Origin of the sequence: Streptomyces sp. NPDC050619, assembly GCF_040654815.1 — a bacterium.
Taxonomy (GTDB): domain Bacteria; phylum Actinomycetota; class Actinomycetes; order Streptomycetales; family Streptomycetaceae; genus Streptomyces.
Genome location: NZ_JBFAIR010000011.1, coordinates 1 through 56,536 on the forward strand (window position 1 = coordinate 1; position 56,536 = coordinate 56,536).

General features: G+C 70.7%; 50 protein-coding genes and 1 pseudogene (1 of these 51 cut by a window edge). 21 read left to right on the top strand and 30 right to left on the bottom strand.

The window, feature by feature from the left end; all coding sequences use genetic code 11:
* Positions 1–613, top strand: a 613-nt coding sequence (locus AB0I77_RS19390) for an AMP-binding protein (protein WP_363283814.1), incomplete at its 5' end; no start/stop codon positions are given.
* Positions 614–652: 39 nt separating this feature from the next.
* Here the strand turns inward: AB0I77_RS19390 and AB0I77_RS19395 are convergent.
* The 5 genes from AB0I77_RS19395 to AB0I77_RS19415 all read right to left on the bottom strand — a co-directional run bounded on the left by AB0I77_RS19395 (position 653) and on the right by AB0I77_RS19415 (position 7,720).
* Positions 653–1,633, bottom strand: a complete 981-nt coding sequence (locus tag AB0I77_RS19395) for an ImpB/MucB/SamB family protein (protein WP_363283815.1) — start codon at positions 1,631–1,633, stop codon at positions 653–655.
* Complete coding sequence (gene dnaE, locus AB0I77_RS19400; protein WP_363283816.1) at positions 1,630–5,088, bottom strand: DNA polymerase III subunit alpha; 3,459 nt, start codon at positions 5,086–5,088, stop codon at positions 1,630–1,632. Before dnaE ends, AB0I77_RS19395 begins: the two co-directional genes overlap by 4 nt.
* A gap of 239 nt (positions 5,089–5,327) precedes the next feature.
* Positions 5,328–5,801 (bottom strand): cupin domain-containing protein, encoded by a 474-nt coding sequence (locus AB0I77_RS19405; protein WP_363283817.1) that lies wholly within the window; start codon positions 5,799–5,801, stop codon positions 5,328–5,330.
* Between the two features lie 88 nt (positions 5,802–5,889).
* Entirely contained in the window at positions 5,890–6,924 is a 1,035-nt protein-coding gene (locus AB0I77_RS19410; RefSeq protein WP_363284068.1) for a methyltransferase, read from the bottom strand.
* Positions 6,925–7,135: 211 nt separating this feature from the next.
* A complete protein-coding gene (locus tag AB0I77_RS19415) occupies positions 7,136–7,720 on the bottom strand; it encodes a helix-turn-helix domain-containing protein (RefSeq protein ID WP_363283818.1) in 585 nt (194 codons plus the stop codon).
* A gap of 127 nt (positions 7,721–7,847) precedes the next feature.
* On the opposite strand from AB0I77_RS19415, the gene AB0I77_RS19420 reads away from it, so the two are divergent.
* Together AB0I77_RS19420 and AB0I77_RS19425 are read left to right on the top strand one after the other, a co-directional pair.
* Positions 7,848–8,609 (top strand): SDR family oxidoreductase, encoded by a 762-nt coding sequence (locus tag AB0I77_RS19420; RefSeq protein ID WP_363283819.1) that lies wholly within the window; start codon positions 7,848–7,850, stop codon positions 8,607–8,609.
* A gap of 200 nt (positions 8,610–8,809) precedes the next feature.
* Positions 8,810–10,870, top strand: a complete 2,061-nt coding sequence (locus AB0I77_RS19425) for an ATP-binding protein (RefSeq protein WP_363283820.1) — start codon at positions 8,810–8,812, stop codon at positions 10,868–10,870.
* Between the two features lie 174 nt (positions 10,871–11,044).
* Here AB0I77_RS19425 and AB0I77_RS19430 read toward each other — a convergent pair.
* A pseudogene (locus tag AB0I77_RS19430) lies at positions 11,045–11,925 on the bottom strand (helix-turn-helix transcriptional regulator).
* 118 nt (positions 11,926–12,043) lie between these two features.
* Here AB0I77_RS19430 and AB0I77_RS19435 point away from each other — a divergent pair.
* Positions 12,044–12,271: a 4-oxalocrotonate tautomerase family protein gene (locus AB0I77_RS19435; RefSeq protein ID WP_363283821.1), complete on the top strand. Its 228-nt coding sequence runs from the start codon at positions 12,044–12,046 to the stop codon at positions 12,269–12,271.
* A 332-nt stretch (positions 12,272–12,603) separates the two neighbouring features.
* Here AB0I77_RS19435 and AB0I77_RS19440 read toward each other — a convergent pair whose 3' ends face one another.
* Entirely contained in the window at positions 12,604–12,978 is a 375-nt protein-coding gene (locus AB0I77_RS19440; protein ID WP_363283822.1) for a cupin domain-containing protein, read from the bottom strand.
* 94 nt (positions 12,979–13,072) lie between these two features.
* Between AB0I77_RS19440 and AB0I77_RS19445 the strand changes: the two genes are divergently transcribed.
* Together AB0I77_RS19445 and AB0I77_RS19450 are read left to right on the top strand one after the other, a co-directional pair.
* Positions 13,073–13,516 carry a MarR family winged helix-turn-helix transcriptional regulator gene (locus AB0I77_RS19445; protein ID WP_363283823.1) on the top strand — a complete coding sequence of 148 codons (444 nt, stop codon included), beginning with the start codon at positions 13,073–13,075 and terminating at the stop codon, positions 13,514–13,516.
* A 164-nt stretch (positions 13,517–13,680) separates the two neighbouring features.
* Positions 13,681–14,541 (top strand): alpha/beta fold hydrolase, encoded by an 861-nt coding sequence (locus tag AB0I77_RS19450; protein WP_363283824.1) that lies wholly within the window; start codon positions 13,681–13,683, stop codon positions 14,539–14,541.
* Between the two features lie 58 nt (positions 14,542–14,599).
* On the opposite strand, the gene AB0I77_RS19455 is transcribed toward AB0I77_RS19450, so the two are convergent.
* Both AB0I77_RS19455 and AB0I77_RS19460 read right to left on the bottom strand, forming a co-directional pair.
* Positions 14,600–15,619 (bottom strand): lytic polysaccharide monooxygenase, encoded by a 1,020-nt coding sequence (locus AB0I77_RS19455; protein WP_363283825.1) that lies wholly within the window; start codon positions 15,617–15,619, stop codon positions 14,600–14,602.
* A gap of 170 nt (positions 15,620–15,789) precedes the next feature.
* The gene (locus AB0I77_RS19460) at positions 15,790–15,921 is read right to left on the bottom strand and encodes a hypothetical protein (protein ID WP_363283826.1); all 132 of its coding nucleotides are present in this window, start codon (positions 15,919–15,921) and stop codon (positions 15,790–15,792) included.
* A 140-nt stretch (positions 15,922–16,061) separates the two neighbouring features.
* Between AB0I77_RS19460 and AB0I77_RS19465 the strand changes: the two genes are divergently transcribed.
* Positions 16,062–16,703: a class I SAM-dependent methyltransferase gene (locus AB0I77_RS19465; protein ID WP_363283827.1), complete on the top strand. Its 642-nt coding sequence runs from the start codon at positions 16,062–16,064 to the stop codon at positions 16,701–16,703.
* Positions 16,704–16,718: 15 nt separating this feature from the next.
* Here AB0I77_RS19465 and AB0I77_RS19470 read toward each other — a convergent pair whose 3' ends face one another.
* Positions 16,719–17,219: a DUF402 domain-containing protein gene (locus AB0I77_RS19470; protein ID WP_363283828.1), complete on the bottom strand. Its 501-nt coding sequence runs from the start codon at positions 17,217–17,219 to the stop codon at positions 16,719–16,721.
* Complete coding sequence (locus tag AB0I77_RS19475) at positions 17,200–18,129, bottom strand: GNAT family N-acetyltransferase (protein WP_363283830.1); 930 nt, start codon at positions 18,127–18,129, stop codon at positions 17,200–17,202. Before AB0I77_RS19475 ends, AB0I77_RS19470 begins: the two co-directional genes overlap by 20 nt.
* 126 nt (positions 18,130–18,255) lie before the next feature.
* Here AB0I77_RS19475 and AB0I77_RS19480 point away from each other — a divergent pair, with 126 nt between their 5' ends.
* A complete protein-coding gene (locus tag AB0I77_RS19480; protein ID WP_363283831.1) occupies positions 18,256–18,627 on the top strand; it encodes a GntR family transcriptional regulator in 372 nt (123 codons plus the stop codon).
* Positions 18,628–18,634: 7 nt separating this feature from the next.
* Here the strand turns inward: AB0I77_RS19480 and AB0I77_RS19485 are convergent, their stop codons facing one another.
* Both AB0I77_RS19485 and AB0I77_RS19490 read right to left on the bottom strand, forming a co-directional pair.
* Positions 18,635–19,387, bottom strand: coding sequence for a DUF72 domain-containing protein (locus AB0I77_RS19485; RefSeq protein ID WP_363283832.1), 753 nt, complete (start codon positions 19,385–19,387; stop codon positions 18,635–18,637).
* A gap of 29 nt (positions 19,388–19,416) precedes the next feature.
* The gene (locus tag AB0I77_RS19490) at positions 19,417–20,511 is read right to left on the bottom strand and encodes a DUF5925 domain-containing protein (RefSeq protein ID WP_363283833.1); all 1,095 of its coding nucleotides are present in this window, start codon (positions 20,509–20,511) and stop codon (positions 19,417–19,419) included.
* Between the two features lie 179 nt (positions 20,512–20,690).
* Here AB0I77_RS19490 and AB0I77_RS19495 point away from each other — a divergent pair, with 179 nt between their 5' ends.
* Positions 20,691–22,118, top strand: coding sequence for a xylan 1,4-beta-xylosidase (locus tag AB0I77_RS19495; protein ID WP_363283834.1), 1,428 nt, complete (start codon positions 20,691–20,693; stop codon positions 22,116–22,118).
* A 37-nt stretch (positions 22,119–22,155) separates the two neighbouring features.
* Here the strand turns inward: AB0I77_RS19495 and AB0I77_RS19500 are convergent, their stop codons facing one another.
* Positions 22,156–22,362: an Arc family DNA-binding protein gene (locus tag AB0I77_RS19500; protein WP_363283835.1), complete on the bottom strand. Its 207-nt coding sequence runs from the start codon at positions 22,360–22,362 to the stop codon at positions 22,156–22,158.
* Positions 22,363–22,379: 17 nt separating this feature from the next.
* Here AB0I77_RS19500 and AB0I77_RS19505 point away from each other — a divergent pair, with 17 nt between their 5' ends.
* Positions 22,380–23,609, top strand: coding sequence for a transposase (locus AB0I77_RS19505; protein WP_363283836.1), 1,230 nt, complete (start codon positions 22,380–22,382; stop codon positions 23,607–23,609).
* A gap of 61 nt (positions 23,610–23,670) precedes the next feature.
* Here the strand turns inward: AB0I77_RS19505 and AB0I77_RS19510 are convergent, their stop codons facing one another.
* The 7 genes from AB0I77_RS19510 to AB0I77_RS19540 form a co-directional block, all read right to left on the bottom strand.
* On the bottom strand, positions 23,671–27,411 hold the full coding sequence (locus tag AB0I77_RS19510) for a lipopolysaccharide biosynthesis protein (RefSeq protein WP_363283837.1): 3,741 nt from the start codon (positions 27,409–27,411) through the stop codon (positions 23,671–23,673).
* A complete protein-coding gene (locus AB0I77_RS19515; RefSeq protein WP_363283838.1) occupies positions 27,404–28,204 on the bottom strand; it encodes a polysaccharide deacetylase family protein in 801 nt (266 codons plus the stop codon). The genes AB0I77_RS19510 and AB0I77_RS19515 overlap by 8 nt, the downstream gene beginning before the upstream one ends.
* Complete coding sequence (locus AB0I77_RS19520; protein WP_363283839.1) at positions 28,201–29,187, bottom strand: glycosyltransferase family 2 protein; 987 nt, start codon at positions 29,185–29,187, stop codon at positions 28,201–28,203. The genes AB0I77_RS19515 and AB0I77_RS19520 overlap by 4 nt, the downstream gene beginning before the upstream one ends.
* Positions 29,184–30,005, bottom strand: coding sequence for a glycosyltransferase family 2 protein (locus AB0I77_RS19525; RefSeq protein WP_363283840.1), 822 nt, complete (start codon positions 30,003–30,005; stop codon positions 29,184–29,186). The genes AB0I77_RS19520 and AB0I77_RS19525 overlap by 4 nt, the downstream gene beginning before the upstream one ends.
* 375 nt (positions 30,006–30,380) lie before the next feature.
* The gene (locus AB0I77_RS19530) at positions 30,381–31,478 is read right to left on the bottom strand and encodes a GNAT family N-acetyltransferase (RefSeq protein WP_363283841.1); all 1,098 of its coding nucleotides are present in this window, start codon (positions 31,476–31,478) and stop codon (positions 30,381–30,383) included.
* 1 nt (position 31,479) lies between these two features.
* Entirely contained in the window at positions 31,480–31,881 is a 402-nt protein-coding gene (locus AB0I77_RS19535; protein WP_363283842.1) for a hypothetical protein, read from the bottom strand.
* 169 nt (positions 31,882–32,050) lie between these two features.
* On the bottom strand, positions 32,051–33,259 hold the full coding sequence (locus tag AB0I77_RS19540) for a S8 family peptidase (protein ID WP_363283843.1): 1,209 nt from the start codon (positions 33,257–33,259) through the stop codon (positions 32,051–32,053).
* A gap of 316 nt (positions 33,260–33,575) precedes the next feature.
* Between AB0I77_RS19540 and AB0I77_RS19545 the strand changes: the two genes are divergently transcribed.
* Entirely contained in the window at positions 33,576–34,382 is an 807-nt protein-coding gene (locus AB0I77_RS19545) for an SGNH/GDSL hydrolase family protein (protein WP_363283844.1), read from the top strand.
* Positions 34,383–34,385: 3 nt separating this feature from the next.
* Here AB0I77_RS19545 and AB0I77_RS19550 read toward each other — a convergent pair whose 3' ends face one another.
* The 4 genes from AB0I77_RS19550 to AB0I77_RS19565 form a co-directional block, all read right to left on the bottom strand.
* On the bottom strand, positions 34,386–36,005 hold the full coding sequence (locus AB0I77_RS19550; RefSeq protein ID WP_363283845.1) for a protein kinase: 1,620 nt from the start codon (positions 36,003–36,005) through the stop codon (positions 34,386–34,388).
* A gap of 45 nt (positions 36,006–36,050) precedes the next feature.
* Positions 36,051–37,682 carry a sulfite exporter TauE/SafE family protein gene (locus tag AB0I77_RS19555; protein ID WP_363283846.1) on the bottom strand — a complete coding sequence of 544 codons (1,632 nt, stop codon included), beginning with the start codon at positions 37,680–37,682 and terminating at the stop codon, positions 36,051–36,053.
* Positions 37,679–39,172, bottom strand: a complete 1,494-nt coding sequence (locus AB0I77_RS19560) for a tetratricopeptide repeat protein (RefSeq protein WP_363283847.1) — start codon at positions 39,170–39,172, stop codon at positions 37,679–37,681. The genes AB0I77_RS19555 and AB0I77_RS19560 overlap by 4 nt, the downstream gene beginning before the upstream one ends.
* Positions 39,173–40,131: 959 nt before the next feature.
* Positions 40,132–41,667: a DUF4331 domain-containing protein gene (locus tag AB0I77_RS19565; RefSeq protein ID WP_363283848.1), complete on the bottom strand. Its 1,536-nt coding sequence runs from the start codon at positions 41,665–41,667 to the stop codon at positions 40,132–40,134.
* A 220-nt stretch (positions 41,668–41,887) separates the two neighbouring features.
* Between AB0I77_RS19565 and AB0I77_RS19570 the strand changes: the two genes are divergently transcribed.
* From AB0I77_RS19570 to AB0I77_RS19580, 3 genes are all read left to right on the top strand, one after another.
* Positions 41,888–42,430, top strand: coding sequence for a sigma-70 family RNA polymerase sigma factor (locus AB0I77_RS19570; RefSeq protein ID WP_363283849.1), 543 nt, complete (start codon positions 41,888–41,890; stop codon positions 42,428–42,430).
* Positions 42,427–43,263 (top strand): anti-sigma factor, encoded by an 837-nt coding sequence (locus tag AB0I77_RS19575; protein ID WP_363283850.1) that lies wholly within the window; start codon positions 42,427–42,429, stop codon positions 43,261–43,263. The genes AB0I77_RS19570 and AB0I77_RS19575 overlap by 4 nt, the downstream gene beginning before the upstream one ends.
* 126 nt (positions 43,264–43,389) lie before the next feature.
* Positions 43,390–43,659 carry a hypothetical protein gene (locus AB0I77_RS19580; RefSeq protein WP_363283851.1) on the top strand — a complete coding sequence of 90 codons (270 nt, stop codon included), beginning with the start codon at positions 43,390–43,392 and terminating at the stop codon, positions 43,657–43,659.
* A gap of 236 nt (positions 43,660–43,895) precedes the next feature.
* Here the strand turns inward: AB0I77_RS19580 and AB0I77_RS19585 are convergent, their stop codons facing one another.
* Together AB0I77_RS19585 and AB0I77_RS19590 are read right to left on the bottom strand one after the other, a co-directional pair.
* Positions 43,896–44,678 carry an ABC transporter permease gene (locus tag AB0I77_RS19585; protein ID WP_363283852.1) on the bottom strand — a complete coding sequence of 261 codons (783 nt, stop codon included), beginning with the start codon at positions 44,676–44,678 and terminating at the stop codon, positions 43,896–43,898.
* On the bottom strand, positions 44,675–45,622 hold the full coding sequence (locus AB0I77_RS19590; protein ID WP_363283853.1) for an ATP-binding cassette domain-containing protein: 948 nt from the start codon (positions 45,620–45,622) through the stop codon (positions 44,675–44,677). The genes AB0I77_RS19585 and AB0I77_RS19590 overlap by 4 nt, the downstream gene beginning before the upstream one ends.
* A gap of 63 nt (positions 45,623–45,685) precedes the next feature.
* Here AB0I77_RS19590 and AB0I77_RS19595 point away from each other — a divergent pair, with 63 nt between their 5' ends.
* Entirely contained in the window at positions 45,686–46,399 is a 714-nt protein-coding gene (locus tag AB0I77_RS19595) for a TetR/AcrR family transcriptional regulator (protein ID WP_363283855.1), read from the top strand.
* On the opposite strand, the gene AB0I77_RS19600 is transcribed toward AB0I77_RS19595, so the two are convergent.
* The 3 genes from AB0I77_RS19600 to hmgA form a co-directional block, all read right to left on the bottom strand.
* Positions 46,396–47,547: a type ISP restriction/modification enzyme gene (locus tag AB0I77_RS19600; RefSeq protein ID WP_363283856.1), complete on the bottom strand. Its 1,152-nt coding sequence runs from the start codon at positions 47,545–47,547 to the stop codon at positions 46,396–46,398. The genes AB0I77_RS19595 and AB0I77_RS19600 overlap by 4 nt on opposite strands.
* 26 nt (positions 47,548–47,573) lie before the next feature.
* A complete protein-coding gene (locus tag AB0I77_RS19605) occupies positions 47,574–48,323 on the bottom strand; it encodes a GntR family transcriptional regulator (RefSeq protein WP_363283857.1) in 750 nt (249 codons plus the stop codon).
* A gap of 71 nt (positions 48,324–48,394) precedes the next feature.
* Positions 48,395–49,720 carry a homogentisate 1,2-dioxygenase gene (gene hmgA, locus AB0I77_RS19610; RefSeq protein WP_363283858.1) on the bottom strand — a complete coding sequence of 442 codons (1,326 nt, stop codon included), beginning with the start codon at positions 49,718–49,720 and terminating at the stop codon, positions 48,395–48,397.
* A 160-nt stretch (positions 49,721–49,880) separates the two neighbouring features.
* On the opposite strand from hmgA, the gene AB0I77_RS19615 reads away from it, so the two are divergent.
* The 6 genes from AB0I77_RS19615 to AB0I77_RS19640 all read left to right on the top strand — a co-directional run.
* Positions 49,881–50,414, top strand: a complete 534-nt coding sequence (locus AB0I77_RS19615) for a hypothetical protein (RefSeq protein WP_363283859.1) — start codon at positions 49,881–49,883, stop codon at positions 50,412–50,414.
* An 82-nt stretch (positions 50,415–50,496) separates the two neighbouring features.
* Complete coding sequence (locus AB0I77_RS19620) at positions 50,497–51,114, top strand: TetR/AcrR family transcriptional regulator (protein ID WP_363283860.1); 618 nt, start codon at positions 50,497–50,499, stop codon at positions 51,112–51,114.
* A gap of 99 nt (positions 51,115–51,213) precedes the next feature.
* Positions 51,214–53,445, top strand: a complete 2,232-nt coding sequence (locus tag AB0I77_RS19625) for a molybdopterin oxidoreductase family protein (protein WP_363283861.1) — start codon at positions 51,214–51,216, stop codon at positions 53,443–53,445.
* Positions 53,446–53,568: 123 nt separating this feature from the next.
* Entirely contained in the window at positions 53,569–55,047 is a 1,479-nt protein-coding gene (locus AB0I77_RS19630) for a citrate:proton symporter (protein WP_363283863.1), read from the top strand.
* 37 nt (positions 55,048–55,084) lie between these two features.
* Positions 55,085–56,323 carry an MFS transporter gene (locus AB0I77_RS19635; RefSeq protein ID WP_363284069.1) on the top strand — a complete coding sequence of 413 codons (1,239 nt, stop codon included), beginning with the start codon at positions 55,085–55,087 and terminating at the stop codon, positions 56,321–56,323.
* A 101-nt stretch (positions 56,324–56,424) separates the two neighbouring features.
* Positions 56,425–56,536, top strand: the 5' portion of a protein-coding gene (locus AB0I77_RS19640) for a hypothetical protein (RefSeq protein ID WP_363283864.1). The gene runs 500 nt beyond the window's last position; the window shows 112 of its 612 coding nt (coding positions 1–112); it begins with the start codon at positions 56,425–56,427; its stop codon lies off the right edge, out of view.

A 56,536-nucleotide genomic window follows, 5' to 3' on the forward strand; every position in this document is an offset into this window, starting at 1 on the left:
TGTGACGATCCTCGAGGGCTACGGGCTCTCGGAGACGGTGGCCATCGCGTCATTCGCCACGTACGGCGAGGAGCCCCGTGTGGGATCGATCGGCCGGCCCATCCCCGGGGTCCAGATGAAGCTCATCAACGATGACTGGTCGGATGTGGAGAACGACCCCGGCGCGGTCGGGGAGATCGCGGTCAAGGGCTACAACATCATGAAGTGCTACTACAAGCGCCCCGAGGCCACCTCGGAGGCCATCAACCAAGGATGGTTCCGCACCGGAGATCTGGCTCGCAAGGACGCGGACGGCTTCTACTTCGTCGTCGACCGGTCCAAGGACATGATCATTCGCGGCGGGTTCAACGTCTACCCGCGCGAGCTCGAGGAGGTGCTCATGGAGCACCCCGCAGTCTCCCTGGTTGCCGTCATCGGAGTTCCGCACCGAAGTCACGGGGAAGAGATCAAGGCCGTCGTCGTCAAGACGGCCGGCGACAGTACGACTGAGGCCGAGCTGACAGCCTGGGGAAAAGAGCAATTCGCAGCCTACAAATACCCGCGCATCGTCGAGTTCGTCGACGCCCTGCCCATGACCGCCACCGGGAAGATCCTCAAGCGCGAACTGTCCTAGTACTGCAACGGTGCTTGCAGTAGGCGAAGCGAAGAGCAGTCAGTCGGCCAGAGTCGCTGGACGGATGGCCTCGGGTCCAAAGCGTCGGCGGGCACGGTCGGCGGCGGCTTCGGCCGCGCGGGCGCGATCGTCGCCGGGATCCAGGGAGAGCTGGCGGTAGGCACTGTCGGCCGGCAGCAGGGCGTCGGCGCGGAGCACGAAGGCGCGGACTCTCGCTCGTTGCAGCCCGAGGGCGTTCAGCAGTTCCAGGGCGGCTGTCGCGAGCGCGGATGAGTGGTCGGTGGGCTCCGACAAAGTCCGCGTGCGTGTGGTGGAGCTGCGGTCGGCGTACCGCACCGTGAGGGTGAGCCGGCCGGCGACCTGCCGTTCGCCGCGCAGGCGCCCGCCGATCTGCTCGGCGAGCCCCAGGACGGCTCGGTGATGCTGTGCCGGGTCGAGGCAGTCCCGCTCCAGCGCCAGGTCGGCGACCAGGTGCGCCGCCGGTTCCGACGGAGTGACCGGGCGGGGATCATGACCACGAGCACGCTCGGCCAGCAGACGGGCAGGACCCGCGCCGAGAAGCCGCTGCAAAGTCCCCGCGGGCAGGTCGATGACCTGGCCGATGGTGTGCAGGCCGTATCTGCTGAGCGTCTCCGCTGTGGTGCGGCCGACGCCGGGCAGTGCGGTGACCGGCCGCGGATACAGCCAGTCGGCCGCTTGTCCGGCGGGGACCCAGGTGGTGCCTCCCGGTGCGGACGCGTCGGCCGCCATGGCTGCCAGCATGCGGTTGTTCGCGAGCCCGGCGCTGCTGCCGATGCCGTACAGCGCCTTCAGACGGATCCTCGCCAGTTGGACAACGTCGTAGGGGGACAGGTCGAAGTACCGAAGTGCTGATGTCAGGTCCAGTTGCACGGCGTCGGGCGGGATGGCCTGGACATGGGGCGTGACACTGGACATCAGTTCGATTATGTCGCCGTACTGGGCCTCGCTCAGCGCGGCGTGCAGGTAGAGGTGGGCGATGTGCCGCCGGCGTCCGGTCATCCGGCACTCCCCGGACTGCGGTGACCGAACTTCTTCAGGTCGGCGGAGCGGGTGCCGGCGGGCTGGAGGCCGGCGTACGGATGCAACCGAGCCCCTGTGGTGCCGTTGGCCAGGGTGCGTTGTGGCTGGGCGGGGGTCGGGTGCGGGTGGTCGGCGCCGAGGAGGGCGAGGGCGGCTTCGGGGCCGTTGTCGCGGCGGGCGGCGGCGATCTCGTCGAGGTCCCAGGCCATGGTGCCGACGACGGTACGGCGGGTGCCGCGCACCTGGACCGTGCCGCGGACCAGCAGCAGTCCGCTGTGGAAGACGGTGTGCGCGCAGGCGGGGTGGGAGTCCTCGAAGAAGGCCAGGTCGACCAGGCCGGAGCCGTCCTCCAGGGTGACGAAGATGATGCGCCGGCCGCTGGCGATCGGCGGGGTCTGGGTGGAGGCCCGTACGCCGGCGACCAGGACCTGCTGACCGGCGCGCATTCCGGCCAGGTGGGCCGCGTCGGTCGCGCCGATCTCGCGCAGCAGCCGGTGGTGGTGCTCCATCAGGTGCCTGGAGACGTCGATGCCGAGGGTGCTCAGCTCGGCGCTGAGGGCTTCGCGCCCCGTCATCTCCGGCAGGCCGCTGGGCTCCGCCCCTCCGACGGCGTTCGTGTCGAGGGGCAGCTGGCCCTTGCCGGCGGACCGGGTGCGGGAGGCCCGGTGGAGTTCAGCGATCTGCAGCAGCAGGTCGCGGCGGGTGAGGCGGCCGTCGTGAAGCGAGTCCAAGGCGCCGATCTCCGCGAGGCGTTCGGCGACCGGCCGGCTGGGACGGGCCCGCTGCCAGAAGTCCGACAGCGATCCGTAGGGCTGGCCTTCCTCGATGCGTGCGCACTCGTCCTCGCTGATGCCGTGCACCTCGGACAGCGCGAGCCGCACCCCCCACTGCTCCCCGTCCGCCTTCTCCACGGTGTGCTTCACCTTGGAGAGGTTGACGTCGACGGGCAGGAGCGGGACACCGCGTCGGCGGGCGTCGGAGACGAGGACGCGCTTGGGCCACATCCCGGGGTCGTGTTCGAGCAGGCCTGCCAGCAGGTAAGCCGGGTAGTGCGCCTTGAGCCAGGCGCTTTGCAGGGCCGGTACGGCGAAGGCGACCGCGTGGGCCCGGCAGAAGCCGTAGGCGCCGAAGGCCTCGACGGTCTTCCAGACCTCGTCCCGCACCGCCGTGCTGTAGCCACGCGCGCGTGCCTGGCCGTGGAACCAGTCCCTGATCTTCGGCAGCCTGTCCTTCTCGCCGAGCGCGCGCCGGGCGATCTCCGCCATCGCGTAGTCACAGCCGGTCATCACGGCGAGGATCTCGATGATCTGCTCGTGCCAGATGGTCACGCCGTAGGTGTCGGCGAGCACCGGCTCCAGGTCCGGGTGGGCGTACGCCGGTGTGCCGCCGTGGCGGGCGGCGATGTACCGCTCGGGCATGCCGCCGGCGACCGGTCCGGGGCGGAAGAGGCTGATGTCGGCGATGACGTCCTGCGGGTCGCGGGGCTGTAGCCGGGACAGCAGATCTTGCTGGCCGGGCGACTCGAGCTGGAACAGGCCCAGGGTCTGGCTCTCCTGGATGAGCTTGAAGGCGAAGACGTCGTCGAGGGGTACCTGCTTGGGGTCGTCCAGGTCGATGTGGTTGCCGGTGGTGCGTTCGATCTCGGTGACGGCGTGGGCCATCGCGGACTGCATGCGCACGCCCAGGACGTCGAGCTTGATGTTGCCCAGGTCCTCGATCTCCTCCTTCGCCGCCATGGCCATGGGGTAGTCGCCCTGGGGGGTGGGCTGTACCGGCAGCCGGTCCAGGAGACTCGCGTCGCTGATGACCACTCCGCAGGGGTGCATGGCCATGCCGTGGACCAGGGAGTCCAGGCCCTCGGCGAGCTCCCACAGCGGTCCGTACCGGTGTGCCTCGGCCGCGAGCTGCCGTAGTTCGGGTAGTTCGGCGAGCGCGCCGCTGATGTCGGAGGCTCTGAGGTGGGGGAAGCTCTTGGCGATCCGGTCGACGTCCGCGGGGGCGATGCCGAGGGCGAGGCCGGTGTCGCGCAGGGCCCGGCGGGCCCGGTAGGTCTCGGGCATCGCGGTGACCGCCACACGTTCCTTGCCGAACCGGTCGAAGATCGTGTCGTAGCACTCCAGCCGCCTGGCGGACTCCACGTCGATGTCGATGTCGGGCAGCGAGGCCCGGCGCACGCTCAGGAAGCGTTCGAAGAGCAGGCGGTGGTCGAGCGGGTTGGCCGTGGCGATGTCCAGCGCGTGGCAGACCATCGAACCGGCGCCCGAGCCGCGGGCCGCGACCCGGATGCCCTTGGCCCGGATGTCGGCCACGACCTGGCCGACGGCGAGGAAGTACGAGTCGTAGTCCAGCTGGGAGATCACACCGAGTTCTTCGTCCAGCCGGTCGAGTGCCGCTCGGTCGCGATCGAGGCCGCGTCTGACCATGCCGGCCTCGCACTGCTGACGCAGCAGCTGCGCGGCTCCTCCCGCTCGAGGCTCGGCGCCGAAGAGCGACGGTTCCGGGAAGTGCCGGGTGCCGAGTCCGAGGTCCGAAACCGGGTCGACGACGCACGCAGCCGCCGTGGCAGCGGTGTCCGCCATCAGGCGGCGTGCCCGCCGGGCATCGGCTCCGGCGCATTCGGCGACCAGCTGCGCGACGGCCGCCATCGCCCTCTCGTCCTTGAGCCAGCGTTGCCCGCTGTCCAGCTGGCGCCGGTCGATGGGCCGCAGCAGCCGGGCGGCGTCCAGGACGTCGGCGAGGCGGTGCTGGTCCGGGTCGGCGTAGCGGACGGCGTTGGAGAGCACGGCGGTGGTGCGGGTGCGGTCGGCCAGCGCCAGGGTGCGGGCGGCCAGGCGAAGTGATCCAGGGCCGGTGCCGAAACGTTTGTGCACTACGGCTTCCAGCCTGATCCCACTGCCGAAGATCTCCCGCCACGGTGCCAGCAGCTTCGTCGCGACGTCCTCCCGGCCGGCCGAGAGTGCCCGTACGGGTTCCGAGAGCGGCCCGAGCAGCACGGTCAGGCCGGGGCCGCCGTACTCGCGCAGCGCCTCCCACGGCACCACCACCGGTGCCGCGCCGGAGGCGGTGCCGACGTGGGCGGCCGAGGTGATGCGGCACAGCCGCGCCCATCCCGCCCGGTTCTGGGCGAGCAGCACGAACCGCAGCGGCGGCTCGATCACGTGTGCGCCGCCGCGCGCCGGGGTGCGGCGCCGCTGGGCGGGCGGCGGGGGTGCGAGGGCCTCCACCGCCAGGTCGACACCGAAGATCGGCCGGACCCCGGTTCCCGCGCAGGCCTGCGCGAACCGGACGACCCCGGTGACCGTGTCCCGGTCGGTGAGCGCGAGCGCCGTCACGCCTCGCTCGGCCGCCCGCAGGGCGAGATGCTCGGGGTGGGCGGCGCCGTAGCGCTCGGAGTAACCGGACGCGACGTGCAGATGAGCGAAGCTGCCCGTCATGCCGCACCTCCATCACTCCGTCCCTTTTCGGCCATACACCCGATATATTCATCGTACTCTCGTTCGATTACCTTAGCCTCATCAGGGCTGGTCAGCCACATGATTCGAACATACGATCGCATCTCTGGGATTCGGAGGGGTGGCCGAAACAGGTGTCACCTCGTCACCTCCACGAGGGGGTAACGCACTTGGGGGCGGAACCGAGTGGTTCCGCCCCCCATGCCTGACCGCGTGGTGGGTCAGTCGAAGGTGAATCCGTACTTGTCGGCGACAGCGGCCATCGCCTTCACGTCGGCCTCGCTGAGCGCGGGGCCCACTTGTCCGCGCACGCCCGGAGTACCTATTTCGGAGAACATCGCGTCCATGCCGCCCGGGGCGTACAGGAAGTAGATGCGTGCGGGCTTGGTCCGGCTCAGGTTGCGGAAGGAGTGCCGCACACCCTTGGGTACGTAGACCACACCGCCCGCCTCGACTTCGTACGTCTCGTCCCCGGCGGTGATGACGAGTTGTCCGTCCATGACGATGAACGTCTCCGACTCGCCGTGATGCGTGTGCGGAGGCGGTCCGGCGTCCGCGGGCATGATCGCTTCGACGAGGGAGAGTTCGCCATTGGTCTGCGTCGCCTTCAGCAGCGTCGTGTACGTGTCACCCACGAGGTGAACAGGCTCGCCACCGTCCGGCGGGACATGCACGGGGGGAATGTGCAGGGACACACGTGATCCTTTGAGTCATGTGATGTGGAAGCGGCGGGCGCGCCAGGAGGCACGGCCGTGCCGGCGCCGGCGCGCTCTCGAGTGCCCTCTAACGCAGTGTTGCCTCGATCACCGAAAAGGGCGAAGGTGTCGGCAGGATCCGGTCGAGCGCGAAACCCGCATCGCTGACCAGCGCTTCGTACTCCTCGGCAGTGCGCTCACGACCCGTCAGCATGGCCAGCATCGTCAGGTCGATCATCTTGGCGAGATGAGGCGCGTCCCCCTCCGGCAGAACCGCTTCGATCGCCACGAGGCGGGCTCCCGGACTCGCGGCCCGCGCGATCGAACCGAGTATCTTGCCGCAGGACGCGTCGTCCCAGTCGTGCAGGATGTACGACAGTACGTAGACGTCCGCAGCCGGCACCCCGTCGAAGAAGTCGCCCCCGACGACCTCGATACGCTCCGCAAGGCCCCGTGCTCGCAGCACTTCATGTGCGTCGGACACGACGTGCGGCAGGTCGAAGACGATGCCCTGACGGTCCGGGTCGCAGCTGAGCAGTTCGGCCATGACGGTGCCGTCGGCACCGCCGATGTCCGCCACGGTCTGCCCCTTGGGCAGGGCGTACCCGTCGAACATCCCTGTCCGCAGGCCGCCCGTCACGTTCGCCATGGCGCCGGTCAGCAGGGCGGCCCGCTCCGAGTCCTCGGCCAGCCACTCGAAGAAGGGCTTCCCATACAGGATCTCGGCGGCCGGTTTCCCTGTCTTGACGGTGCCCAGCAGTGAATCGAACGGCTGATAGTGCGTTTCCATCCAGTACAGGGCCGCGTCCCGCAGCGACGCCGGGTGCGAGGTGGACAGGAGCGCGCCGAAGGAGGTCACCTCGACCGTGTCGTGGCCGCCATGGCGGAACAGGCCGAGCGGTGCGAGTGTGCGCAGGAGGCGCCGTAGAGCGTCCTCGTCGGCACCGGTCTCCTTCGCCAGCGGCCCGATGGGCCGAGGCCCCTCGGCGAGCTTGGTGGCGATGTCCAACTTGGCCACGACATACAGCGCCTGGGAGACCTGGAAGCCTGCCAGCATCTGAGTCATCAGCGTCGCCTCGGAGGAGGCCAGAGGTACGGCTCCGATGGCGTCGCTCGTTTCCATGGTGCTCAACGCGTCTCATCTCCAGGGATTGCCCGGGCACAGGCATGAGCGCTGTGCTCGCGACAGGTGCGGCGTGGGGGGCACCGACAACCTTTCCAGTGCGTGGGGCACGTCGTCAGCGCGAGACCTGCTCAACCAGTGCTCACTTGTGCCCATGTGCCCATGTGCCCATGTGCCCGGTGCGGGGCTGGGCGATCCGTTGCGGGACGCCTCACAAGGCGGGTCGTCCGGGCGCCGTGCTCCTCGACCGGACGAACTGGGTGGGCGTCTGGCCGTACTGCTTCTTGAAGGCACGGACGAAGTGACTGCTGTCGGCGAATCGCCAGCGGGCGGCGAGTTCCGAAACGCTCGGCCGGCCGAACGGCGACGCGAGCTCGAGCCGGGCCTGTTCCAGCCGCCTGCGGCGGACGTACGCGCTCACCGACTCCTCGGCCGCGGCGAACGCCCGGTGCAACGTCCGTACGGAGACGTTGAGTTCGCGGGCCAGGGTCGAGGGGGAGAGCTCGGGATCCGTGAGGCGGCTGTCCACGATGTCCTTCGCCGCTTGGGCCAGCGCGGGGACCAGCCGGGGCTCGTTGTCGTCGAACCCCTGCGTCAGCGCTCCCTTGACCAGTTCGATCAGAGAGTTGCGGGCGGCGTGCACACCGGCGGGCGTGAGGTCGTTCAGCGTCGCGTCGACCAACTTGGCGTAGGCCATGAGCAGACGTACTTCGGTCGAGTCGGCCGGTCCGACGATCGGCCGGTCGCCGTTCAGCCGCCCGAGCTGGAGACACGGATGGTCAGACGTGACGCCCAATCGGCAGGTGGTGTGTGCGGAACTCCTAGGAGGATCCCGGCCTTCTCCCGTCCTCGAGAACACGGCAAGTTCGCAGGTGAACGATCCGTGAGCGGGGCTTGGGCCCCGACTGAGCAAGGAGGACGCGGTGACACGGACAACCACGGAAACCACGGAGCAGGGCAGCCGGAAGGTCGTACTCGTCACGGGCGCCACCAGCGGCATCGGCGAAGCCATCGCCAGGCGGCTCGCCGCGGAAGGCCACCATGTCGTTGCCGGTGCGCGTCGAGAGGACCGGCTGGCCGGTCTGGCCAAGAGCGTCCGAGCCGACGGCGGCAGCATCGACGTACGCCGTCTCGACGTCACCGACCGGGCCGACGTGGCCAGGTTCGTCGACGAAACGGTTACTGCCCGGGGGCACATCGACGTGATCGTCAACAACGCCGGAGTCATGCCGCTGTCGCGCCTGGACTCACTGCTGGCGGACGAATGGGACCGGATGATCGATGTCAACGTCAAGGGCCTGCTGCACGGCATCGCCGCGGCCATGCCGCACTTCCAGCGCCAGAACAGCGGGCACTTCATCACCATCGCCTCGGTCGGTGCGTACCACGTCGTTCCCACGGCCGCCGTGTACTGCGCCACGAAGTACGCGGCCTGGGCGATCACGGAGGGTCTGCGGCAGGAGGCCGAGCCGTTCATCCGGGTTACCACCGTCTCACCCGGCGTCGTCGAGAGCGAACTGGCCGACACCATCACCGAACCAGGAGCGGCGGAGGCGATGAAGACCTACCGCGCGGCGGCCATCCCGCCCGATGCCATCGCTCGTGCGATCTCCTACGCGATCAGCCAGCCCGCCGATGTCGACGTCAACGAGATGGTCATCCGGCCCGCGAGGCAGCGGCCGTAGCGGTGGCCATCCGTCCCGTGAGGCAGCGGCCGTAGCGGTGGTCATTCGGCCCGCGCGGCAGCGGCCGTAGCGCCGCGGCTGTCGGCCCCGGCGGCGTGAACTACCGCACAGCGACGCGCCCTTCAACTCTTTCATCGCAACGACCGGCGCGTCGTAGGCTGTTCGGCCATGTACGGGTTCGGCTCGGTGATGAGGGGCTCATGAACATGGGGGACGGCGGCTCGCTGGGTGACCTTGTGGTCGCCGCGCGGGACCGGGCTTTCGTCGGGCGGGCAGCGGAGCGGGCCCTGTTCCGGGCCGCACTGGACGAGGACCCCGGCTCCTCGCCCGTGCTCTATCTGCACGGTCCCGGCGGAATCGGCAAGTCCACATTGCTGCGGCGGTTCGCTCTCGAGTCGCGGGAGGCGGGACGGCTGGTGGTCGAGGTGGACGGCCGTACGGTTCGCCCGACGCCGGAGGACTTCGAGCAGGCCGCGGGAAAGGCGACCGGCGAGCCGGGATCAGTGCTCCTGGTCGACACCTTCGAGCAATGCCAGGGTATGGAGCACTGGTTGTGGGAGCACTTCCTGCCGCGGCTTCCGCTGGGCGCGGTCGCGGTGGTCGCCGGACGTGCGGCCCCCGACCCGCGCTGGGTCGTGGACCCGGGTTGGGCCGACCTGCTGCGCGTGGTACCGCTGCGCAACCTGGCCCGGGACGACGCCGCGACGTTCCTGCGGGTACGGGGTGTCCCGGCCGGGGCGCACCACGCGCTGCTGTCCTTCACCGGCGGTAATCCCCTTGCCCTGTCCCTGGCGGTGGCGGTCGCCGACCGGCAGGACGCGGACGGGACGCCCCGGGCGGCCGACTGGTCACCCGGCCGGGACGTGATCGCGACGCTGCTGCCGCAACTCGTGGGCGATCCACCCAGTCCGGCGCACCGCACGGCACTGGAGGTGTGCGCCCAGGCCGATGTCACCTCGGAGGCACTGCTGCGGGCGATGATGGGCGAGCGGGCCGCCGAACTGTTCGCCTGGCTGCGCGGTCAGCCGTTCATCGAATCCACCGCGGCCGGGCTCTTTCCGCACGACGTGGTGCGTGAGGTGCTGGCAGCCGATCTGCGCTGGCGGGACCCGGACGGATTCGCCGCCCTGCGCCGGCGGATGTACGAGTATCTGCTCGGCCGGGTCCGGGACGCGCCCGCGGCGCGGATGCTCCAGGCGATGCGGGCCCTGGTGTACCTGGAACGGTCCCTCGACCATATGTCCGGCACCCTCGTGTGGCATCCCGAGGGCGAGGTGCGGGAAATGCCCTGTGCTCCTGCCGACGAGAACCGCGTGGTGGAGTTGGTGCATGAGGCGGAAGGCGCCGAGTCCGCCGCGATAGCCCGCTTCTGGCTGGACCGGCGGCCCGAGGCGTTCAGTGTCTATCGCTCGACCGGGACCGATGACATCGTTGCCTGTTCGGCTTGGCTGCGGTTCAGCGGGCCGGAGGGGGAGGATGTCGATCCGGTGGTGGCCGCCGCCTGGGCCCATGTGGAGGCGGGCGGGCCACTGCGGGCGGGCGAGCACATGGCCATGGCGCGGTTCCAGGTGGAGCCGCGGAATTACCAGCGGCCCTCGGCCGCCATGAACCTGATGCAGTGGCGTGTCGGTGGGGAGATCATCCGGGCCGACCGTCTCGCATGGTCGTTCGTCGTGATGCGGGACGACGGGTTCTGGGACAACTACCTCGAACGCTCCGACATGATGCCGACCGACGCGTTATCCGTGGTCGGCGACCACGGATACCGCCTCTTCGCCCATGACTGGCGTACCCAGTCCGGCATGGCGTGGACGGACCAGAAGCACGAAGCCGAGCAGGCGGGCGGGGCCGCCGTCACGTCCGCGACCGGTACTCCGCCGGAGCGGGGGAACCATCTCACGCTGTCCCGGCCGGAGTTCGACCTCGCCGTACGGGATGCCCTGCGTGCGCTGTGGTGGCCCAACGAGCTCGCGGCGAACCCCCTCAGCCGTGGCCGCCTGGTCGCGGAGGCGGGCCAGGGCCTCCATGACGTCCTGGTGCGTGCCATCGACACGGTGCTGGAAGTGCGGGGCGGGGAGAAACGTCACCTCGTCGTCACGACCACGTACAGCAAGGCCGCCCCCACCCAGGAAGCGGCGGCCAGGCGGCTCGGAATGTCCTTCAGCACCTACCGGCGGCATCTGACCGCCGCCGTGAAGCACGTCACCGATGTGATGTGGAGTCATGAACTGAGCGGAGCACCGATCGAGCGCGAAAGCTGAACCAAGCGGAGCCCTCATCGCCTGACGGTCTGGAAGTCGCCGCCGTCGGCGTACTGTCGCCATGCCTTCGGGGCAGTATCCAGCCTGTCGCGGTTGCGTGCCACCAGGCCTACGTCGAAGCCTTCCGCTCCGAATCTGGCGGCAGTGGCCAGACCGAGGTTGGGCTGGTCGGACTCAGGCCGGTGGACGGCCGAGTTCGTTCGCGCTGGGAGTCATGTCCTGGGTGCCGATGACGGAGAGGAGTTGCAGCTGGGCGGCGCTTCGGTGCCGGGTGGGGCGCTGAACCAGAGCAGACGCTGGCGTCCGTCCTCGCTGAACAGGCTGTGACAGTCAAGCTCGATGACGCCCAGCGTGGCGTGCACGATGCGTTTGTGGTCGGTCCGGCGGAGGCCGACGTCGTGGGTGTCCCACAGGGTGGCGAACTCCGCACTGCGCCGTCGTAGCGCGGCCGTCATCCGGTGCACTTCGGGGTCGCCGCCGCGCCGTGCGGCGACGGCCTGGAGGTCGGCGACGAAGACCCGCGAGTGGTGGGGGTGGTCCTCGGCCGGGTAGAGGGTACGAGCGTCGGGGTCGGTGAACCAGCGGTAGACGAAGCTCGCTTCATGGCCGCGCACCGCCGGGTGGCGGCCGACGAGCGCGACTGCCAGGGGGTTTTGGACGAGGGTTTCGTGCAGGTCGGTGATGACCTGGGCGGGAGTGGTGGTGAGCTGGTCCAGCAGACCGAGCAGGCCCGGCTGGACGTGCGCGGTCGGGCCGTGCGCCGCCGGGGGTACGCGTCGGCCGGCGAGGTTGAACAAGTGGTCGCGTTCGTCGCCGTTCAGGCGCAGCGCCCGGGCCAGCGCGGCCAGCACCTGAGCCGAGGGCTGGGTGCCGCGGCCACGTTCCAGCTCGGTGTAGTAGTCGGCGGACAGGCCCGCCAGTTGGGAGACCTCCTCGCGCCGCAGTCCGGGCACCCGGCGCCGCGGACCGGTGGGCAGGCCCACGTCGGACGGGCGGATGCGCGCGCGCCGGGACTTCAGATACGCGGCGAGTACGGAGTGGTTCACGCTCCTCATCGTGACGCGCACCGGGGTCACGAGCCAGGGGGTGGCGACCCCTGGGTAGAGACAGCCCTGGCCGGCACGGCGGCACCGGCCCACGCTGGAGACGTCCCTTCCAGAAAAGAGAACCACCATGCCGTTCGCCAACTTCAAGGTTCCTGCCGGCACCCTCGACGAGAAGCAGAAGGAGAAGATCGTCACCCGCACCACCGAGCTCTACGTGGAGATCTACGGCGAGCGGGCCCGCGCGGGCACGATGGTCCTCGTCGAAGAGGTCGCCGACGGCGGCTGGGGCATCGGCGGCAACGTCCTGACCCTCGCCATGCTCGAGCAATCGCCCGAGGCGGGCCGCACTCAATGAAAGATCATGACTACTGGTTGAGCACTTTTTGGACATCGCCTTGGCTGTACGCGGCCCAATGATTCGCAGCTGCATGGCTCCCAGCGAATCATTCTGGAGCTCATCGAGGCCGTGAGGCATCCATGGTGCTGCCATGACCTGTGCCTCCTTCTCGGCGATGCGCGGCGCCCGCTCAGCCGACGCGCCCTGCAAGCCCGTATGACCCGCCTGACGCGCCGTATGGCGGAGTGCGACACGTCGTTCACCATCACCCACCAGTGGGGTCGCACGACCTTCGGCCGGGCTGCCGAACAGGGCGGGGAACGCCTGTTCCGTCGATGATCGCGTAGGCCTCAGTTGGCCCACGGGGGAGTGATCAGCGTCCTGTCGGCCAGCTCGGCCTCCAGTCCGATGGACGTCGTCACCCAGGAGATCGCGGTCTGGTCGGTGGGGTTCTCGACGGCAAGGGTCGCCCCGGGGTTGATGATCACTGTGTCGCCCGCGGTGACGCGGTCGGTGCGGTCGTCGAGGGTGATCAGCAGTTCCCCGCTGAGCAGATGGAAGATCTCCTCCCGGGTGACGGTGTGCGCGGGTGCCTTGGTCCCCGGGGGGATCTCGCCTCGCCAGGCGCACAGTTCCTTGCTGCCGGTGCGGGGAGTGGCGTGCGAGACGAAGCGGACGCCGTGGATCTCGTGGGTGACGGCTTCGGACGAGCGGATTATGGGCATGGGTGCTCTCCGGTTCAGATGGTCAAGCGGCTTGACTATGTGGCTCCATAGTCAAGCTGCTTGACCAAATCGTCAAGGGTGTTTCAATGCATCCGTGCACAACTCCGAGGCCCTTGCCCTGACCGCCGCCCTGCTTGCCACCGCGGGCGACCTGACCCAGCGCATCAACGACGGTGTCGTCGCCCGCGGATTCGAGGTTCGGCCCGCCCATGGCTTCGCCTTCGTCCGGCTTGCCCCGGACGGCGCGACGGTCACCGACCTCGCCGCGCACCTCGGGGTCACCAAGCAGGCGGCCAGTCAGCTTGTCGACGAGATCGTGCGCAAGGGGTATGCCGAACGCCGACCGCACCCCGAGGACGCGCGGGCCCGGTTGGTCGTGCTGACCGAGCGGGGATGGGCCTGCACTCGTGCGGCGGAGGAGGCGGCGGCGGAAGCCGTCGGGGCGTGGGTCGAGCTGCTAGGGGAGAAGGGAGTGCGGTCGTTGCGCGATCAGTTGGCGCGCATCGCTCCCTTTGGCCCCATCAGGCCCAACTGGTGACGGCTCATCAGGTGGCGCGGTAGTCGATGGCTGTTACCGGAAGTTTTTACTGACGCGTAACTTCACATGTGCACTACCCGCTCGTAACTTGACGACTGAACAGCATCCTCGTGATCCGGATCACAGGGCGTCGCAACTCCCTTGAGCCGCAAGGAGATCACACGATGCTGCCCTGGAAACGAGCGCTCGGCCCGCTGGCCGCGCTGCTGCTGACCACCACCGTCGCCCTCGTCCCCGCCACCGCCCAGGCAGCCGCCGCCCCTAGCGGGGGAGGTTGGAACGACTACTCCTGTAAGCCGTCCGCCGCCCACCCCCGCCCCGTCGTCCTCGTGCACGGAACCTTCGCCAACGCCGTCGACAACTGGCTGGCCCTCGCGCCGTACCTGAAGAACCGCGGCTACTGCGTCTTCTCGTCCGACTTCGGCCAACTGCCGGGCGTCCCGCTCTTCTACGGCCTCGGCCCGATCGACAAGTCGGCCGAGCAACTCAAGGTCTACGTCGACAAGGTGCTCGCCGCGACCGGCACCGCCGAGGTCGACCTCGTCGGCCATTCGCAGGGCGGCATGATGCCCCGCTACTACCTGAAGTTCCTCGGCGGAGCCGCCAAGGTGAACGCCCTCGTCGGCATAGCGCCCAGCAACCACGGCACCACTCTGTCCGGCCTCACCAACCTCCTGCCGTACTTCCCGGGAGCGGAGGACCTGCTCTCGGCGAACACCCCCGCCCTCACCGACCAGGTCGCCGGCTCCGCCTTCCTCACCAAGCTCAACGAGGGCGGCGACACCGTGCCCGGCGTCCGCTACACGGTCCTCGCCACCAAGTACGACGAGGTGGTCACGCCGTATCGGAGCCAGTTCCTCAGCGGATCCGGCGTGCACAACGTCCTGCTCCAGGACCTGTGCCCGGCCGACCTCTCCGAGCACGCGGCGATCGGGCTGCTCGACCGGATCGCCTTCCATGAGGTGACCAACGCCCTCGACCCGGCACACGCCAGGCCCACCACCTGCGCGTCGGCGTTCGACTGAGCGTCGGTATCGGGGCCTGTCCGGCCTGAGCCGCCGGTCAGGCCCCGACGTCTCTGGTTCAGCGACCGCGCCGGCCGCCGCTCACCGCACGCCGACGCACCGACGCGAACAGGGCCGCCACGCCGAGCGCCAGGGCGGCCGCCCCGCCCATCGCGATGTACGGCGTGCCGCTGTCGCCGCCGGTCTCGGCGAGGTTCTCGGTGGCACCGGCCGGCTTCGGCTCGTTGGGCGCGGAGCTCTCGGCCTGCGCGACCGGTTCCGTGACAGGTTCCGTGACCGGCTTCGCTGCCCTCTCGCCTTCCGGCTTCGCCGACGTACTGGCGTCCTGGTCACCGTGTCCCCGATGCTCGATCGTCGACTCGTCGGCACCGTCCTCGACCTGCTCCGCGGAGGGGGCGGAGGCGCTGGGCGACGGCGCGGTACCGCCTCCGGCATCGGCGCCACCGCCGAACGTGACGTCCGAACAGGAGTAGAACGCCTCCGGGCTGTCCGAGCGCTGCCAGACCGCGTACAGCAGCTGCTTGCCGGAACGCTCGGGGAGGGTGCCGGGGAACGAGTAGAAGCCACCGGACGCGACCGGGTCGGTGACCGTCGCCACCGGGTGCTCCAGGTCCAGGTCGTCCCAGGCCAGCGGCTGAGCGGGGTCGTAACCGGCCTTGGTGATGTACACCTTGAAGGTGCCCTTGTGCGGGGCGGTCACGCGGTACTTGAAGGTGTACGACCCACTGCTCACGCCCGTCGCGGGCCAGTCGGCGCGCGCCAGGTCGAGCCCCTTGAACTCCTCGTTGTTCGCGCTGCACAGCTTGCCGTCCGGGATCAGCGTCCGGTGCTGTCCGCCCGCGTCGCCGATGCGGATGCCGTTCCAGTCGTAGAGCGCCTGGGTGCCGCCGGCCGCGACCGCCGCCCGGCACGCGCCCGACGTCGGGCTCTCGGGGCCCTCGGCGTAACACTGCGAGACCCGGCTGACCGGGTCGCCCATCGAACCGTGCGCGGACGCGGGTACGGCGGCGAGCGCGGTCAGGGCGAGCGGGGTCAGACCGAGAGCGGCGACGGTCGCGGCCTTGCGGCGTGCGGGCATGGGGGATCTCCTCGGAACCGGTGCTGATGGGTGCCGGATCCAAGAAACCGTGGAATCACCTGCTGGAGGCGGTCGACGGCGATCTTTATGGCCGCGTTAAGGGAGTGCTCAGGCTGAGATCAGGTAGGTCGTGTGCGCCGGACTGAGGGAGCTTGTTCCCCTCGCCCGTCTCACCCGTCCGGCCACCAGATACGTGCGATGTCCTTGCGGACCTCCGGGCGTCCCGCGGGACGCTCGTCGGCCTCCTCACGAACCCGGGAGTCCGTCTTTTTCAGGGGCTTCTGCACGGTCACACGGCGCATGGCTGCCTCCTTCAGGATCTACCGAGTTCCGCGATCTCACGGAGGTAGACCCGTTCAGGGAGAGTTCCTCATCGGTTGGTGTTCTGTCAGTGGCGGTGGTCACGATCCGGCTGTCAGTGGCGGGTGTCACTCTTGGGCGCATGACGAACGGCGCGACGAACGGCGTGACGAACGACGACCACGGCAGCACCGGGGCGGACGTGGACTGGGACGCGCGGGCCGCCTCTTTCGACGACGTACCGGACCACGGGCTGCGCAACCCGGAAGTGCGCCGGGCCTGGGCCGAGCGGCTGCGCGGCTGGCTGCCCGAGCGGGCGGGCGACGTCCTCGACCTCGGCTGCGGCACCGGCAGCCTGTCGCTCCTCGCGGCCGAGCGGAGACACCACGTCACCGGGGTGGACCTGTCCCCGGCCATGGTGGACCTCGCACGCGCCAAGCTGGCCGGACGTGACGCCGTGTTCCTGGTCGGCGACGCGGCGGCGCCGCCGGTGGGCGAGCAGCGCTTCGACGCGGTGCTCGCACGGCACGTGCTGTGGGCGCTGCCCGACCCCGGCCGGGCCCTGCGCCAGTGGCGGGAGCTGCTGCGCCCCGGCGGCCGGCTCGTGCTGATCGAGGGCGTGTGGGGGTCGGTGAGCCCCGTCGGGATACCCGCGGACGTGCTCACCGGCCTGCTGGCACCGCAGGTCCATGAGATGCGCGTCGAACACCTGTCCGGCGACCCGCTGCTGTGGGGCAAGGACGTGGAGGACGAACGGTACGCGGTGGTGGCGACGGTGGCCTGAGCCGGCGGACAGGCATCAGGCGAGAAGTGCCTCGAAGTCGTCCCCACGGGCCAGCGCCTCCAGCTCGTCGAGCGCGGCCACGGCGGCGGCAGCGGCCTGCGGATCCCGTTCCGTCAGCCCGCTCTCGGCGAACTCGTCCTCGTCCAGACGCCGTACGTCCGTACCGTCGGCGGAGAGCCACAGGTCCAGGTCGAGGTCCTCGGCCACCACCTCGGAGCCGGACCGGGTGACGGGGCGGGTGATGTCGCAGTACCAGCCCTTCAGCGCGCCGGTGGAGTCGCGGACCTCCTTCACGGAGTACCAGCGGTCACGCCAGTAGTACTCGGTGAAGACGTCGCCCGGCTCGAAGCGGACGAAGCCGAAGTCGCGGACGTTCTCGCCGGCCCAGGGGGCCCGGACAGCGATGCGCGTGCCGTCGTCGGCGAGGAGTTCGGCCTGGTAACGGATCTTCGTACGGCCCGCCTTGACGAGGACGACGTCCAGCAGGGATGACGGTTCAGCTGAGTTCGCGGACATAGCGCACCTCCGTGGCGCAGATCTCGTACCCGAACCACTTGTTGATCGCGATCATCGGGCCGTTGCCGGAGTCGTTTCCCGTGAACGCCTCCGTGAACCCGGTGGCGCGGGCGCGATGCAGGGAGTCGTTCTTGGCGAGCTTGGCCAGGCCCCGGCCGCGGAAGGCGCGGGCCGTGCCGGTCATGACGGTGCCGTACCACGTGCCGCCGTCGGTGCGGGCCGCGCTGAAGGCGGCCGGGCGGCCGTCGACCACGGCGACCGAGGTCAGTTCGGGGCTGAACAGGGGGTGGTTCCAGGTCTCCGTCAGCCACGCCTCGTAGTCGGTGAACTCATAGGCGATGTCGCTCGGTTCGTCCGACATCGTCTCCGAGTCGAGGGCGAACAGGGGGCGCGGGTCGTCCGCGAAGTCGGCGCCGGTGCGCAGCTCGACATCCTCAGGCGGGTCCTCGAGCGGTGGCAGGGTGCCGTTCGTCAGGTCCAGGCGGAGGAAGTGGGAGGAGCGGCTCGCGTGGTAGCCGTGCCGCTCGGCGAAGGCGCGGTTGCCGGGCTCGTCCAGGACCCAGGAGAAGAGCTTGGCCGCACCCCGGGCGGCCAGGTGTTCCTCGGCGGTGCGGACCAGCAGCGTGCCGGCGCCGCGACCCGCGCGCTCCGGCAGCACCCACACATTGACGTAGCCCTGGCCGGGATCCGGGCTGTCGTGGACGAGGCCGACCTGCGCCGCACCGACCACCTCGCCGTCCTCCTCCGCGACCAGGGGGCGGTAGTGGGCCTCGGGGTGGGCGTGGGTGAGTTCGTAGGCGACGGAGTCAGGGGTGATCAGCATGTACGGGACGGCGAGGCGCCGGACGTGGGTGAAGCCCTCGACCTCGGCTCGGACCTCGGGGCGCAGGTCGCGCACGATCACACTCATGTACGCGCACGCTACGGGGAGACGCGTCGGGGTGCCTCCTATTTTTCGGCAGGCAATCTCGGCAGGCAATCTCGGCAGGTCATTTTCGAGTGAGTCATTTTCGCGCGGGTACGGGACAATCACCCCGTGACTTTGAAGATCCACATCGATGGGAGCGCGCCGCCGTACGAGCAGGTGCGGGCGCAGATCTCCGAGCAGGCGCGGTCGGGGGTGCTGCCGGTCGGCTACCGGCTGCCGACAGTGCGAGGGCTGGCCGAGTCGCTCGGGCTCGCCGCGAACACGGTCGCCAAGGCGTACCGGGCGCTGGAGGCGGACGGGGTGATCGAGACGCGGGGGCGCAACGGAACGTTCGTCGCCGCCGCGGGCTCGGCCGCGGAGCGCGAGGCGGCGTCGGCCGCTCAGGCGTACGTCGAGCGTGTCCGACGCCTTGGCCTGGACGAGAGCGCGGCGCTCGTCGCGGTGCGGGATGCCCTGCGGGCGGCTTACGGGGAGGGGTGAGCAGGGTTCATGGTGTGCGGGTGACGTCCAGGTCCTTCGCCCGCGCCGCTCTCGCGAACGTCACCGCGTCCTCCACCGCCGCCGCGTTCGGGTCGTTGTTGAAGTACGCGTACACGTCCTGGCCCTCGGACCACGATCGAGCGATCCGCTCGGCCCACGTCCTCAGGGCCTGCCGACCGTAGTGCGGCCACGCATGGGCGCGGCCCACGTGGAAGCGGACGTAACCCCAGTCGGTGGTCCGCCACAGCGGAGTCACCGGGCGTGACTGGACGTCGGCCCAGCACAGGGCTGCCCCTCGGGTCTCCAGCACCTTGCGCACCCGGTCCGTCCACCACGAGTCGTGGCGCGGCTCGACCGCGATCCTCGTGCCGGCCGGGAAGCAGGACAGGCAATCGTCCAGCAACCCCGCATCGGCCCGAAGGGTCGGCGGCAGTTGCAGCAGCACCGGGCCCAGCCGGTCGCCCAGGCCCTCCGCGTGGCTCATCAGGCGGTCTACCGGCTCCTCGGGGTCCCGCAACCGCTTGATGTGGGTCAGGAAACGGCTCGCCTTGACCGCGACGACGAAGTCCGGGGGCGTCCGCTCCCGCCAGTTCTCGAAGGTCTCCCGGGATGGCAGCCGGTAGAACGCGTTGTTGCTCTCGACCGTCGCGAAGCGTGCCGCGTACTCCTCCAGCCACAGCCGCGTGGGACACCCGGCCGGGTACAGGACGCCCCGCCAGTCCTTGTACTGCCACCCCGACGTGCCGACGAACAGGGTCATACCCTCATGAAAACACCCCTGCGTCCTGCTTACAGATACAACCCCGCATCCGCCCCGGCCCGCGCCTGAGGCACCGACGTCGGAGACGTCCCCCGGCGCAAGGCGTACAGCTCCGCCAGCGTCGCGCCCTCGCGGCCGACGCCCTCTTCCGTGCCCAGCCAGTTGACCGCCTCCCGGCGGGTCAGGGCACCCACCTCGATGCGGGCCAGACAGCGGCCGGGGCGGACCACGGCCGGGTGGAGGCGTTCCAGGTCCTCGTTGGTCGTGACGCCGACCAGGACATTGCGGCCCTGGCCCAGCAGTCCGTCGGTCAGGTTCAGCAGCCGGGACAGCGCCTGGCCCGCCGTGTGCTTGGCCTCCCCGCGGATCAGCTCGTCGCAGTCCTCCAGCAGCAGGAGCCGCCAGCGGCCCTTGCCCGTCGAGTCCTCCTCGCCGATCGCGATGTCCATCAGATAGCCGACGTCGGAGAACAGGCGCTCGGGGTCCAGGACGCAGTCCACCTGGCACCAGTCCCGCCAGGACCGCGCCAGTGTCCGCAGCGCCGAGGTCTTTCCGGTGCCCGGCGGTCCGTGCAGCAGGAGCAGCCGGCCCGCGATGTCCTCAGGGGTCGTCTTCATCAGGGTGTCCATCGCGTCCGCCACCGGCGCGGTGTAGTTGGCCCGCACCTCGTCCCACGTGCCCGCGGAGATCTGCCGGGTCGTGCGGTGCGGGCCGCGCCTGGGGGAGACGTACCAGAAGCCCATGGTCACGTTCTCCGGCTGGGGCTCGGGCTCGTCCGTCGCGCCGTCGGTGGCCTGGTCGAGGACCTTCTCGGCCAGCTCGGCACTGGTCGCCGTCACCGTGACGTCGGCGCCCCGGTTCCAGCGGGAGATCAGCAGCGTCCAGCCGTCGCCCTCGGCGAGCGTCGCGCTGCGGTCGTCGTCGCGGGCGGCGCGCAGCACGCGGGCGCCCGGCGGCAGCAGGGTGGCACCGGAGCGCACCCGGTCGATGTTGGCCGCGTGCGAGTACGGCTGCTCGCCCGTCGCGAAGCGGCCGAGGAACAGCGCGTCGACGACGTCGGACGGCGAGTCGCTGTCGTCGACGTTGAGCCGGATCGGCAGCGCGTCGTGTGGGTTCGCAGACATGCCGCCATGATCCGGCACGCGGACGCCCTGTGCACCCGCTTTCCGCAGTGCGCCGGCTGTGTCGGCCGTGTCCCGTGCGTCCGGTGTGTCCCCGCCGTGTATCGCCTCCGTCCTGTTACCGAGCTGTGCGGCTACGACCTCTGCCCGCCCGGCTGTCTTCGCCGTTACCGTTGCCCTCAATGGGACGTCATGGGTGGAATTCGGGGGCACTGCGGTGGCGGCTCACCGCGCTGCTCGGCGTGGGCGTGGCCGCTCTGGCCCTGGTCGTGACCCTCCTCAACACGCTTCCCGGCGGCGGCGGTACGGAAGGCACCTCGCGCGAGGGCGACAAGGTGCACGGCACCCCCGCCACTCCCGCGAAGACCCCGGAACCGGATGTGGGCTGGGGCTTCACGCACACCCAGTTCAGCGCCGACGAAGGCGACGGATCAGCCACCGAACGGGCCGAGGGGCTGCTGTCGAAGGCCGGGGGCCTGCCGCAGAACCAGCACATCATGGGCTGGGGTGCTGACAATCCCGAGCCGGTGAAGGGGCGTTACGACTTCGAGGCGATGGACCGCCGCATCGACTTCGTCCGCGCCTCCGGCGGCACCCCGGTGATCACCCTGTGCTGCTCCCCGGACTGGATGAAGGGCGGCAAGTCCGGCGTCGGCAACACGAACTGGAGCCAGGCCGCCCTGGAGACCGCCCCGACGCCCGAGCACTTCCAGGATTTCGCCGACCTCGCCGCGACCGTCGCCAAGCGCTATCCGGACGTACGCCACTTCATCGTCTGGAACGAGTTCAAGGGCTTCTGGAACGACGCCGAGGCCCGCTGGGACTACGAGGGCTACACGAAGCTCTACAACCTGGTCCACAAGGCCCTCAAAAAAGTCGACAAGGACATCATGGTCGGCGGGCCGTACCTGGTCATGGACAGCGTCGACCCGCGCTCGCCGGACGCCTCCACCACCTTCAAGGGCCCGTGGGGCGCCATGGACCAGCGGGTCCTCGACGCCTTCGCCTACTGGAACAAGAACAAGGCCGGTGCCGACTTCGTCGTCGTGGACGGCTCCAGCTACACCAAGGACGACGAGCTGCTGCCCGACGAGTTCGCGGCCACCGACAAGCTCACCGCCGTGGGCGAATGGGTACGGCGGCAGAGTGGCGAACTGCCGCTGTGGTGGGCCGAGTACTACGTCGAGCCGGCCGACGGCAACGACGACCGAGCGGGCTGGTCCGAGACCCACCGGGTCGCCGTCCAGGCCGCCGGAATGATCGCCATGGTCAAGGGCGGCGCCTCCTCCGGCTTCTACTGGAACCCGGAGAAGGAGAAGGGCACCGACTGCCCGGGCTGCCTGTGGACCCCGACCAGCACCGGCAGCGGCGGCGGGAAACTGCCCATGTACGACCTCGTCTCCCGCTTCGGGACGGAGTTCCCGCCGGGCACCGCCTACCGGACCGTGTCCGTCGCCGCGGACGACGTGCCCAACGTGCGCGTCCTGGCCACCGACAGGACGGTCCTGGTCGTCAACGTCCTCGACCGGCCGATCAGCGCGAAGGTCGACGGGAAGCGGTTCGAGATGCGGGCGTACGAGGTCAAGTGGCTCAACCGGCAGTCCGGCTGAGCCACTTCACCGGATGAACCGGAGGATCCCCCGGCCTTCAGGTCGGGGAGGAATCCGGCTTCCCGCGTAGCGGGGCAGGAGAAGCCGAATCGCCGCCGGGCGATTCGGCGCTCACCGCAGGAGAGTCGAGGGCGACCTCAAGCAGGTACAAAATCTCGGAGTTGATGGACCGCCGGTCGGCGGCTGCCTGCGTGGTGAGCCGGGCGTGGAGGTCTTCGGGGATGCGCAACGCGAAACGAATCATGATGCTACCGTAGCCGCATGATGACATCAGTGACAGCGGAGGGCACCGTGCACGTCCGGTGGACGTTCCGGCTGCGCGTGTCGTCCACCGCCCGCACCCTGCTGATGGCGGAGTGGGACCGGTGCCGCTGGATCTGGAACGAGTGCGTGGCCAAGTCCAAGCAGGTCCACGCCTGGAACACGACCCGGCCCGAAGGAACCGGCAAGCGGACCTGCGGTCCGGCGCAGCTCGACAAGATGCTGACCGAGGCACGGAAGAAGACCTTATGGCTGCGTGAGGGCAGCAGCGTTCCTCAGCAGCAGATCATCCGCGACTTCGGCAAGTCCAGGACCAAGGCGCAAAAAGACATCAGGGAACGGCTGCCCATGCGACGCCGGGCCGGGATGCCGAAGTGGAAGAAGAAGCGCGAGGCCCGGCCGAGCCTGAACTACACGCAGCGCGGCTTCGGTCTCAAAGACGGCAAGCTGCACCTCGCGGGCGGCATCGTGCTGATGCCTGTGTGGTCGCGGGATCTTCCCGCCGAACCCTCCAGCGTGCGCGTCTATCAGGACAGCCTCGGGCACTGGTACTGCTCCTTCGTTGTTCCCGCCACCGTCGAGCCGCTGCCCGAAACGGGCGCGGTGATCGGCATCGACTGGGGCGTGAAGCAGACCGCGACCACCACCAGCGACGCCCACGACCTCCCGCATGCCGGGCACGGCAGGAAGGCCAGGCAGAAGCTGACCCGGTATGACCGGATGATGGCCCGGCGCAAACCGAAGAAGGGCCAGCCCGGATCGAAGGGCTATCAGAAGGCCAAGCGGCTGCGCGCCAAGGCGTACAAGAAGGCCGCCCGGCAACGCCGGGACACCGGCCGCAAGTGGGCGAAGTCCGTGGTCCGTGACCACGACGCGCTGGCGGTCGAGGACTTCCGCCCGAAGTTCCTCGCCAGGACCTCGATGGCCAAGAAGGCCGCTGACGCCGCCATCGGCGCCACAAAGACGGCCCTGACCGAGATGGGCCGCAAGCACGGCAGGGCCGTGCACCTGGTACATCCCGCGCACACCACGATGGACTGCGCGCAGTGCGGAGCGAGAGCCAAGCACGCACTGCCGCTGGGTGAGCGCACCTACACCTGCACCGCGTGCGGAACGGTATCTCCCAGGGATAAGAACTCCGCACGCGTGATGCTTGTCCGGGCTGGTCTGACCCCGGCTGGTGCTGATCGTGGAAGACCAGACGGGGCGCTGCCCCATCTGGCAGCGTGAGCCAGGAATCCCCGCTCAGCCCTGAAGGAGAGAATCCCCTCCCCTTCAGGGAGGGGAGCATTCAATTCATCGTCAGGAACCGCTGCACCAGCGAGGCCAGCAACACCGCCAGCAACGGCAGCGCGAACCAGAAGCTGCTCTGCAGCCACCGAAGTTGCCGCACACTCGGCCGCACCGCCACCCGAACCACCTCGCGCGCCGTCAGCAGCACGACCAGCGCGAGAGCCGCCAGCGCCCCGACCACCGACCAGGGCGTCCACGTCACCTGCGGCCCGATCGGACCCGGGTCCGCGGCCGGGACCTTGCCCTCGGGGGCCCCGGGCTGCTTGCGCAGCGTGTACATCGTCACGTCGTCGTTGGCGAAGACCTTCGTCACATCCTTGCGGGCGTCCAGGTTCTGGACCAGCCGCGGCTCCCAGGTGACCGAATAGCCCACGTCCAGCTGAAGGTAGACGACCTGACTGCGGTTGATCATCAGATACGAGTTCGGGCCCGCGTCCTTGAGCGCCTTGACCAGCCCGGACACCAGCACCGGGTCGGTCGGCGCGAGCGTCGGCACGTACTCGACCTTCTCCATGTCCCGCGCGCCCCACGGCATCGCCGGCGTCACGTTGTTCACCGTGTCGTTGCTCAGCCACAGCAGCCGCACCGTCGGGTCGTCGTGGGCGTACACGTACTCCATGGCCGCGACCTCGCCGGGCCGGATCCGCTCGAACGGCTCGTTGCCCCAACGGGCCACCAGGAAGCCGCCCATGAGGATCAGGCCCGCCATCAGTACGGCCAGCGGGGCGAGGCTCACCCGGTCCTTGTCGCGTTCCTTCGCGGTGACGCCGGTGCGCGGGAACAGGGCGAGCGCGGCGAGCAGGGCCGCGCCCGGCAGGGCGAACATGAAGACCCGCAGCGCCATTTCGCCGCCGTACGACTGCATGCCGAAGCCCAGGAACGGCACGAAGGTCAGGACCAGCAGCGACCGCTCGCCGTACTTGTGCTCGCGCCGCCGCCACCAGCCGTAGCAGGCGAGCGCCATCACACCGCCGGCCAGCAGCACCCGCACGTACAGCACGAGTTTGTGGGTCGAACTGCCGCCCTCGATACGGCCGGACACCGACGACGACACATTGCCGCCGACCCCGCCGACCCCGCCGAACAGTTCGTTGAAGTGGCCGGACCAGTACGGCTCGGCCATGAAGCCCACCCAGACGGCCACCAGAACGCCGAACAGGATGGGCAGACCGCGCAGTTCGCTGCGGCCGACCAGCACGAGGACCGCCAGCACGCCCAGCATCACGAACGGGGTGAGCTGGTGCGCCGGGACGGTCGCCGCGAACAGGCCGATCACGACCATGAGCAGCACGGCCCGCTGCCGCCGGTCCGTCGGCTCGACCTCCACCTCGCCGGGGCGCCGCTTCGTCCAGATCACGCCCGGCGCCCGGAACCAGACCAGGAGGATCGCCACGAAGACGAGGTACAGCAGATAGGTGAAGCCCTGCGGGGAGAAGTAGTCCTGGCCGACCCAGCCGCTCAGCACGAAGATCCACACGCCGGTCCACTTGGCCCGCCAGCTCGCCCGCATCGAGCGCATCAGCAGGAACATCGGCGCCAGACAGAGGAGTTGGATGGTCGTCGGCCACCAGCGGATGACCTCAGTGAGGTCCGTGACCCCGCAGGCCTTCGCCACGAACGCGGCGGCGGCGAAGAAGCCCGGCCAGCTCCAGCGGGCGTCCAGGTCGGGCACCGCCGACCCGGTCCGGTCGATGTAGTCGAGGAAGCCGAGGTGCTGCCAGGCCGTCGCGAACCGCGGCTCGGTCTCGATCAGCGCGGGCAGCGCGTGCAGCGAGACCACGGTCGCGAGCAGGGTGACCAGCAGCAGCCCCCGGTGCTCGCGGCCCAGCCACAGCAGCGAGGCGAAGACCACGACCAGCAGCCCGGCGCCGATCAGGGTCGGGGTGGGCAGCACGGAGATCAGCCCGAGCCCGCCCATCTGGTCCAGATCGGCCTCGCCGAGCCGCAGCGCGGGCACCCAGTACAGGAGCAGCGCGGCGGTCAGGAGACAGCCGAGGACGACACCGAGGCGGGTGGGCGGCCGGCGCTCAGGCCAGCACCGAAGCGGTACACCTTCTGGCTCCAGTACCTCTTCGGGTTCTGGCGCCTCCTCCCGCGCCTCGAACGGCGCGTCCACCTCCACCTCGGCCTCGACCGGCAGCCCCAGCTCCGGCTCGCGCGCCCAGGCCGGCCGGCGGTCCTCGGGCACCGCGGGCGTGCCCGTGGGCGGGGTGCCCGGACCGGGGCGTACGTCGGGACGGCGTTCCTGATGGTCGAAGTCGACGTGGATGCCGAGGGTGAGGGTGTCGTGGTCGAGCGCCCAGGCGGGCCCGCGCTGGAGCGACCCCGCGCGCACCTCGCGCGCCCCCAGGTCGGCGAGGTCCCCGTCGGGTGCCGCGCCCTCGGGCACGTCGGCGCCCGACGCGCCCCGGAAGGTCTTGTACAGCCTGGGCGCGGCGATGGCGACGATCACCGCGAGCGCACAGACCTCCGCGACACCCGCGCCGACCAGGCCCATGCGGGGGAGCAGCAGCACGGTCAGGCCGAGCACCAGGACGCACAACAGGCCCTGTAGCCAGGCGAGTCCGGCGGTGCGGCTCTGCGCGCGCAGCACCGCGAAGTACGTCTCCATGACGACCCGCAGTACCGCGCCGACCGCGAACCAGCGCAGCAGCCCGGTGGCCGCGTCCGCGTAGCCCGCGCCGAACACGCCGAGGATCCAGGGCGCGCCGACGAACAGCACGCCGGCCACCGGCAGCATGATCCGCGCCATCCGCTTGAGCGCGGCCCGGGTGTTGGCGGCCAGCCGGCGCGGGTCGTGCGAGCCCTCGACGGTCAGGGAGGCGCCCATGTTGATGGCGAGCAGGTTGACCGTGCCGCCGATCGTGGTGGTGATGTAGAAGTACGCGTTGTCCGTGGAACTGACCTGCGAGGCGATGATCACGGGCACCAGGTAGACCACGGCGAGCGAGAACAGCGCCCCCGTGTAGTCGCCCGCCAAAAACCGCCCGATCTCCTTCAGCGTCGGCGGCCGGGCCTGCTCCTCGGTCGCCTCGACGTGCCGGGGCACCAGCCGCCGGAACACCAGCCAGCCCAGCGGCACCACGGAGAAGGCGATCGCCGCGACCCACGACACGAACACCCCGGACGTGGGGATCGCCACCGCGAACGCGACCAGCAGCCCCAGCTTCACCGCGGAGAACACGGTGTTGCCGACCGGCACCCACAGCGCGCTGCGCAGCCCGGTCAGCACCCCGTCCTGGAGGGTCAGCAGCGACCAGGCGATGACGGCCACCACGAAGCCGAGCCCGTTGAGCGGCCCGTGCAGGAAGCGGTACGACGGCCCCCACAGGTTCAGGGTCAGCAGGAAGGCGAGCGCGGCCAGCGCCACGATCACCGAACTGCCCGCGTACGTACGGAAGATGAGGCGCCCGGTGGCCCGGCCCGCGACCGGGATGAAGCGGGCCAGCGCACCCGTCAGGGTCACCGCGGTCAGGCCCGCGAGGAGCTTCATCGCGGCGATGGCGGCGGAGCCCTGACCGACGGACGACTCGGAGTAGTAGCGGGCGGCGGCCAGCCAGAACCCGAGACCGAGCACGGCGGAGATGCCGGTGTTGAGCATCAGGGCGTAGGCGTTGCGGAACAGCTGGCTGCCCCCTGGGGAGCGGCCGAGGCCAGGCAGGCGCAGCCGGCGCCGCGACCGCTCGGGCGCCTCGGTCGCGGGCGCGGTGGCCTCGGTCGTGGTCGTCGTGTCAGACACGGGAACGGATGGCCTTCCGGCGGACCTGGCGTGCTCTGCGGACCAGGGCGTACCCCTTGGTGAGGGCACGGTCCCCGGCGAAGTTCCGGGCGATCGCGCGGCCCTCGACGAGCCGTGCGAACTCCTCGATGCCCGTACCGCGGCGGACGGTGACGCGGCGCAGGGCGTACGGCCCCTGGCGGCGGCGCGCGAGGTCGTTGCCGACGGCGAGCGCCTGGGCGTACCCGGTCGCGCGCACCGCCTGCCGCACCCGGCGGCTGGAGTAGCCGTAGGGATAGGCGAACGAGGCCGGGACGGCGCCGAGTTCGGCGGCGACGATCTCCTTGCAGTGGACCAGCTCGTGGCGCAGCGCGTCGTCGTCGAGCTGGTCGAGCTGCGGGTGGGTGTGGCTGTGCCCGCCGATCTCGACGCCCGCCGCCGCGAGTTCGCGGACCTGGTCCCAGTCCAGCATGGTGTCCAGGCCGCCCCCGGTGTCGTACGCGCCCCGGATCCAGCCGGTGGAGACGAACAGCGTGGCCGCGAACCCGTGCCCCGCCAGCACGGGCAGGGCGTGCCGGTGCACGCCCTCGTAGCCGTCGTCGAAGGTGATCAGGACCGGCCGCTCGGGCAGCGGGCGGCCGGAGCGCCAACGGGCGGCCAGATCAGCCGTGTCGACCGGGGTGAGGCCCAGATCGCCGATCACGGCCAGCTGCTGCGCGAAGGCGTCCGGCGCCACCGACAAGGCGCGCGTGGCCTCGTTCGGGTCGGTCGCGACCGAGTGGTACATGAGGATCGGCACGGATGCCTCGGTCATCTGCCGCCCCCCTCGATCTCCGTCGCGACGAAGGTCGTTCCGCTGCGGCGCGCCCGGACACTCCCCACCACGTAGCCGCCCGCCGCCGTCAGCACCCCGGCGACGATCGCGCCCGCCCGGCCCGCGCCGCCCGGACGGGCCAGCAGGGCGTCCCGCAGCCCGCGCGCCACCCCGGCGGGCAGGACGCGGGTCGTGTACCGGCGCTCCGACTCGAGTCCCTTGTCCGAGCCGACACTCCGGGCCACCAGCGCCTTCGACAGCCCCTCGGCGTACGCGCGTCTGCGGAAGTACCCGAAGTGCTCGCGCGCCTCGGGTACCCGGTGGTGGATCACCGCTCGGTCGTCGATCAGCAGGACGGCGTCGGGCCTGGCACGGGTGAGGCGGATGCACAGCTCCGTCTCCTCGCAGCCCAGCGGCCGCTTGTCGCCGTCGCGCCCGATGCCGGTGGCGAATCCGCCCGCCGCGTCGAACGCCGTACGGCGGAACGAGGCGTTGCCGCCGAGGACGTTGCGCACGTTCACCAGCCCGGGCGGCAGGCCCTTGTACGTGCAGCCCACCACCCAGTCGAACTCCTCGGGAAACCAGGCCGGCCGGCGGCCCGACGCCCAGATCGGCATCGTACGGCCGCCGACGGCCATGACCCGCGGGTCGGCGTAGCCCTCGGCGAAGTGCCGCAGCCAGTCCCGCTCGGCTACGGCGTCGTCGTCCAGGAAGGCGATGACGTCGCCGTGCGCGGCGGCGATCCCGGTGTTGCGGCCGGCGGACAGGCCGCGGGGGCCCGCGTTGGCGAGCACCCGCACGTCGGCGGACTCCTTGTACTCCTTGGCCAGCCGGTCCAGGAGCGCGGTGTTGTGGTCGACGACAAGGAGTGTCTCCAGCGCGGTGCGCGACTGCGTCCGCACCGAGGAGACCGCCGCGAGGATGTCCTCCCAGCGGTCCTCGGTGTACACGCAGATCACGACGGAGATGTCGGGATCGCTCAAGACACCTCTCCCCGGACCGAGTCGAGCATCGGGGAGTGCTGCGGACGGCGGCGCAGGGCACGCCGGTTGGAGCGCTCCTTCAGGATCACCCTGAGCACCCGCAGCCCGTCCCGGACGGCGCGGAGGTTGCTGGTGCCGTGGATGCGGAGGTACTCATGGCTCGGTATCTCCTGCACCCTGAGCCCGGCCTTGACGACCCGGATGTTCATCAGGGTCTCGACCTCGAAGCCGGTGCAGTCGAGGTCGATCTTGTCGAGGCAGTGCCGCCAGAACGCGTTGTAGCCGTAGCACAGATCCGTGTAGCGGGCGCCGAACTTGCGGTTGACGACGGTGCACAGCGCCCAGTTGCCGAGCTTGCGGATGAAGGTCATGTCGTCGGTGCCGCCGCCGTTGGCGAAGCGGGACCCTTTGGCGAAGTCCGCGCCCGAGACGAGGGCGGAGACGTAACTGACGATCTCGTTGCCGTCGGCCGAGCCGTCCGCGTCGACCATCACGATGATGTCGCCGCCGCACGCCTGGAACCCGGTGATCAGCGCGTCGCCCTTGCCCTTGCCGCGCTGCTCGACGACCTTGACGCCCGGCCACAGCGCACGGGCCACCTCGACGGTGTCGTCGGTGGAGTTGCCGTCCACCAGAACCACTTCGTGGATCCAGTCCGGAAGCGTCTTGAAGACGTAGGGGAGATTCTCCGCCTCATTCATGGCGGGAATCACCACGCTCACCGGCGGTGCTATGGCCAGGTGAGAGGAGATGGGCCGGTATTTCCCGGCCGTGAACGGATCCTGGCCCGTAGTGGCCGGGCGCAGCACAGAACTCATGAGTCTGGTCCCTCTCGTCCGGTGGACCGCCCGCCCCTGGGCAGCCCGGTTCTTTGTCCGGTTCGAAAGGGGGGTTCTCACACGCGGCAGCACGGAGTGGATCTCCGGACATGCCGGGTGAGCTGGCAAATCTGGCCGGCCCCGGAAAACGGCAGCCGGTCGCGCGGCACGACTCGGTGAAAAAAGCGGTCACCGAGCACGGCACCCCCCTACCGCGCCCCGCGCCGGGCCGTCGCGGTCCCTGAGCCCTCCCCTGGAGCCGCTAACCGACAGACCGATGCGGGTGAGATGTACGACGGTATTGATGATTGAGCCTGTATGGCAAGACCTGGAACGAGTCTCACCTTTTTGTTGGTTTGACCGTTACGGATACCGTTACCGACGAATCGAGCGGATCTTGCCCACCTGTTTGAGCAGTTTGTCGGCGGGTTCGAACAGCTCCGGCCGGGACACCACGGCATTGCGCAATGCCCGCACCGGAGCGCGGCGGACCCGATGCCCGACCGCCACCGGGTGACGGCGTGTCACCCACCCTTCGGACACTTTCAGCTCGCGTGTCTTCAGGGAGTCCTTGTATTCCTTCTGGCCCCGGCCGAGATCGAGATAAGCGATGCCGTCGGCGGCGGCCGCCTCGGCCATGCGCAGGTGCAGCACCAGCCCCGGGGAGTACTTCGAGAATTCCGGGTCGTACGCCGGGAACCAGCACGCCAGCACCCGCTCGCTGCGCAGCCCGAAGTGCGCGGCGATCGGTCTGCCGCCCGCGTACAGCACGGACAGGATCCCCGCGAACGGCTCGGAGCGGGAGTGGAACAGCTGCTGCACGAGCCGGGTGATCCAGTCGTGCGCGAAGCGGTCGCTGCGCCCGGTCCTGCGGTACTGCGCGGACTTCCAGTTCATCAGGGCGCGCAGCGCGGCGGGGTCGCGCTCGTCATGGACGTAGCGCACCTCGCCCGCGTCCCGGCCGAGCTTGCGCTCCTTGGCCAGTGTGGTGCGGGTGAACTTGGGCGACTGGGCGCGCAGTTGGGCCAGATAGGCCTCGTAGCCCTGGTCGACGTCCAGCACCGGCGACGGGAAGCTGCCGGAAACCTCCGCCTCGAACGGCCGCTGGCCCCCCACCAGGTGATCGAACTCCCACACGGCGAGCCCGCAGGCCCGCAGCAGCTCATGGGCGTCGAAGACGAACCCGGGCCGGTACACCACGCCCTGGGCGTCCGAGACACCGAGGCCCACAGCCCGGCCGACGCCGGCGGCGGTTCTCTGGTACGGGAAGAACGCGGCGGGCTCGCCGCCCTCCCGGACGACGGCGATCCGCACGCCGCGTCTGCACCGGCCCACCGCGAGCGCGAACTCGGGGGACAGGAACGGGTTCGCCAGTTCGGGCGAGCCGTGCAGATGGGCCTTGGACTGCATCGCCGTCCAGGCCGCCCGGTCGGCGGCGCTCAGTTCACCGGGCCGGTACACGCTGATGTCCACGTCAGACGCCCTGTCCACTCGCGGTACGACCGCGCAGCCGCCGTACCAGAACCAGCAGGAGCACGAAGGCGCTGATCGCGGTCACGGCCACGACCCCGCCGCGCACCGACCAGCGGTGCACGGCCAGCATGCCCTGGGCCACCAGCATGTTCACGACGAGTGAACCCGCAAGCGCGGTGAGCACGCGGCCGAACGGATCCAGCCCGCGCAGCGCGGCGGCGACGGCGGCCGTGGGCGCCGCGAACAGGAAGAACAGGGTGAGCGGGCCGCGCAGGGGCGAGTCCGACTCGGTGAGCGCGAGCAGCGCGCCGCATCCCCCGACGGCCGTCGCGGCGCCCGCGAGCAGTGGCGACAGGTCCCTCCCCGGCCCTGGCCGCGCCCGCTCGGCGCCGTCGTTCGACACTTTTGAAGATGTCTTGATGCGGATGGTCTGCATTGGCGACTTTGCCCCCCGAAGCGCCGGATGCCGGGCTTCAATGTCGCGCAGCCCTCGGGGGGCAGTCAAGATGCGGGCGTTCCCCGGAGGCGAATGAGACCTCCGGGGAACCCCGTTCACATCAGGCGGTGCGGTGTCACGGCACGATCTTCAGCAGCCGGTTCGGCGAACCGGTGCCCGCGCTGGTGACCTTGCCGGTGGTCGAGCCGTTGACGAGGGCCGTGGCGACCTGGGCCGGGGTGGCCGAGGTGTGGCCCGCCAGGTAGACCGCCGCCGCGCCCGCGACGTGCGGGGTCGCCATCGACGTACCGGAGATGGTGTTCGTCGCGGTGTCGCTGGTGTACCAGCCCGCCGTGATGGAGGAGCCGGGGGCGAAGATGTCCAGGACCGAGCCGTAGTTCGAGTAGCTGGCCTTGGCGTCGGTGTTGGTGGTGGCGCCGACCGTGATCGCCGACGCGACGCGGGCCGGGGAGGACGAGGAGGCGTTGGCACTGCTGTTGCCGGCCGCGACCGCGTAGGTCACGCCGCTGGCGATGGAGTTCGCCACGGCGTTGTCCAGCGTGGTGGAGGCGCCGCCGCCGAGCGACATGTTGGCGACCGAGGGGCCCGAGTGGTTGTTGGTCACCCAGTTGACGCCCGCGATCACGCCCGCGGTGGTGCCGGAGCCGGCGTTGTCGAGCACGCGGACCGCCACGATCTTCGCCTTCTTGGCGATGCCGTAGGTCGAACCCGCGATGGTGGTGGCCACATGGGTGCCGTGGCCGTTGCCGTCGGAGGCGGTGGTGTCGCCGTCGACGGCGTCGTAGCCGTACGAGGCACGGCCGCTGATCTGGGAGTGGGTGATCCGCACGCCGGTGTCGATGACGTACGCCGTCACGCCGCTGCCCGCCGAGTCCGGGTAGGTGTAGGTGCCGGACAGCGGGAGTGAGGTCTGGTCGACGCGGTCCAGGCCCCAAGGAGCGTTGGACTGCGTGGTGTCGGTGAGCTGGACGCGCTGGTTCTGTTCCACGACGGCCACCGACGGGTCGGCGGCGAGTCTTCTGGCCTCGGCCGCGGAGAGGGTGGCGGTGTAGCCGTTCAGCGCGGCGCCGAACGTCTTGTTCACCGTGCCGCCGTACTCCTGGATCAGACTCTTGCCTTCGCTGGAGGCCGACTTGAACCCGGCGTCCTTCTTGAGGGTGACGATGTAGCTGTCCTTGACCGCCGTGGGGGAGCCGGCGGCCAGGACCTTGCCCTCGGCCGGGGCGGCGTGGGCGGGGAGGGCGGTGAGTCCGCCCACGAGGGCGGCGGTCGCCAGGCTGGTTATCGCGGCGAGCCGGAGCTTGTTGCTACGCAGTTGTGCCATTACGAGGGAGTCCTCCTCATAGGCGGCGCGCGCCGGGGTAGGGCGCGCGTCTGTGGGGGGTGCGCGCGTCGTCGCACGCACGGCCGGGGAGCGTCGCGTTCCGCCCCGGGGCTGAGTAAAGAATCAGTGGTCTACGGGCGTAGAACAAGGGAGTTGACGTTCTGTCATGCATTTGTCATGCACGCGAAATCGAGCAAGCGGTGAAAGCGCCAAGTGGAAGCTGTAAAAGGCCGAAAAGTCTTGGCATGGACACTTCCCGTCAACACGCGTAGTTGGTACCACGGTTATGGCAGAGATCCTGCTAAAGGGAGGTTCCATGAGACGTTCCCGACTTGCCGTATACGTCAGCTCACTCCTCCTCGCCATCGGCACCGCCCTCACCGGGGCAGCCACCGCTCAGGCATCCCAACTCGCCGCAACCGGCGGCTATGTGGCGCTCGGCGACTCCTACTCCTCCGGGGTCGGCGCGGGCAGCTACATCGCCGCAAGCGGCGACTGCAAGCGCAGCACGAAGGCGTATCCCGCCCTCTGGGCCGCCGCCAACTCACCCTCGTCCTTCGACTTCACCGCCTGCTCGGGCGCCCGAACGAGTGAAGTTCTCGCCGGTCAACTGGCGCCCCTCAACGCCACCACCGCCCTCGTCTCGATCAGCGTCGGTGGCAACGACGCCGGGTTCGCCGACGTCATGACGACCTGTGTGCTCCAGTCCGACAGCTCCTGCCTGTCCCGGATCGACACCGCGAGGGCGTACGTCGACTCGACGCTGCCCGGCAGGCTCGACAGCGTCTACTCGGCGATCCGCTCCAAGGCCCCGGGCGCCCGCGTGGTCGTCCTCGGCTACCCCCACTTCTACCAACTCGGCACCTCGTGCCTCGGCCTCTCCGAGACCAAGCGCAAGGCGATCAACGGCGCCGCCGACCACCTCGACACCGCCATCGCCAAGCGCGCCGCCAACCACGGCTTCACCTTCGCCGACGTCCGCACCACCTTCACCGGCCATGAGATCTGCTCCGGCAGCTCGTGGCTGCACAGCGTCAACTGGCTCAACATCGGCGACTCCTACCACCCGACCGCGGCCGGCCAGTCCGGCGGCTATCTGCCGGTGCTCAACAGCGCGGCCTGACCCTCACGGGGAGGGCGAAGCGGAACCGGAAGCGGAGACCCCGTCCGACGGGGTCTCCGTCACACAGGTCACCGAGAACGCCACCGAGTTGGACGTCGTGTGCACCGGATCGCGCACCTCGACGCTGATCTCGTTCTCGAGGTTCCCGCTGTCGTCGTTCGTCGTCACGAACGCCGTGTCCTGCTTGGTCCGGCCGCCGCCCTCCGGGAACGAGAGGGTTTTCCACCCCTGGTCCATGACCTCGCCGTCCCGCGACACCCAGCGGTAGCTCACCTCGGCCGGCAGGCTGCTCACCGTGATCGTCGCCGTGAAGGTGGGTGCCTCACCCTGGGGCGGCGGGCAGGTGCCGGTGTACTCCGTGTTCGAGCCCGTCAGCGAGACCCCCACGGACTGCGGCGGAGCGCTGGTCGTGGCGCTGCTGCTCGGGGAGCTGGGAGACCGGCTCGGCTCGCCGGTGTCGTCCGTGTCGGGGTCGCTCACCGAGGGCGAACTCAGCCCGGACGTCTCGTTCTTGGTGCCGCCACCGGCCTGGTCGTCGTCGTCACGGTTCAGCAGGGCGTACGTCAGTCCCGCGATCGCGAGTGCGAGAGCGGCGAGACCCGCGATCAGGACGACGGCGGCGCGACGGTTGCGGTTCGGGCCGGCGGCCCTGGTCGTGGCGGCCGTCCGCCCCGCCGCGGGGGCGGGCTGGGTCCACGAGGCCGGTGTGGTCGGCGGTGGTTCGGGGTGGGCGGCGACGGTCGGCGGATACACGTAGGGGGCCGGGGTCGTCGGTGCGAAGTCCGCGCGAGGCGTACCGCCGGCCCCGATGATCCGCAGATCCTGCTCGGCCTGCTCGGCCGGCAGCCGCTCGGCCGGGTCCTTGCGCAGCAGCCCCTCGATCACGGGGGTGAGCGGACCGGCCCGGTGCGGCGGCGGCAGCTCCTCGTCGACGATCGCGCGCAGGGTGCTGAGCGGGGTGCTGTGGCGGAAGGGGGAGCTGCCCTCGACCGCCGCGTACAGCAGCACGCCGAGCGACCACAGGTCCGACTCGGGGCCGGGCGTGCGGCCCAGCGCCCGCTCCGGCGCCAGGAACTCGGGCGAGCCGATGACCTCGCCGGTCATGGTCAGCGCGGAGCTGCCCTCGACCGTGGCGATGCCGAAGTCGGTGAGCACCACCCGCCCGTCGTTCGACATCAGCACGTTGGCCGGCTTCACGTCCCGGTGCAGCACCCCGGCCGCATGCGCGGCCCGCAGCGCGGACAGCACCTCGGCGCCGATGTGCGCGGCGCGCTGCGGCGGCATCGGGCCCTCGGCCTCCAGCTGATCGGCGAGGGAGACACCGCGGACCAGCTCCATGACGATCCAGGGACGGCCGCCGTCCGTGGCCACGTCGTACACCGTCACCACGTTGCGGTTGGCGACCCGGGCCGCCGCCCACGCCTCGCGCTCCAGCCGGGCGTACAACCGCTCGACCTCGGGAGTGGGCAGCCCGGCGGGCGCGCGCACCTCCTTGACGGCGACCTCGCGGTGCAGCACCTCGTCGCGGGCCCGCCACACGGTTCCCATGCCGCCCTCGCCGAGCGGAGACAGGAGGCGGTAGCGGCCCGAGATCAGACGCTCACTGCCCGGTACTTCGGACACGGCCGCCCCCTCTTCGCATCCGCGTGATTTCTCCCCAAAAGTAGCTCAGCCGAGTGCGGATGCCGCCCCCTTGAACACCAATCCGGCCCCCAGAGCCACGACGACGAGCGCCGATCCGAGCGGCGCGGTCCTGCGTATCAGAGCCGTGACCGGGCTCGCGGTCCACCGGGGGCGCCTGTCCAGCACCCGGGTGACACCGGTACCCAGCTTGACCACGGCGAAGCCCGCCGCGGTGAGAGTGAGGGCGAGCCCGACGCCGTACGCCACGACGAGCAGCAGCCCGAACCAGGCCTGCCCGAGCGCCGCCGCGCCGACGAGGACCACCACGGCGGACGGACTGGGCACGAGACCGCCGGCGAAGCCGAGGAGGATCGTGCCGCGGAGGGTGGGGGCGGTGGGGTGGGTGTGGGTGTGGCCGCCGTGGGTGTGTTCGAGGGGGTGGGGGTGGGCGTGGCTGTGATCGTGGCTGTGGTGGGGGTGAGGTTCGTCGTGTGTGTCGTGCGTGTCGTGTGTGTGGTGGGCGGTGGTGGTGTGGCTGTGGGCGCCGGCCAGGGCTGGTGTGCGCTCGGGGAGTTGCTCCTTGTGCGGGTGCGGGTGCGGGTGCGGGTGCGGGTGCGGGTGTCCGTGTCCCGGTGTGTGCGTGCGGTTGTGCCAGGCCCGGCGTACGAGGGTCGCGCCCGCCGTGGTCACCAGGAGGCCGCTCGCGATGCCCAGCCAGGCGATCACCGAGGGCGCCGCCGCGGAGCCGGCCGTGACCAGGAGGCCGAGGGCGACCACGCCGAGCGTGTGGGTGACCGTCACCGAGGCCGCCAGGGGCAGGACGTCCTTCATGCGGGCCCGGCCGCCGCGGGCGGCCGCGACGGCGGCCATCAGGGTCTTGCCGTGGCCCGGCGCCAGCGCGTGCATCGCGCCGAGGGCGACGGCGATGAGGACGGCCAGCGCGGCGAAGCCGAGGGTGAGGTCGTGCCGGGCGACCAGGGAGTCCAGGGCGCGGGTCCAGCGGTCGGCGCCGCGCGGCAGGACGGAGGCGGCGGGAGCGTCCCCGCCCTCCTCGGCCAGGGCCGGGCCGCCGGGGCGCACCCGGAGCGAGGCGGTCGAGGTGTCGGCGGGGGAGGAGAGCAACTCCTTGGGATAGCTGGTCAGTTCGCGCGACACCGACGCCTTCGGTACGTCCGACGCGGTGAGCGTCATACGGTCGCCGCGCGCGGTGATCTCCCGCCAGCCGGGGCCGGAGGAGGTGCCCGCGCTGTGGAAGCCGAGGGCCACCGTCTCGCCCTCGGGGAGCGATGCCGTCAGCCGGCACTCCACGCGGAGGGTGTCGAGCCCGGCCTGGCCGGGGCGCACGCGCGCGTGGCTGCTTCGTGCGGTGAGGGCGACCGTACGGCCGTCGACGGTGAGTTCGCTGCCCTGGGCGGCCCGCGCACAGCGCTGCCGGGCCCACTCGGTCATGCCCAGCTTCTTCAGGTCCGGCCGGGCCTGGGTCGCCGGGATCTCGGCGAGGTCCTCGACGTGGTGCACGCGCAGCTCGCCGGGGGCGGCGACGAGACCGTCGTAGTGGTTGACGGTGAAGTTGCCGAGAGGGTGCGCACTCGCGGAGGCGGCGGGGAGGAGCGCGAGCGCCGCGGCAGCCGTAAGGACGGCCGCCCCGGAGGCGAACAGACGGCGACAGGGCTTCACTTGGCCGCCTCCAGTGCCTTACGGGCCTCGCGGGCGCCGAGGGGGGAGAAGCCGGCGTTGAGCTTCAGCGCCGCCCTCAGGTGAGTGCGGGCGTCCTCCTCGTGGCCCGTGGCGCGCTCGATCATGCCCCGGTGGTAGAGGAACGCGGCGTTGCGGTAGCCGGTGGCCGTGGCCCGGCGGGCGTACGGCAGGGCTTCCTCGTCGCGGCCGTTCCTGTGCAGGGCCCAGGCGAGGGCGTCCGCCGTGTGCACGGTGTGGCGGCGGGCCCATTCGGCGCGGGCCGCGCGCAGGGACTCGGCCTTGTCGCCGTGATCGGCGGCGGCGAGCGCGGTGTCGAGGTCGGCGTTGACCTTGTTGGCGCGGGCGAGGGCCGTCCAGGCGTCGACGAGGGTGTACTGGTCGCGGGCCTTCGCCGCGTCGCCCTCGGCGCCGCGGTCCTCGTACAGCTCGCCGAGTTCGACCAGCGGGCCGGGCAGCGGGTAGCGGGAGACGACGGCCTCCATGTTCCTGATCGCGGTGGCCCGGTCGCCGCTCGCGGCCTGGGCGCGGGCGCGGCCCTCCAGGGCCGGGAGGTAGTTCTCGTCGGCGGCGAGGGCGCGTGCGTAGTGGAGCAGGGCCGTCTTGTAGTCGCCCTGGTTCCAGGCGAGTTGGCCGAGCGCGGTGGACACGTACGCAACGTCTCCCGGGGCGGTGGCGGAGGCGAGGGCCTGCTCCAGCACCCGCCGGGCGGTGCTCACGTCACCGCGCAGTTCACGCACGTACGCGTACCGCGTGAAGACGGGAATGCCCGGTCGCCGTGCGTCCGCGAGGTCGGCGGCCTTCGACGCGTCGTCGTAGCGTCCGAGTTCGACGAGGGCGTCGATACGGGAGGACAGGGCGCGTTCGCTGTAGGGGTTCTGTTTCAGGGCCTGGTCGGCGTAGGTCAGGGCGTCCGCGAAGTCGTGCCGGGCCGCGGCGAGGGCTGCGCGGCCGGCGAGGGCCTGGTCGTTGTCCGGCTCCAGGTCGAGGGAGCGCTTCAGGGCCTGTTCGGCCTGCGGGTAGCGCGAGGGATCGCCCTTGGTCCGGGCCTGCTCGACGTAGGCGAGGCCGAGGGTCGACCAGCCGCCGAAGTCCCGTGGCTGGCCGCGGAGATGGGCTTGCAGCGCGGTGATGCTCGCGTCCAGATCACCGCGGGAGAGCAAGGCCGGCGACACGGCACCGCCCGAGGACGCGACCGCCGTCCCCCCACCGTCCCGCGCGGCTCCGACGGCGACGGCCCCGGCGGTCAGCGCGACGGCCAACAGCGCCGCACACCCCGCAAGTTGAGCCCTCCGCCACCGCCGCCCGGCCACCGAGACCCGCCGCACGGCGGCGACGCGGGGATCGTCGGCCACCGGTTCGCAGGCGCCGGAGGGAACACCATCGGCTTGCGGTCGCTCGGCTGACGGGTCGATGCCCGGGAGAACATCGGCGTCGGTCTCCAACACAGCAGCTCGGATTGCCTTCGGCATGGACCTGACGTCGGAGGCGCCGACGCGGGTGTCCCCGGGGCCCGGCTGTCCTCCGGCCACGGAGCCCTCCGGGCCGGCTTCGGCTCGGGGAACGGAGTCGGCCGCCGGAGCACCGCCGACCCCCGGCTCGCCAGCACTCAGCGCGGTTTCGCGCCCCTGCTCGGCATTCTCACGCAAGGCGTGTGCCTCCGCCAGGGCGGCGCCCGGCACGGTTGCGCCTTCCGGCCCGTCCGCCCGGGTTACGACTCCTGGCCCTCGCCCGGTGGCCTGTGGTGCGGCTTGTGGCTGTCGCTCGGTGGCCTGTGGTGCGGCTTGGGGCTGTCGCCCGGTGGCCTGCGCCGCGGCTTGTGGCCCCCGCCCAGCCGCCCCCGGCGCGGCTCCTGGCCGGTGCCTGGCCCGCTCGGGCGCCGCCCCGGTGTCAGGCACGCCCCCGGTGTCAGGCACGTCCCCGGTGTCAGGCACGTTCCCTGCGTCAGCCCCGCTGCCAGTGTCACCCCCACCCCCGGCGTCCGGCGCAGCCCCGCCCCCACCCCCGGCCCCCGGCGCAGCCCCACCCCCACCCCTCAGCGGTGGCCCGGCCTCGCGGTCCGATGTCGTGGGCGGACGTTCGTCGTGCTCGTCCTCCGGGACGCTGTCGTTCGTACGCGGCGCCATGCCCTCTCCTCGATCCCTCGATCGGCCTGCTGTGTGCGGAAGTTGTCGCGGCGTGCGGCGCGGCCCGCGCCGTGGGGGAAGGTGGGTGCGGGCCGCGCCAGTCAGGGTGGGACCCGGCCTAGGGCCTGTCCGGCGGATCATGCCGCAGACGCGGGGTCTGGCACGCCCATCTGCGGCGTTGTCGTCGCTCGCCGACGCTCCGCGTCGACTCCCTCCTCCGCCTTGCAGCTGGACGCACCAGACCCCTCTCACCGGCACTGATGAGGCGCCGCCGATTTCCTGCGACCTGATCCGCCGGACAGGCCCTAGTAGGCCTGGTCCCGCATCCGGCGCCACCACGTCAGGCCGGCGCCGATCAGCAGGATTCCGGCCGCGCCCGCGCCCGCCGAGGCGGCGATCAGCGTGGTGTCGTCCTGGCCGGCGCCCGAGCCGGCCGGTGTCAGGGCGTCGCCGATCTGGCTGCGGACGTCGTTGCCCTCGGTCGTGCCCTTGGCGAGCGGACCCCGCGAGCCCTCCGTCGGCAGTGCGACGTACGGGAAGGCGTGCTCGAAGTCCTTGTCGTTCTTGTCGACCGCGTCGCCCAAGTCGTTCTTCGCGCCGAGCAGTTCACCCTCGACGACCTGGAGCGAGGCGTCGATCACGTCGTCGGTCAGCCGGCGCCCGTTCGGGAAGCCCGCGTTGTCGCCGTCGAGGACGCCGAGGCGCTTGGGTTCGGCCACCGGCTTGATCGACGTGTTCAGACGCAGTTCCTCGGCCGGCCGTACCTCCGGCGGCTGGTTGAGACCCTCGACGCCCTTCAGGAAGACGTCGACGAGGTCGTTGCGCGGCTCGTCGGGCGCGGGAATCTTGTAGATGCCCTCGATGAGCTTCGGCAGCTCCGGATTGGTGACGTTCTGAAGGAACTGCGCGTCGTCCCACGGCGCGGACGCGTTGAACTTGTCCTTGTCCTTCAGCGGGTTGACCACCTCGTTGACCAACGGGCTGCCCAGACGCGAGACCTGCGAGTAGTACCCCTGCGCGTTCTTGCGCTGCGTGGTCGACCAGATACCGACGATCGGCTGCTCGTGCGACTCGGTGATCATGTCCGTCGGGACCTGAAGGGCGATCGAGTTGACGTTGTAGCCCTTGAGCGTGTCGTTGCCGACCTCGGTGAGGTTCCCGCCGTACAGCAGGTCGAAGACGCGCAGGTCCAGGAAGAACGGGTCGTCGGCCTGCCCGGCGAAGGTCTGGGCGCCGCTGGTGAGCTTGTGGACCGCCTGCGCGCGCAGCGTGGCGTAGTCCGGCATCGACGCCTTGCCGACGTTCGACGGCGCCACCGGCACGTCGTCGGCGAGCTTCGTCTTCGACTGCACCTTCTGCTCGTGCAGCTTGATCAGCTCGATGTCGTACGTCTGCGTGATGTTGAGGTCCGGGTCGTCGAGGCTGGTGACCGGGCCCGTGTTGTAGAGGAACGTCTTGTCGTTCTTCGTCTGCGTCTCGAACGTGTACCGGAACAGCAGCTCGCCCTGCGCGTCGCCGTTGTTGTCGATGTGCAGGTCGTACTGCGCGTCCTCGGCGAAGGGGAAGAAGTTCGGTCCGCCGGCCGGCTCCTCGAACGGGATCCAGTTCGCGACGATCGTCGTCGAGTCGGGCTTGTCCGGGCTGACGAACGCGTACACGTCCGTGTTGTCGTACTGCGGGGTCCCCGAGATCAGCGGGGCCTCTCGGTGGCTGGAGGCGGAGGCCGCCCCCGGTTCCAGCGTGGCGACGCCGGCGGCTGCGAGACCGCCGGCGGCCAGCGCACCACATACGAGGGTCACAAGGCTCCTGCGCCCCGCACCGCTCCTGGAGTTAGGTGTCATGCCGTCCGTCCTCAGTGCCAACTTGCCTGACGACCGGGGATTCGGAGCGGGGGCGGAGGAGGATTGGTCGAATCTGAAAACTCTTTTTCCTCGCCTTTCCTCGTCGCTCGACCCGCGTTTTCGGCTCCTGGATCCGTAACCCCATCCGGAGGTGGGTTCGTTGCGAATGCCTGGTGGGACCGGACGCGCCGCGTGCGGCATGCAAAGAGGGGGATACGCGGTGGAGGCGGACGAGCTTCTGGTGCTCGTGGCAGGCGGTGACCAGAAGGCATTCGAGGAGCTGTACCGGCTCGTGTCCGGGCCCGTGTTCGGGCTCGTCAGACGGGTCGTACGGGATCCGGCGCAGTCGGAGGAGGTGGCGCAGGAGGTGCTGCTCGAACTCTGGCGTTCCGCGGCGCGCTACGACCCCGGGCGGGGCAGTGCCCTCTCCTGGGTCCTCACTCTCGCCCACCGCCGGGCCGTCGACCGGGTGCGCAGCGCCCGCGCGGCCGGCGAGCGCGAGCAGCGCGAGGCCCGCCGCTCCCACCACCCCGCCTTCGACCAGGTCACCGAAGAGGTCGAGGCGGGCCTCGAACGCGAGTGGGTACGCCGTTGCCTGGACCGGCTCACCACCCTCCAGCGGCAGTCGGTCACCCTCGCCTACTACGAGGGCTACACGTACCGTGAAGTGGCCGAGCGGCTCTCGCTGCCGCTGGGCACCGTCAAGACCCGCATGCGCGACGGACTCACCCGGCTGCGCGAGTGCCTGGGAGGTGCCGCATGAGCCTGCGCGACCGCCTGCTGCGCCGCGAGGACCTCCACTCCCTGGCCGCGCCCTACGCCCTCGACGCCCTGGAGCCCGCGGAACGAGTCCGCTTCGAGCGGCACCTCAAGGACTGCGAGGTCTGCGCCGCCGAGGTGCGGGCCCTGTCCGAGGACGCCGCCAAGCTCGCCTGGTCCACGGCCGCCCCGGCGCCGCCGGCGCTGCGCGACCGGGTCCTGGCCGCCGTCCGCACGACTCCGCAGGAACCCGCCCCGCAGGCACCGGCCCCGCGGGGACCGGCACGCGCGCGTACGCCGCAACTGCCGCCGCATGTGTGGGGTACGCAGCCACCGCCGGGCCGCTCCCATGCGCCCCGGTCGCGCCCCCTGTTCGTGCCGTTCGCCACCGCCACGGCCGCCGCGGCTCTCGTGGTCGCGTCCCTGTTCGCCGTCCAGGCCGGCCAGACGCAGGACAAGTTGGACGCCCAGCGGGCCCAGGCACGTGAGATCGCCCACGTTCTCGCAGCTCCCGATGCCCGTGCGACGACCGGACAGGACGCACAGGGCCGAAGTATCGGCGTGATCGCCTCCGCGTCGGAGGGGAGCGCGGTGGTCACCCTGAGCGGTTACGACGGCCTGCCGAGCGACCGCGTACGCCAACTCTGGCTCATGCGCCCCGATGCGCAACCGCGCTCCCTGGGGCTCTTCGACGACGACACGCCCTTGGTCACATCCGGCCTGGACAAAGCGGCCACGTCACTCGCTGTGACGGTCGAGCCCGACGGGGGCTCGCCGCAGCCCACTACCCAGCCGGTTGTCCAACTCGCCCTGAAATCGGTCGGATTCGGAGAGTGACCGTGAAAGAGTCATCAACCCCCTTATGGGGAAGGTTAATCCTGTGACCGCGATACACGAGTGCCCCAAGGGGGCGATAGGGTTACTCTGCCCGGGCCGGGTGGACTCGTACGGGTGGGGAGTGACATGGAGCAGATAACAGTGAGCAGCAGGGCGAGGGTCCCTGCGATCACCTGCGGGAGCAACGCGACCAGTTCGCGTCTCGACCGCCATCTTTCAGTGCTGGCGGGTCCTGCCGTCCCGCAGCGGGAGACGGCGGAGGCGACGTCGCTGATGCGTGAGCTGACCGCGCGTGAACCCGCACAGGGCCGCAGCGCCAGGGGCGCGCGAGTGAGGCGACTCTCGCTCTTCGCACCACTGCGCCGGCTGAGCCGTTCGCTGTTCGGCGGGCGCTGAGCGACACCGGCGTACCCCAGGGCCCTCCTGGGAGCCCTCGCTCGGGTCGCCACACCGTCCCGGCGCGGCGCCGCGATCCCGCCATCCGTCATCCCCGCGGCTCGCAGCGACGCACCGGAGTGGTTCCCCGGGCGCGGGCGCATTCCCCATCCGCCCGCACCCCCTCTCGACATCGGCCCGCCCCCACCCGGCGTGCCCCACACGCAACGGGCGTTGCCCGGCCTACCGGCGCCCCCTCACCGCTCGCCGTGCGCGTACCGGTGGACGGCCGCCGGTACGAACACCGCGAGCAGTACGGCGCACCAGGCCAGCGACCCGGCGACGGGATGCGCCACCGGCCAGGCGGCCCCCTCCGGCACGGGGGCATTGCCGAACAGATCCCGCAGGGCCGTGGTCACCGCGCTGATCGGATTCCACTCGGCGACCGTGCGCAGCCAGCCCGGCAGCCCCTCGGCCGGGATGTACGCGTTGGACAGCAGCGGCAGCAGGAAGGTCGCGCCGCCCAGCTGACCGGCCGCCTCCTCGTTCCGGGTGAGCAGGCCGAGGAAGATCCCGGCCCACGTGGTCGCGAACCGGAACAGCAGTAACAGGCCGAAGGCCCCCGCCGCTTCCAGCGCGCTCCCTTCGATCCGCCAGCCCACCGCGAGCCCGACCAGCAGGAAGGGCACCGTCCCGGCCGCCGTGACCACCAGGTCCGCTGTCGCCTGCCCCAGCGGCACGGCCGCCCGGCTCATCGGCAGGGTGCGGAAGCGGTCCATCACGCCCCGGTGGGTGTCCCCGGCCGCCTGGAACATCCCGGTCATGATCCCGTTCGCGGCGGTCGCCACCAGCAGGCCCGGCACCAGGAACGAGCGGTACTCCTCGCCCGGCATGGCGAGCGCGCTGCCGAAGACGTAGCCGAAGAACAGCAGCATGCTGACCGGCATGATCTGGGTCAGGATCAGCAGCCCCGGGTTGTTCCGCATCCGCCGCAGCTGGCGGCCCAGCATCGCGGTCCCGTCGTACGCCAGTGTGGTCACGCGGCACGCTCCTTGTGGTCGGCGGTGAGCTGGAGGAACACGTCGTCGAGGGTCGGCGGACGCAGGCTCGCGTCGAGCAGCGGCACGCCCGCCGCGTCCAGTTCGCGCACCAGACGGGGAAGCGTGAGCGTCGAGTCCCTGGTCATCGCGCCGACCGCGTTCCGGTCGTGGTCGAACGAGGGCTGGGCGCCGGTGAGTTGATCCAGGACGCCCGCCGCCCGCACCATCACGTCCGCGTCCGCCACGACGACCTCGACATGCGTCCCGATGAGCGCCTTGAGCTCGGCGGGCGAGCCCGTGTGCGCGACCCGGCCCCGCTCCACCAGGGCGATGTCGTCGGCGAGTTGATCGGCCTCCTCCAGGTACTGCGTGGTCAGCAGCACGGTCGTACCGTCCGCCGTGAGGTCGCGTACGGCGGCCCAGATCAGGTTCCGGCTGGCCGGGTCGAGTCCGGTGGTGGGCTCGTCGAGGAACAGCACCTCGGGGCGGCGGATCAGGCTCGCCGCCAGGTCCAGCCGGCGGCGCATCCCGCCCGAGTAGGTGGACGCGGGCCGGTCGGCGGCCTCGGCGAGGCCGAAGCGGTCGAGCAGCTCGCCGGCCCGTTCGGCGGGCCCCCGCACCCGGTGCAGCCGGGCGAACAGCCGCAGGTTCTCGCGCCCGGTGAGGTCCCCGTCGACCGAGGCGTACTGCCCGGTCACGCCGATCCTGCGCCGTACGGCCGCCGCCTCCCGGACGAGGTCGTGCCCCGCGATCCGCGCGGAGCCCGCGTCGGGCCGCAGCAGCGTGGTGAGCAGTCGTACGGCGGTGGTCTTGCCCGCCCCGTTCGGCCCGAGGATTCCGCAGACGGTGCCCTGCGCCACCGCGAGATCCAGCCCGCGCAGGGCGTGGACGGCACCGAACCGCTTCTCCAGACCTTCACTAAGTACAGCGTACGTAGAAGTCATGGACCGACCATAGCGCACTACGTACGGTGTACGTAACTAGGATGGTGGCCGAGGTGATGATCGATGGCGGGCCGAGCGGCCGTACCCGAAGTGATCTGGGCCCGTCCCGAGCGGACGGGCCGGGGGCCGAAACCGGCGTTCACGCGCGCGGACGTCGCGGCGGCGGCCGTGCGCATCGCGGACGCGCAGGGGCTGGACGGCGTCTCCATGCGCCACGTCGCGGCCGAGCTGGGCTGCGGGACGATGTCGCTGTACAACTACGTCCCGCGCAAGGAGGACCTGTACGAGCTGATGGTGGACGCGATCAGCGGTGAGCACGAGCTGTGGGAGCCGACGGGGGACTGGCGTGCCGACATACTCCGGGTGGCGCACCAGACCCGGGGGCTCATGCACCGGCATCCCTGGATGCCGCGGCTGATGTCACCGGTGTACGGCTTCAGCCCCAACGCGCTGCGGTATCTGGAGCACTGCATGGCCTGTATGGACCCGTTCGACGCGCCTTACGGCACCAAGATGGAGCTGCTGGGGATGCTCAACGGGTGCGTGACCGCGTACGTCTCGACCGAGCTGTCCACGGCCGAGCGGGTGCGGTCGCTGCCCTGGACGCAGGAGCAGGAGAACGCGGTGCGGGTCGCTTACTTGGGGAGTCAGGTGGCCTCCGGGGCGTATCCGCGGCTGGCGGCGGCGTTCACGGAGGATGCGGGGCCGATCGACATGGAGGCGGTGTTCAACCGGATGCTGGACCGCGTACTGGACGGCTTCGAGCCCAAGCGTTAGATCAAGGCGAACTGGCCTTCCGGGCCCTCCTCGTGGTGGTCGAGGACGGACGCCGGCCTGCGCGCCGCCTCCGGGACCGGAAGGACGCCCGCCGTGCGCAACTCGTCCGCCGTGATGGTGGCCGTCAACTCCTCCTGAACCGGCTCCAGTTCCGCCAGCAGCGCGAGCACGGTGATCAGCTCCAGCAGCTCCGACGTCCACGACTGCGGCCAGGTTGCCGGGCGGATCGCGGACAGGGTGCCCGGTTCGGCCTCGGCGGTGCGGGTGGCCAGCCACTGTTCCAGTACGCGCGCGCCGCCCACCTCGAAGTCCCAGGCCTGCGGCGGTACCGGGGAGATACGCCCGTCGTCCAGGTGCAGGGTCTCCTCGTCGCGGTCGTAGTGCGGGGCGAGCGGGCGGGAGGGCAGCGGGGCGCGGACGTACGGGCGGCGCCCGCCGGGGAGCTTCGGGCGGTGGCCGTCGCGGCGCATCAGCCACAGCATGCGGTGGCCGGACTCGACGCCCCGGGCCCAGAGTCCGGGGTCATCGGTGAGGGGGACGGAGAGGTCGGGACGTACGGTCGCCACCGTCCAGGCGAGGACGTCCACCGGCTCGGGGGAGTGGCCGAGCCGGGTGCCCAGGTGCTCCAGCAGGCCGGGGGCGAGGTTCGGTTCCGTGCCGCCGGGGCGGCGGTAGAGGGGGCGGACGCGGCCCGGGCGCAGGAGCGGGAGCAGGGAGGTCGCGAGCAGGCGCGGGCCGGAGGAGTCGGGTGTCTCCGTGACGAAGATCTGGTGCTCGTCCGCCACCCGCCACAGCTCGGGCCGGGCCGCGTCGATCAGCCGGTGGTCGGGGATCAGCCACTGCTCGTCGAAGGGGGCGTACAGCACGCGCACCGGCTCCGGGCAGGGGCCCGAGGCGCGCACCAGCTTCTCCGTGCCGCTGGACTGGCCGGGCAGCTGGCCGACCGCCGAGTGCAGCGTGCGCGAGCGCGTCGGCTCGAACAGGGCCTCCCGGTCCGGGACTTCGGCCTTCACCAGGGTGTCCCAGCGGGCTTTGAGGGAGGCCGGATCGGGGCCCGTCGGCCACCCCCGGCCGAGCCGCGGCGGTGCGACGGTCCACGGCATGAGGTCCGCCAGCAGCGGAGCGTCGTCGTGCGTCACGCTGGGCATCGTACGACGGAGTACCGACACGCGGGTCAGGTGGCGTCGAGGGTCACCGTGAAGGAGAAGCGGTCGCCCCGGTAGTGGATGACGGCCACGTCCAGGGGGCGCCCGTCGGTGTCGTAGGTGACCCCCATGTAGTGCAGGATCGGGCTGAGCAGCGGGACTTGGAGCAGCCGCGCCGTCTCCGGGTCGGCCAGGCGGGCCTGAACGGTGTCCGTGATGCGGCTGATGTCCGCCCGGACTATGTCCCGGAGCACCTTGGTCATCGGCCAGCGGACCAGGTCGTCGAGGTCGAGGCGCGCGGCCAGTTCGGGACGGACGTAGTTGCGGGCGTGGTTGGTCGGCTCGCCGGTCTTCTCGTCCGCGCGCAGCCGGTGGTACGTCGCCACCTCGTCGAGGTCCGGGAAGTACTCGGCGAGTTCGGCCGGCACGGACGCCTTGCCGTGGTCGAGCAGTTCGGTCGTCATGCCGGACTGCTGGGCCACGATCGCGTCGACCGAGCCGAGCAGCCGCACGGGGGCGCCCCGGCGGGCGTCCGGCTCGATGAAGGTGCCGCGTCGGCGGTGGCGGGTGATCAGGCCCTCCTCCTCCAGCTCCTTCAGCGCCTGCCGCATGGTCAGCACGCTCACCCCGTAGTGCCCCGCGAGCCGCTCCTCGGTGGGCAGGCGCAGCGGGTCCTGGGGCGAGCGGCCGAGTATCGAGGCGCGCAGCGACTGCGACACCTGGTACCAGAGCGGCAGCTTGCGGTTCAGGACGATCGAGTCCGGGGCGAAGGAGGTCACGGGCCATCCGTACCGGTAGGGAATCTTCAGGGCAAGGGGGGCGGATCTTCTTCGGCGCGAGGGGCGGATCCTCAGTGCGAGGGGCGGAAGTGCCGCTCCAGGCCCTGCCACACGTCGTCGTAGCGCTGTTGCAGCTGCTCCGAGCGTGCCGCCTGCGAGGTCAGCGTCAGCGGCCAGCGGGTCTCGAACATGAAGGCCAGCCCGTCGTCGATCTTCTGCGGCCTCAGCTCGGCGGTGCTCGCCCGGTCGAACGTCTCCCGGTCCGGTCCGTGCGCCGACATCATGTTGTGCAGCGAACCGCCGCCCGCCACGAAGCCCCCCGGCCCGGAGGCCTTCGCGTCGTAGGCGCCCTCGACGAGCCCCATGTACTCGCTCATCACGTTCCGGTGGAAGTACGGCGGCCGGAAGGTGTCCTCGCCCACCAGCCAGCGCGGCGCGAACACGACGAAGTCGACGCCGGCCAGACCCGGGGTGTCGCTCGGCGAGGTCAGCACCGTGAAGATCGACGGGTCCGGGTGGTCGTACGAGATGGTCCCGAGCACATTGAAACGGCGCAGGTCGTAGCTGTACGGCACATGGTTGCCGTGCCAGGCGACGACATCGAGGGGTGAGTGGTCGTAGCCGGCCGTCCAGAGGTGGCCGCAGAACTTGTTCACCACCTCCACCGGGCCCTCGACGTCCTCGTACGCGGCGACCGGCGCCCGGAAGTCGCGGGCGCCCGCCAGTCCGTTGGCGCCGATCGGGCCGAGCTCGGGGAGGCGGAAGGGTGCCCCATAGTTCTCGCACACATAACCGCGGGCCGAGGCATCCAGCAGCTCCACACGGAAGCGCACCCCACGCGGAATCAGCGCCACCTGTCCCGGCTCCACATGCAGCAGCCCGAACTCCGTGCGCAGCAGCAGTCCGCCGCGCTCCGGCACGATCAGCAGCTCGCCGTCGGCATCGCTGAAGACGCGGTCCATCGAGGAGTCGGCGTGGTACAGGTGCACGGCCATGCCCGTGCGCTGGGTGACATCGCCGTTGCCGCCTAGGGTCCACAGGCCGGACAGGAAGTCGGTCCCCGGCGCGGGCCGCGGAAGGGGGTCCCAGCGCAGGCGGTTCGGGTCGGGCACCGTCTCGGTGAAGGGGGCCGTACGGATCGAGCCGTTGTCCGCGCGGGTGAACGCCGGGTGGGCGGCCGACGGGCGGATCCGGTACAGCCAGGAGCGGCGGTTGTGCGCCCGGGGTTCGGTGAAGGCCGTACCGCTGAGCTGTTCCGCGTACAGCCCGAGGGGGGCGCGCTGCGGCGAGTTGCGGCCCTCGGGCAGGGCGCCCGGCACCGCCTGAGAGCTGTGCTCGTTGCCGAAACCGGAGAGGTAGGTCAGCCCCTCCGCGGTCTTCCGCGAGTCCCCGCTCATGATCGCTCCCTTGCGGTCTGATTCCTATGCAACACCGTAGGATTGCGGATTCGCGCGCGCAAGAGGACCACGGGACCTCCTCACGGAGGACGACGGGAGGCGCCGGAACCAGACTCCAGGGGGATACGAGGGGTCGGACCTTTGTTCTACGCTCCTGGTCATGTCGTGGACGCGGGGTCTTCTTGCCGCGCTCGCGGTCTGTGTCCTGCTGCTGACCGGATCCGCGAGCTGTGGCTCCGGTGACGCTCAGGGGCGGGGGAGTGAAACGAACGGGGCCTCGCCCTCACCGGTGGGCAAGGTCCTCGACAGCACGGACGAGGAGGGGCGCCACCTCCGCGAGGTCAAGGAGAAGCACGCGCCCGAGGTCGGCATCGAGGTGCAGCCCGGCAGCGAAAGCGGCTGGAACGTCCGGCTGACCGTCCGCAACTTCCGCTTCTCGCCCGCCGGTACGAAGCCGAAGGCCGTGGCCGGCCGCGGCATCGCCCGCCTCTTCGTGAACGATCGGCCGATCACCAGCCTGCGCACCTCCGAGTACCGCCTCTCGGCCAGATACGTCCCGCACGGCACGCACCATGTCACCGCGCGCCTGTACGCCGACGACGGCACGGTGTGGGCCGTCGACGGCGAGCCGGTCGAGAGCACGGCGGACATCACGGCCTCGGTGGCGGAGTCGGCCCCGGAGGCGACGCCGTGAGCGCGGACCCCGAGATGAGTGCAAGTGACGCCCGAGTGCGTACCGAGGGCCGAGGTTCCCCGGACCTCGGCGGAAAGGCATCATGAAGCCCGTGCCTCAAGCGACATCGCTCCGTCGTGCGCCCATACAGCGGCGCAGCGCCGAACGGTTGACCAGGATCCTCGACGCCTGCGCCGACCTCCTCGACGAGGTCGGCTACGACGAGCTGAGCACCCGGGCCGTCGCCCAGCGCGCCGGCGTCCCGATCGGCTCGGTCTACCGCTTCTTCGGCAACAAGCGCGCGATGGCCGACGCCCTCGCGCAGCGCAACCTGGAGCGCTACACCGAGCGCGTCACCGAGCGCCTCGAGCAGCGCGGTGACGGGGACTGGCGCGCGGCGATGGACGCCGTGCTCGACGAGTACCTCGCCATGAAGCGCACCGCGCCCGGCTTCTCCCTCGTCGACTTCGGCAACCAGATCCCGGTCGGCGCCCGCCACGCGGAACCCAACCACCGCGTCGCCGACCTCCTCACCGACCTCCTCTCCGGCTATCTCCGCCGCGCCCCGGACGAGGATCTGCGCCGCACCTTCCTCGTCGCCGTGGAGACCGCGGACACCCTCGTCCACCTCGCCTTCCGGGTGGCTCCGGAGGGAGACGAGAAGATCATCGAGGAGACGCGGGAGCTGCTGAGGGCTTATCTGGCGCGGGTCATGGACTGACACCTCTGTGTTCCGTGACTCTCGCGTCCGGGCATACCGCTCGGTATGCTAGACGCCGAGTCCGCGCGTCACCGTCGCCGCCACCCACCGGGAGAACCCGTGTCCCGCACCGCCCTCCGTATCTGCCCCCTGTGCGAGGCCACCTGCGGCCTGACACTCACCATCGAGGGGACCCGGGTGACCGGCGCCCGCGGTGATCACGACGACGTGTTCAGTCGCGGGTTCATCTGTCCCAAGGGCGCCTCCTTCGGGGCCGTCGACGGCGATCCAGACCGGCTGCGCGCCCCCCTCGTGCGCAGGGACGGGGAGTTGCGGGAGGCGACCTGGGAGGAGGCGTTCGACGCGGTGGCCGCCGGGATCCGGCCCGTCGTCGAGCGGTACGGGCCGCACTCCGTCGGCGTCGTCCTCGGCAACCCGAACGTGCACACCATGGCCGGCGCCCTCTACCCGATGGTGCTCGTCTCCGGGCTCGGCACCCGCAGCCTCTTCACCGCGTCCACGGTCGACCAGATGCCCAAACACGTCTCCAGCGGACTGCTCTACGGCGACGCCCTCGCGATCCCCGTACCGGACCTCGACCACACCGACCACCTGCTGCTCATCGGCGCCAACCCCCTTGAATCCAACGGGAGTCTGTGCACCGCGCCGGACTTCCCCGGCAAGCTCAAGGCGCTCAAGGCCCGCGGCGGAACCCTCACCGTCATCGACCCCCGCCGCACCCGCACCGCGAAACTCGCCGACCGGCACCTCGCGATCCGGCCCGGCACGGACGCCCTGCTGCTCGCCGCGATGGCGCATGTCCTCTTCGAGGAAGACCTCGTCGATCTCGGTGCGTTGGCGCCGCATGTGCAGGGCCTCGACGAACTCAGGGCCGCAGTAGGGGACTTCACTCCCGAGGCCGTGGCCGACGCCTGCGATGTGGACGCCGCGACGACCCGCACCCTCGCCCGCGAACTCGCCGCCGCCCCCACCGCCGCCGTATACGGACGCATCGGCAGTTGCACGGTTCCCCACGGCACCCTGGCCAGCTGGCTCGTCGACATCCTCACCATCCTCACCGGCAACCTCGACCGCCCCGGCGGCGCCCTCTTCCCGCAGGCGGCCACCGGCAAGACGCCCCGCCCCGCCGGACCCGGCCTCGGCTTCGCGCTCGGGCGCTGGCACTCCCGGGTGAGTCGACACCCGGAGGCGAAAGGGGAGTTGCCGCTCTCCGCCCTCGCCGAGGAGATCGACACCGCGACCGAGGAGGGCGAGCCGGTCCGGGCGCTCATCGCCGTCGCCGCCAACCCCGTCCTGTCCGCGCCCGACGGCGACCGGCTCGACAAGGCCCTCGACTCGCTCGACTTCATGGTCAGCGTCGACCCCTACCTGAACGAGACCTCGCGCCACGCCCACGTCGTCCTGCCCCCGCCGCCGCCCGCACAGAGCCCGCACCACGACTTCGTCTTCAACACCCTCGCCGTCCGCAACCAGGTCCGCTACACCCGCCCCGCCGTACCCCTGGAGCCGGGCAGGATGGCCGAGACCGAGATCCTCGCCCGGCTGACCCTGGCCGCGACCGGCATGCACGGCGCCGACCCGGCCGCCGTCGACGCGCTGGTGATCGACCAGACCCTCGGCAAGTCGGTGCGGGAGCCCAACTCCCCGGTCCACGGCCGCGACCCGGGCGAGCTCTCCGCACAGCTCACGGGCGAGAACGGCCCCGAGCGGCGGCTCGACATGACGCTGCGCCTCGGCCCCTACGGCGACGGTTTCGGCGTACGACCGGACGGGCTGAACCTGGAGAAACTGCTGGCGCATCCGCACGGGATCGACCTCGGACCGCTGCGCTCGCGCCTGCCGCAGCCGCTGAAGACCGGCAGCGGGAAGGTCGAGTTGCTGCCGCTGCCGATCGCCGAGGACCTGCCCCGGCTCAGGAGGGCCCTGGCCGACAGCCCCGCCGCGCTCGTCCTGGTCGGCCGCCGCCATCTGCGCTCCAACAACAGCTGGATGCACAACGTGCCCGCCCTGACCGGCGGCACCAACCGCTGCACCCTGCACATCCACCCCGACGACGCCGAACGGCTGGGGGTACGGGACGGCGCGAGCGTGCGCGTGAAGGGTGCCGGGGGAGAGGTGACCGCCCCCGCCGAGATCACCGACGGCGTGCGCCGGGGCGTGGTCAGCCTGCCGCACGGCTGGGGCCACAACCGGCCCGGCACCCGGCTCGGCCACGCCTCCGCGGATCCGGGAGTCAACGTCAACCAGCTTCTCGACGGCAGCCTCCTCGACCCGCTCTCGGGCAACGCGGTCCTCAACGGCGTGCCCGTGGAACTGACCGCGGCAGGCTGAAATCGCACCCCCCGTGAGCAGTGCAAAGCCGTGACCAGGAATTTTGCGCTTATTGCTCGCATGTCAATGTCTTGTTAACGCCAGACGACGGGACCTAACGTCCAACCCACCGCCGACCCCCAGGTGGGATGTTCAAGGGCGAACGTTAGGTATCCATACATGCTGACCATCCTCGGCTTCGCGATGATCGCGACCTTCCTGGTCCTGATCATGATGAAGAAGATGTCGCCGATCGCGGCGCTCGTGCTGATCCCGGCACTGTTCTGCGTCTTCGTCGGGAAGGGCGCCAAGCTCGGTGACTACGTCATCGACGGCGTCACCAGCCTCGCCCCCACCGCGGCGATGCTCATGTTCGCGATCGTCTACTTCGGTGTGATGATCGATGTCGGCCTCTTCGACCCGATCGTGCGCGGGATCCTGAAGTTCTGCAAGGCCGACCCGATGCGGATCGTGGTCGGCACCGCGGTCCTCGCCGCGATCGTCTCGCTGGACGGCGACGGCTCGACCACCTTCATGATCACGGTCTCGGCGATGTACCCGCTGTACAAGCGCCTGAAGATGAGCCTGGTCGTGATGACCGGTGTCGCCGCCATGGCCAACGGCGTGATGAACACCCTGCCGTGGGGCGGCCCGACCGCCCGCGCCGCCACCGCGCTGAAGCTGGACGCCAGCGACATCTTCGTCCCGATGATCCCGGCCCTCGCCGTCGGCCTCCTCGGCGTCTTCGTCCTCTCGTACGTGCTAGGCATGCGCGAGCGCAAGCGGCTCGGCGTGCTGACGCTGGGTGAGGTGCTGGTCGACGAGAAGGTGGAGGAGAAGGCCGAGGAGACCGAGACGGTTCTCGTGGGCGCCGGCGCCTCCGGCGACGGCAAGACTCCCGCGAAGACCCCCGCCCGCACCGGCGGCGCGGGCTCCGGCACCGACGCGGACGCGGCGGACTCCGTGGAGGATGACGAGGGTTTCAAGGTCCTCGACCCCCACCGCGCCACCCTGCGCCCCAAGCTCTACTGGTTCAACGCGCTGCTCACGGTCACCCTGCTCACCGCCATGATCATGGAGTGGCTGCCGATCCCGGTGCTGTTCCTGCTCGGCGCCGCGCTCGCGCTCACCGTGAACTTCCCGCACATGCCCGACCAGAAGGCCCGCATCGCCGCTCAGTCCGAGAACGTCCTCAACGTCTCCGGGATGGTCTTCGCCGCCGCGGTCTTCACCGGCGTCCTCCAGGGCACCGGCATGGTGGACCACATGGCCAAGTGGATGGTGGACGTCATCCCGGAGGGCATGGGCCCGCACATGGCCCTCGTCACCGGCGTCCTGAGCCTCCCGCTCACCTACTTCATGTCCAACGACGGCTTCTACTTCGGCGTCCTCCCGGTCCTCGCCGAGGCCGGTGCCGCGCACGGTGTCACGCCGCTGGAGATGGCCCGCGCCTCCCTGGTCGGCCAGCCGCTGCACATGTCGAGCCCGCTCGTCCCGGCCGTCTACGTCCTGGTCGGCATGGCCAAGGTCGAGTTCGGCGACCACACCAGGTTCGTGGTCAAGTGGGCCGCGCTGACATCTCTGATCATCCTCGGGGCAGGGATCCTCTTCGGGATCATCTGACGCCCCCTGTGATCAACTCTCCATGGAGGACAAGACCATGAGGCCCGGTGGGAACCGCGGCTGGCTGCTCCGTCTCGTCATCGCCTTCAGCTTCGCGCAGGCGGCGGTGTCGATGGCCCGGCCCGCCGTCTCCTACCGGGCCCTCGCGCTGGGCGCCGACGAACGGGCGATCGGCGTCATCGCGGGCGTGTACGCGCTGCTGCCGCTCTTCGCCGCCGTACCGCTGGGCCGCAGGACCGACCACGGCCGCTGCGCGCCCCTGCTGCCCGTCGGTGTCGTCCTGATATCCGGCGGCTGCGTGCTGAGCGGCCTCGCGAACTCCCTCTGGGCGATGGCGGTCTGGAGCGGGGTGATGGGCCTAGGCCACCTCTGCTTCGTGATCGGCGCCCAGTCGCTCGTGGCCCGCCAGTCCGCCCCGCACGAACAGGACCGCAACTTCGGCCACTTCACCATCGGCGCCTCGCTCGGCCAGCTGGTCGGCCCGATCGCGGCGGGCGCCCTGATCGGCGGCCCCGACATGGCGGGCACCAGCGCGCTCGCCCTGGTCGTCGCGGGTGCGGGAGCCGGCGTCGCGTTCACGTCGCTGTGGCGCATAGAGGACCGTACGACGGTCAAGTCCCGTACGGGACAAGGCGACCGCGTCCCCGTCCAGCGCATCCTGCGGGCCCGGGGCGTCCCCGCGGGCATCTTCATCAGCCTCTCCGTGCTGTCCGCGACCGACATCCTCACCGCCTACCTCCCGGTGGTCGGCGAGGACCGGGGCATCGCCCCGTCCGTGATCGGCGTACTGCTCAGCCTGCGGGCCGCGGCCACCATCGCCTGCCGCCTGGTGCTCACGCCCCTGCTGCGCCTGCTGGGCCGGGCGCTCCTGCTCACCGTGACCTGTCTGCTGGCTGCCGTGCTGTGCGCGGGCATCGCGCTGCCGGTGCCGGTGTGGGCGCTCGCCCTGATGCTCGCCGCCCTCGGCTTCTGCCTCGGCGTCGGACAGCCGCTGTCCATGACGACGGTCGTGCAGGCGGCCCCCGAAGGCGCCCGCTCCACGGCCCTCGCCCTGCGCCTGACCGGCAACCGCCTCGGCCAGGTCGCCGCGCCCGCCACGGCGGGCCTGGTCGCGGGGGTGGCGGGCGTGGCCGCGCCGTTCGTGATGCTCGGCGCGCTGCTGCTGGTGTCCTCGGGGATCGCGCTGCGCTCGCCGGGCCGGCCGGCCGGGGAAGCCGTGCCGGACTCCGAGCCGCGCGGGGCTGAGGTCGCACTGGACCGGAAGAGGGATGTCTGACGGGACGTAGGGCGCTGCTCCCACCATCCGCGGCGCGGATGTGAAAGAGAGTCAGATCAACTGCGATTTGTACGAAAATCGTCTGACTCGGAGGAACCTGCATGCCCACGACGCCTCTTCTGCGCCGCACCGGAGCGGGCACAGCCGCCCTCGCGGCGCTCACCGTCGCGGTAACCCCCCTGACAGGGACGCCGACGGCGGGTGCCGTGCCGA

Bases quoted from the DNA above. Each gene is read 5' to 3' on its own strand.
- AB0I77_RS19395 (WP_363283815.1), bottom strand. From the start codon at position 1,633: ATGACCGGACGCCGGCGGCACATCGCCCACCTCTACCTGCACGCCGCG.
- dnaE (WP_363283816.1), bottom strand. From the start codon at position 5,088: ATGACGGGCAGCTTCGCTCATCTGCACGTCGCGTCCGGTTACTCCGAG.
- AB0I77_RS19410 (WP_363284068.1), bottom strand. From the start codon at position 6,924: ATGGAAACGAGCGACGCCATCGGAGCCGTACCTCTGGCCTCCTCCGAG.
- AB0I77_RS19425 (WP_363283820.1), top strand. From the start codon at position 8,810: ATGAACATGGGGGACGGCGGCTCGCTGGGTGACCTTGTGGTCGCCGCG.
- AB0I77_RS19435 (WP_363283821.1), top strand. From the start codon at position 12,044: ATGCCGTTCGCCAACTTCAAGGTTCCTGCCGGCACCCTCGACGAGAAG.
- AB0I77_RS19440 (WP_363283822.1), bottom strand. From the start codon at position 12,978: ATGCCCATAATCCGCTCGTCCGAAGCCGTCACCCACGAGATCCACGGC.
- AB0I77_RS19450 (WP_363283824.1), top strand. From the start codon at position 13,681: ATGCTGCCCTGGAAACGAGCGCTCGGCCCGCTGGCCGCGCTGCTGCTG.
- AB0I77_RS19455 (WP_363283825.1), bottom strand. From the start codon at position 15,619: ATGCCCGCACGCCGCAAGGCCGCGACCGTCGCCGCTCTCGGTCTGACC.
- AB0I77_RS19460 (WP_363283826.1), bottom strand. From the start codon at position 15,921: ATGCGCCGTGTGACCGTGCAGAAGCCCCTGAAAAAGACGGACTCCCGG.
- AB0I77_RS19465 (WP_363283827.1), top strand. From the start codon at position 16,062: ATGACGAACGGCGCGACGAACGGCGTGACGAACGACGACCACGGCAGC.
- AB0I77_RS19470 (WP_363283828.1), bottom strand. From the start codon at position 17,219: ATGTCCGCGAACTCAGCTGAACCGTCATCCCTGCTGGACGTCGTCCTC.
- AB0I77_RS19475 (WP_363283830.1), bottom strand. From the start codon at position 18,129: ATGAGTGTGATCGTGCGCGACCTGCGCCCCGAGGTCCGAGCCGAGGTC.
- AB0I77_RS19485 (WP_363283832.1), bottom strand. From the start codon at position 19,387: ATGACCCTGTTCGTCGGCACGTCGGGGTGGCAGTACAAGGACTGGCGG.
- AB0I77_RS19490 (WP_363283833.1), bottom strand. From the start codon at position 20,511: ATGTCTGCGAACCCACACGACGCGCTGCCGATCCGGCTCAACGTCGAC.
- AB0I77_RS19495 (WP_363283834.1), top strand. From the start codon at position 20,691: ATGGGACGTCATGGGTGGAATTCGGGGGCACTGCGGTGGCGGCTCACC.
- AB0I77_RS19500 (WP_363283835.1), bottom strand. From the start codon at position 22,362: ATGATTCGTTTCGCGTTGCGCATCCCCGAAGACCTCCACGCCCGGCTC.
- AB0I77_RS19505 (WP_363283836.1), top strand. From the start codon at position 22,380: ATGATGACATCAGTGACAGCGGAGGGCACCGTGCACGTCCGGTGGACG.
- AB0I77_RS19515 (WP_363283838.1), bottom strand. From the start codon at position 28,204: ATGACCGAGGCATCCGTGCCGATCCTCATGTACCACTCGGTCGCGACC.
- AB0I77_RS19525 (WP_363283840.1), bottom strand. From the start codon at position 30,005: ATGAGTTCTGTGCTGCGCCCGGCCACTACGGGCCAGGATCCGTTCACG.
- AB0I77_RS19540 (WP_363283843.1), bottom strand. From the start codon at position 33,259: ATGGCACAACTGCGTAGCAACAAGCTCCGGCTCGCCGCGATAACCAGC.
- AB0I77_RS19545 (WP_363283844.1), top strand. From the start codon at position 33,576: ATGAGACGTTCCCGACTTGCCGTATACGTCAGCTCACTCCTCCTCGCC.
- AB0I77_RS19560 (WP_363283847.1), bottom strand. From the start codon at position 39,172: ATGCCGAAGGCAATCCGAGCTGCTGTGTTGGAGACCGACGCCGATGTT.
- AB0I77_RS19565 (WP_363283848.1), bottom strand. From the start codon at position 41,667: ATGACACCTAACTCCAGGAGCGGTGCGGGGCGCAGGAGCCTTGTGACC.
- AB0I77_RS19575 (WP_363283850.1), top strand. From the start codon at position 42,427: ATGAGCCTGCGCGACCGCCTGCTGCGCCGCGAGGACCTCCACTCCCTG.
- AB0I77_RS19580 (WP_363283851.1), top strand. From the start codon at position 43,390: ATGGAGCAGATAACAGTGAGCAGCAGGGCGAGGGTCCCTGCGATCACC.
- AB0I77_RS19590 (WP_363283853.1), bottom strand. From the start codon at position 45,622: ATGACTTCTACGTACGCTGTACTTAGTGAAGGTCTGGAGAAGCGGTTC.
- AB0I77_RS19595 (WP_363283855.1), top strand. From the start codon at position 45,686: ATGGCGGGCCGAGCGGCCGTACCCGAAGTGATCTGGGCCCGTCCCGAG.
- AB0I77_RS19600 (WP_363283856.1), bottom strand. From the start codon at position 47,547: ATGCCCAGCGTGACGCACGACGACGCTCCGCTGCTGGCGGACCTCATG.
- hmgA (WP_363283858.1), bottom strand. From the start codon at position 49,720: ATGAGCGGGGACTCGCGGAAGACCGCGGAGGGGCTGACCTACCTCTCC.
- AB0I77_RS19615 (WP_363283859.1), top strand. From the start codon at position 49,881: ATGTCGTGGACGCGGGGTCTTCTTGCCGCGCTCGCGGTCTGTGTCCTG.
- AB0I77_RS19620 (WP_363283860.1), top strand. From the start codon at position 50,497: ATGAAGCCCGTGCCTCAAGCGACATCGCTCCGTCGTGCGCCCATACAG.
- AB0I77_RS19635 (WP_363284069.1), top strand. From the start codon at position 55,085: ATGAGGCCCGGTGGGAACCGCGGCTGGCTGCTCCGTCTCGTCATCGCC.